The sequence below is a fragment of the Rhizobium sp. UGM030330-04 genome (assembly GCF_003208455.1).
Taxonomy (GTDB): Bacteria; Pseudomonadota; Alphaproteobacteria; order Rhizobiales; family Rhizobiaceae; genus Agrobacterium; species Agrobacterium rhizogenes_A.
Window position 1 is genome coordinate 1 of the sequence record NZ_QKML01000005.1, and the last position, 57,259, is coordinate 57,259.

At 61.2% G+C, this 57,259-nt stretch carries 52 protein-coding genes (1 of these 52 cut by a window edge); 35 read left to right on the forward strand and 17 right to left on the reverse strand.

The genetic code is table 11. The annotated features are described in order from the left end of the window. Nucleotides 1-131: 131 nt before the first annotated feature. Both groL and groES read right to left on the reverse strand, forming a co-directional pair. On the reverse strand, nt 132-1,766 hold the full coding sequence (groL, locus tag N434_RS08755; protein WP_063947704.1) for a chaperonin GroEL: 1,635 nt from the start codon (nt 1,764-1,766) through the stop codon (nt 132-134). 74 nt (nt 1,767-1,840) lie between these two features. After that, the gene (groES, locus tag N434_RS08760; protein ID WP_003522946.1) at nt 1,841-2,137 is read right to left on the reverse strand and encodes a co-chaperone GroES; all 297 of its coding nucleotides are present in this window, start codon (nt 2,135-2,137) and stop codon (nt 1,841-1,843) included. Nucleotides 2,138-2,505: 368 nt separating this feature from the next. On the opposite strand from groES, the gene N434_RS08770 reads away from it, so the two are divergent. The 4 genes from N434_RS08770 (at nt 2,506) to N434_RS08785 (ending at nt 8,369) form a co-directional block, all read left to right on the forward strand. After that, complete coding sequence (locus N434_RS08770) at nt 2,506-3,354, forward strand: TIGR01459 family HAD-type hydrolase (RefSeq protein ID WP_065114972.1); 849 nt, start codon at nt 2,506-2,508, stop codon at nt 3,352-3,354. Nucleotides 3,355-3,417: 63 nt separating this feature from the next. Continuing rightward, a complete protein-coding gene (locus tag N434_RS08775; protein ID WP_065114973.1) occupies nt 3,418-4,398 on the forward strand; it encodes a bifunctional riboflavin kinase/FAD synthetase in 981 nt (326 codons plus the stop codon). A 280-nt stretch (nt 4,399-4,678) separates the two neighbouring features. Continuing rightward, nucleotides 4,679-7,582, forward strand: a complete 2,904-nt coding sequence (gene ileS, locus N434_RS08780) for an isoleucine--tRNA ligase (protein WP_110757245.1) — start codon at nt 4,679-4,681, stop codon at nt 7,580-7,582. Nucleotides 7,583-7,724: 142 nt separating this feature from the next. Beyond that, a complete protein-coding gene (locus N434_RS08785) occupies nt 7,725-8,369 on the forward strand; it encodes a hypothetical protein (RefSeq protein WP_065114975.1) in 645 nt (214 codons plus the stop codon). Nucleotides 8,370-8,430: 61 nt separating this feature from the next. On the opposite strand, the gene N434_RS08790 is transcribed toward N434_RS08785, so the two are convergent. Continuing rightward, on the reverse strand, nt 8,431-8,889 hold the full coding sequence (locus N434_RS08790) for a nucleoside deaminase (protein WP_065114976.1): 459 nt from the start codon (nt 8,887-8,889) through the stop codon (nt 8,431-8,433). A gap of 71 nt (nt 8,890-8,960) precedes the next feature. Between N434_RS08790 and N434_RS08795 the strand changes: the two genes are divergently transcribed. The 3 genes from N434_RS08795 to N434_RS08805 all read left to right on the forward strand — a co-directional run bounded on the left by N434_RS08795 (nt 8,961) and on the right by N434_RS08805 (nt 12,520). Then, complete coding sequence (locus N434_RS08795; RefSeq protein WP_110757247.1) at nt 8,961-10,868, forward strand: pseudouridine synthase; 1,908 nt, start codon at nt 8,961-8,963, stop codon at nt 10,866-10,868. Then, on the forward strand, nt 10,849-11,406 hold the full coding sequence (gene rsmD, locus N434_RS08800; protein WP_065114978.1) for a 16S rRNA (guanine(966)-N(2))-methyltransferase RsmD: 558 nt from the start codon (nt 10,849-10,851) through the stop codon (nt 11,404-11,406). Before N434_RS08795 ends, rsmD begins: the two co-directional genes overlap by 20 nt. A gap of 187 nt (nt 11,407-11,593) precedes the next feature. After that, a complete protein-coding gene (locus N434_RS08805; protein ID WP_110757248.1) occupies nt 11,594-12,520 on the forward strand; it encodes a patatin-like phospholipase family protein in 927 nt (308 codons plus the stop codon). A 67-nt stretch (nt 12,521-12,587) separates the two neighbouring features. Here the strand turns inward: N434_RS08805 and N434_RS08810 are convergent, their stop codons facing one another. Continuing rightward, nucleotides 12,588-14,420: a monovalent cation:proton antiporter-2 (CPA2) family protein gene (locus N434_RS08810; RefSeq protein ID WP_110757250.1), complete on the reverse strand. Its 1,833-nt coding sequence runs from the start codon at nt 14,418-14,420 to the stop codon at nt 12,588-12,590. 116 nt (nt 14,421-14,536) lie between these two features. Between N434_RS08810 and N434_RS08820 the strand changes: the two genes are divergently transcribed. The 6 genes from N434_RS08820 to lpxK all read left to right on the forward strand — a co-directional run bounded on the left by N434_RS08820 (nt 14,537) and on the right by lpxK (nt 20,547). After that, nucleotides 14,537-15,883 (forward strand): TldD/PmbA family protein, encoded by a 1,347-nt coding sequence (locus N434_RS08820; RefSeq protein ID WP_110757254.1) that lies wholly within the window; start codon nt 14,537-14,539, stop codon nt 15,881-15,883. Nucleotides 15,884-15,977: 94 nt separating this feature from the next. Then, a complete protein-coding gene (locus tag N434_RS08825; RefSeq protein WP_065114981.1) occupies nt 15,978-16,784 on the forward strand; it encodes a 3'(2'),5'-bisphosphate nucleotidase CysQ in 807 nt (268 codons plus the stop codon). Between the two features lie 61 nt (nt 16,785-16,845). Next, nucleotides 16,846-17,085, forward strand: a complete 240-nt coding sequence (locus tag N434_RS08830; protein ID WP_065116138.1) for a DUF4170 domain-containing protein — start codon at nt 16,846-16,848, stop codon at nt 17,083-17,085. A 215-nt stretch (nt 17,086-17,300) separates the two neighbouring features. Beyond that, on the forward strand, nt 17,301-18,623 hold the full coding sequence (waaA, locus tag N434_RS08835) for a lipid IV(A) 3-deoxy-D-manno-octulosonic acid transferase (RefSeq protein ID WP_110757256.1): 1,323 nt from the start codon (nt 17,301-17,303) through the stop codon (nt 18,621-18,623). Next, nucleotides 18,617-19,354 (forward strand): HAD family hydrolase, encoded by a 738-nt coding sequence (locus N434_RS08840; protein ID WP_110757258.1) that lies wholly within the window; start codon nt 18,617-18,619, stop codon nt 19,352-19,354. Before waaA ends, N434_RS08840 begins: the two co-directional genes overlap by 7 nt. A 146-nt stretch (nt 19,355-19,500) precedes the next feature. Continuing rightward, entirely contained in the window at nt 19,501-20,547 is a 1,047-nt protein-coding gene (gene lpxK, locus N434_RS08845) for a tetraacyldisaccharide 4'-kinase (RefSeq protein ID WP_110757260.1), read from the forward strand. Nucleotides 20,548-20,749: 202 nt separating this feature from the next. Here lpxK and N434_RS08850 read toward each other — a convergent pair whose 3' ends face one another. Both N434_RS08850 and mutL read right to left on the reverse strand, forming a co-directional pair. Further along, a complete protein-coding gene (locus N434_RS08850; RefSeq protein WP_110757262.1) occupies nt 20,750-20,971 on the reverse strand; it encodes a DUF2093 domain-containing protein in 222 nt (73 codons plus the stop codon). Nucleotides 20,972-21,123: 152 nt separating this feature from the next. Beyond that, complete coding sequence (mutL, locus tag N434_RS08855) at nt 21,124-22,953, reverse strand: DNA mismatch repair endonuclease MutL (RefSeq protein ID WP_110757589.1); 1,830 nt, start codon at nt 22,951-22,953, stop codon at nt 21,124-21,126. Between the two features lie 407 nt (nt 22,954-23,360). Between mutL and N434_RS08860 the strand changes: the two genes are divergently transcribed. After that, the gene (locus N434_RS08860) at nt 23,361-24,980 is read left to right on the forward strand and encodes a response regulator (RefSeq protein WP_181423936.1); all 1,620 of its coding nucleotides are present in this window, start codon (nt 23,361-23,363) and stop codon (nt 24,978-24,980) included. A 184-nt stretch (nt 24,981-25,164) separates the two neighbouring features. After that, a complete protein-coding gene (locus tag N434_RS08865; RefSeq protein ID WP_065114987.1) occupies nt 25,165-26,517 on the forward strand; it encodes a putative bifunctional diguanylate cyclase/phosphodiesterase in 1,353 nt (450 codons plus the stop codon). 175 nt (nt 26,518-26,692) lie between these two features. Here the strand turns inward: N434_RS08865 and N434_RS08870 are convergent, their stop codons facing one another. The 4 genes from N434_RS08870 to N434_RS08885 are packed head-to-tail and all read right to left on the reverse strand — an operon-like array spanning nt 26,693 to nt 29,925. Next, nucleotides 26,693-27,580 (reverse strand): SMP-30/gluconolactonase/LRE family protein, encoded by an 888-nt coding sequence (locus tag N434_RS08870; protein WP_110757266.1) that lies wholly within the window; start codon nt 27,578-27,580, stop codon nt 26,693-26,695. Nucleotides 27,581-27,584: 4 nt separating this feature from the next. Beyond that, a complete protein-coding gene (locus tag N434_RS08875) occupies nt 27,585-28,214 on the reverse strand; it encodes a 2-dehydro-3-deoxy-6-phosphogalactonate aldolase (RefSeq protein ID WP_065114989.1) in 630 nt (209 codons plus the stop codon). 14 nt (nt 28,215-28,228) lie between these two features. After that, nucleotides 28,229-29,143, reverse strand: a complete 915-nt coding sequence (locus N434_RS08880; protein ID WP_110757268.1) for a 2-dehydro-3-deoxygalactonokinase — start codon at nt 29,141-29,143, stop codon at nt 28,229-28,231. Beyond that, on the reverse strand, nt 29,143-29,925 hold the full coding sequence (locus N434_RS08885; protein WP_110757269.1) for an SDR family NAD(P)-dependent oxidoreductase: 783 nt from the start codon (nt 29,923-29,925) through the stop codon (nt 29,143-29,145). Before N434_RS08885 ends, N434_RS08880 begins: the two co-directional genes overlap by 1 nt. Before the next feature lie 72 nt (nt 29,926-29,997). Here N434_RS08885 and N434_RS08890 point away from each other — a divergent pair, with 72 nt between their 5' ends. The 12 genes from N434_RS08890 to N434_RS08945 all read left to right on the forward strand — a co-directional run bounded on the left by N434_RS08890 (nt 29,998) and on the right by N434_RS08945 (nt 42,110). After that, a complete protein-coding gene (locus N434_RS08890) occupies nt 29,998-30,867 on the forward strand; it encodes an IclR family transcriptional regulator (RefSeq protein WP_181423922.1) in 870 nt (289 codons plus the stop codon). A gap of 210 nt (nt 30,868-31,077) precedes the next feature. Then, nucleotides 31,078-31,818, forward strand: coding sequence for a helix-turn-helix transcriptional regulator (locus tag N434_RS08895; protein WP_065114993.1), 741 nt, complete (start codon nt 31,078-31,080; stop codon nt 31,816-31,818). Nucleotides 31,819-31,896: 78 nt separating this feature from the next. Next, nucleotides 31,897-33,120 carry a CmpA/NrtA family ABC transporter substrate-binding protein gene (locus tag N434_RS08900; RefSeq protein WP_110757593.1) on the forward strand — a complete coding sequence of 408 codons (1,224 nt, stop codon included), beginning with the start codon at nt 31,897-31,899 and terminating at the stop codon, nt 33,118-33,120. 128 nt (nt 33,121-33,248) lie between these two features. Then, a complete protein-coding gene (locus tag N434_RS08905; protein WP_065114995.1) occupies nt 33,249-34,373 on the forward strand; it encodes an Mrp/NBP35 family ATP-binding protein in 1,125 nt (374 codons plus the stop codon). A gap of 339 nt (nt 34,374-34,712) precedes the next feature. Further along, entirely contained in the window at nt 34,713-35,690 is a 978-nt protein-coding gene (locus N434_RS08910) for a magnesium transporter CorA family protein (protein WP_181423923.1), read from the forward strand. 15 nt (nt 35,691-35,705) lie between these two features. Continuing rightward, nucleotides 35,706-37,625, forward strand: coding sequence for a potassium transporter Kup (locus N434_RS08915; RefSeq protein WP_110757273.1), 1,920 nt, complete (start codon nt 35,706-35,708; stop codon nt 37,623-37,625). Between the two features lie 367 nt (nt 37,626-37,992). Next, nucleotides 37,993-39,156 carry a cell wall hydrolase gene (locus tag N434_RS08920; RefSeq protein WP_065114998.1) on the forward strand — a complete coding sequence of 388 codons (1,164 nt, stop codon included), beginning with the start codon at nt 37,993-37,995 and terminating at the stop codon, nt 39,154-39,156. A 270-nt stretch (nt 39,157-39,426) separates the two neighbouring features. Then, on the forward strand, nt 39,427-39,792 hold the full coding sequence (locus tag N434_RS08925) for an AtpZ/AtpI family protein (RefSeq protein ID WP_110757275.1): 366 nt from the start codon (nt 39,427-39,429) through the stop codon (nt 39,790-39,792). A gap of 60 nt (nt 39,793-39,852) precedes the next feature. Further along, entirely contained in the window at nt 39,853-40,602 is a 750-nt protein-coding gene (locus tag N434_RS08930) for a F0F1 ATP synthase subunit A (protein ID WP_065115000.1), read from the forward strand. 72 nt (nt 40,603-40,674) lie between these two features. Next, nucleotides 40,675-40,902 carry a F0F1 ATP synthase subunit C gene (locus N434_RS08935; RefSeq protein WP_003494147.1) on the forward strand — a complete coding sequence of 76 codons (228 nt, stop codon included), beginning with the start codon at nt 40,675-40,677 and terminating at the stop codon, nt 40,900-40,902. A 79-nt stretch (nt 40,903-40,981) separates the two neighbouring features. Further along, on the forward strand, nt 40,982-41,623 hold the full coding sequence (locus tag N434_RS08940; protein ID WP_065115001.1) for a F0F1 ATP synthase subunit B: 642 nt from the start codon (nt 40,982-40,984) through the stop codon (nt 41,621-41,623). A 1-nt stretch (nt 41,624) separates the two neighbouring features. Beyond that, the gene (locus N434_RS08945) at nt 41,625-42,110 is read left to right on the forward strand and encodes a F0F1 ATP synthase subunit B (RefSeq protein WP_065115002.1); all 486 of its coding nucleotides are present in this window, start codon (nt 41,625-41,627) and stop codon (nt 42,108-42,110) included. Nucleotides 42,111-42,367: 257 nt separating this feature from the next. On the opposite strand, the gene N434_RS08950 is transcribed toward N434_RS08945, so the two are convergent. After that, the gene (locus tag N434_RS08950) at nt 42,368-43,180 is read right to left on the reverse strand and encodes an aminotransferase class IV family protein (RefSeq protein WP_110757276.1); all 813 of its coding nucleotides are present in this window, start codon (nt 43,178-43,180) and stop codon (nt 42,368-42,370) included. Between the two features lie 78 nt (nt 43,181-43,258). Here N434_RS08950 and N434_RS08955 point away from each other — a divergent pair, with 78 nt between their 5' ends. Next, on the forward strand, nt 43,259-43,633 hold the full coding sequence (locus tag N434_RS08955) for a MerR family transcriptional regulator (protein ID WP_110757595.1): 375 nt from the start codon (nt 43,259-43,261) through the stop codon (nt 43,631-43,633). 158 nt (nt 43,634-43,791) lie between these two features. Here N434_RS08955 and rnhB read toward each other — a convergent pair whose 3' ends face one another. Both rnhB and N434_RS08965 read right to left on the reverse strand, forming a co-directional pair. Continuing rightward, the gene (gene rnhB, locus N434_RS08960; RefSeq protein WP_065115005.1) at nt 43,792-44,445 is read right to left on the reverse strand and encodes a ribonuclease HII; all 654 of its coding nucleotides are present in this window, start codon (nt 44,443-44,445) and stop codon (nt 43,792-43,794) included. 337 nt (nt 44,446-44,782) lie between these two features. Further along, the gene (locus N434_RS08965) at nt 44,783-45,940 is read right to left on the reverse strand and encodes a PA0069 family radical SAM protein (RefSeq protein WP_065115007.1); all 1,158 of its coding nucleotides are present in this window, start codon (nt 45,938-45,940) and stop codon (nt 44,783-44,785) included. Nucleotides 45,941-46,225: 285 nt separating this feature from the next. Here N434_RS08965 and N434_RS08970 point away from each other — a divergent pair, with 285 nt between their 5' ends. Then, a complete protein-coding gene (locus tag N434_RS08970; RefSeq protein ID WP_065116140.1) occupies nt 46,226-46,744 on the forward strand; it encodes a glycosyl transferase in 519 nt (172 codons plus the stop codon). A gap of 15 nt (nt 46,745-46,759) precedes the next feature. Here N434_RS08970 and N434_RS08975 read toward each other — a convergent pair whose 3' ends face one another. The 3 genes from N434_RS08975 to N434_RS08985 all read right to left on the reverse strand — a co-directional run bounded on the left by N434_RS08975 (nt 46,760) and on the right by N434_RS08985 (nt 49,969). After that, on the reverse strand, nt 46,760-48,190 hold the full coding sequence (locus tag N434_RS08975) for an FAD-binding oxidoreductase (protein ID WP_065115008.1): 1,431 nt from the start codon (nt 48,188-48,190) through the stop codon (nt 46,760-46,762). 45 nt (nt 48,191-48,235) lie between these two features. After that, nucleotides 48,236-49,213: an L-threonylcarbamoyladenylate synthase gene (locus N434_RS08980; RefSeq protein ID WP_110757596.1), complete on the reverse strand. Its 978-nt coding sequence runs from the start codon at nt 49,211-49,213 to the stop codon at nt 48,236-48,238. 147 nt (nt 49,214-49,360) lie between these two features. Next, complete coding sequence (locus N434_RS08985) at nt 49,361-49,969, reverse strand: DUF6656 family protein (protein WP_161991603.1); 609 nt, start codon at nt 49,967-49,969, stop codon at nt 49,361-49,363. A gap of 331 nt (nt 49,970-50,300) precedes the next feature. Here N434_RS08985 and N434_RS08990 point away from each other — a divergent pair, with 331 nt between their 5' ends. The 4 genes from N434_RS08990 (at nt 50,301) to N434_RS09005 (ending at nt 54,037) form a co-directional block, all read left to right on the forward strand. Beyond that, nucleotides 50,301-51,545, forward strand: coding sequence for an aromatic ring-hydroxylating oxygenase subunit alpha (locus tag N434_RS08990; RefSeq protein ID WP_110757598.1), 1,245 nt, complete (start codon nt 50,301-50,303; stop codon nt 51,543-51,545). A gap of 7 nt (nt 51,546-51,552) precedes the next feature. Next, nucleotides 51,553-52,635, forward strand: a complete 1,083-nt coding sequence (locus N434_RS08995; protein WP_065115010.1) for an FAD-binding oxidoreductase — start codon at nt 51,553-51,555, stop codon at nt 52,633-52,635. A 187-nt stretch (nt 52,636-52,822) separates the two neighbouring features. Continuing rightward, on the forward strand, nt 52,823-53,281 hold the full coding sequence (locus N434_RS09000) for a BA14K family protein (RefSeq protein ID WP_065115011.1): 459 nt from the start codon (nt 52,823-52,825) through the stop codon (nt 53,279-53,281). Between the two features lie 240 nt (nt 53,282-53,521). Continuing rightward, a complete protein-coding gene (locus N434_RS09005; RefSeq protein ID WP_110757278.1) occupies nt 53,522-54,037 on the forward strand; it encodes a BA14K family protein in 516 nt (171 codons plus the stop codon). Between the two features lie 57 nt (nt 54,038-54,094). Here N434_RS09005 and N434_RS09010 read toward each other — a convergent pair whose 3' ends face one another. Next, nucleotides 54,095-55,090 carry a transporter gene (locus N434_RS09010; RefSeq protein ID WP_110757280.1) on the reverse strand — a complete coding sequence of 332 codons (996 nt, stop codon included), beginning with the start codon at nt 55,088-55,090 and terminating at the stop codon, nt 54,095-54,097. 216 nt (nt 55,091-55,306) lie between these two features. On the opposite strand from N434_RS09010, the gene N434_RS09015 reads away from it, so the two are divergent. Together N434_RS09015 and N434_RS09020 are read left to right on the forward strand one after the other, a co-directional pair. Beyond that, nucleotides 55,307-57,091, forward strand: a complete 1,785-nt coding sequence (locus tag N434_RS09015) for an acyl-CoA dehydrogenase family protein (protein ID WP_110757282.1) — start codon at nt 55,307-55,309, stop codon at nt 57,089-57,091. A 10-nt stretch (nt 57,092-57,101) separates the two neighbouring features. Continuing rightward, nucleotides 57,102-57,259 carry the beginning of a crotonase/enoyl-CoA hydratase family protein gene (locus tag N434_RS09020; RefSeq protein WP_110757600.1) on the forward strand. Its footprint extends 601 nt past the window's final position, so the window shows 158 of its 759 coding nt (coding positions 1-158); the start codon lies at nt 57,102-57,104; its stop codon lies off the right edge, out of view.

Here is a 57,259-nt window from a genome sequence, read left to right on the forward strand (position 1 = left end):
ACAGGACTGATTGGAAGTCCATGCCGCCCGTCTGGCGCGCTTGCGACGCCGGACCACTCTAAAGGCATGGGCGGCAAACGAAAAAGGGCGATCCGAAGACCGCCCTTTCCTCATTCCAGTGACAGGACTGATTAGAAGTCCATGCCGCCCATGCCGCCGCCCGGCATTGCCGGCATCGGAGCGTCCTTCTTCGGAAGCTCGGCGATCATGGCTTCGGTGGTGATCAGCAGCGAAGCAACCGAAGCTGCGTTCTGCAGAGCCGTACGGACAACCTTGACCGGGTCGACGATGCCGAGCTGGATCAGGTCGCCATATTCGCCGGTCTGGGCGTTGTAGCCGTAGTTGTCTTCGTTCTTCTCGAGGATCTTGCCGACAACGATGGAAGCTTCGTCACCTGCGTTGTCTGCGATCTGGCGAACCAGAGCCTGCAGGGCGCGGCGGATGATGTTGATACCGGCTTCCTGGTCGTCGTTTTCACCCTTTGCGGTGATCTTCGTGGAAGAACGCAGCAGGGCAACGCCGCCGCCCGGTACGATGCCTTCCTGAACGGCAGCGCGCGTCGCGTTGAGAGCGTCGTCGATGCGATCCTTCTTTTCCTTCACTTCGACTTCCGTCGAACCGCCGACGCGGATAACGGCAACGCCGCCAGCGAGCTTGGCAAGACGTTCCTGCAGCTTTTCGCGGTCGTAATCGGAAGTGGTTTCTTCGATCTGCGCCTTGATCTGGGCAACACGACCTTCGATGTCGGACTTCTGGCCGGCGCCGTCAACGATCGTGGTGTTTTCCTTGGAGATCGAAACCTTCTTCGACTTGCCGAGCATGTCGAGGGTCACGTTTTCGAGCTTGATGCCGAGGTCTTCGGAAATGACGGTACCACCGGTCAGGATGGCGATGTCTTCCAGCATGGCCTTGCGGCGGTCGCCGAAGCCCGGAGCCTTGACGGCAGCGATCTTGAGGCCGCCACGCAGCTTGTTGACGACGAGTGTTGCAAGAGCTTCGCCTTCGACGTCTTCAGCGATGATGACGAGCGGCTTGCCGGTCTGAACGACAGCTTCGAGAACCGGCAGCATGGCCTGGAGGTTCGAGAGCTTCTTTTCGTGCAGGAGGATGTATGCGTCTTCGAGGTCCGCAACCATCTTTTCCGGGTTGGTCACGAAGTAGGGCGACAGGTAGCCGCGGTCGAACTGCATGCCTTCGACGACTTCGAGTTCGGTTTCGGCGGTCTTGGCTTCTTCGACGGTGATGACGCCTTCGTTGCCGACCTTCTGCATTGCTTCAGCAATGTCGAGACCGATCTGACGCTCGCCGTTTGCGGAGATCGTGCCGACCTGCGCGACTTCTTCAGACGTGTTGATCTTCTTGGCCTTGGCCTGAAGGTCCTTGACGACTTCAGCAACGGCCAGATCGATACCGCGCTTCAGGTCCATCGGGTTCATGCCGGCAGCAACTGCCTTGGAACCTTCGCGAACGATGGCCTGGGCCAGAACGGTCGCGGTGGTGGTGCCGTCGCCGGCGATGTCGTTGGTCTTGGAGGCAACTTCGCGAACGAGCTGTGCGCCCATGTTCTCGAACTTGTCTTCCAGTTCGATTTCCTTGGCGACGGAAACGCCGTCCTTGGTGATGCGCGGAGCGCCGAAGGACTTGTCGATAACGACGTTACGACCCTTCGGGCCGAGGGTGACCTTCACTGCATCAGCAAGAACGTCGACGCCCTTGAGCATCTTTTCGCGCGCTGTGCGGCCGAATTTTACTTCTTTGGCTGCCATGTTCAAAACTCCTGGTTTCGAATGGCCGGAACGGGTCCGGCTTGAAATTTAAGGAAACGATGGGTCGACTGAAATCAGCCGATGATGCCCATGATGTCGGCTTCCTTCATGATCAGAAGGTCTTCGCCGTTGAGCTTGACTTCGGTGCCCGACCACTTGCCGAACAGAACGCGGTCGCCAGCCTTGACGTCGAGAGCGACAACCTTGCCGGACTCGTCACGTGCGCCGGAACCGACGGCGACGATTTCGCCTTCCTGCGGCTTTTCCTTGGCGGTATCGGGAATGATGATGCCGCCCTTGGTCTTGGCTTCGGATTCAACGCGACGAACGACGACGCGATCGTGAAGCGGGCGGAAATTGGTGCTTGTCATTGCCTAATCCCTCGATCAAATGACTGCGCGAGCTTTTGGAACTCGCCTGATGGGTGTTAGCACTCTCCTTTATCGAGTGCCAGCGGAACCGAGATAAGGAGGGCTTCTGCCGGAGTCAAGAACGCCCTGTCTGAAAAATTTCATGGCTTATGGTTATCAGCGTTCCATGACAGAAATTTCCCATGCGCGGACGGGCGCGCAGACGTCGTTCTTTTTGCCCGTTGCGGCCGCATCGCATCTAAGGGGCATTTGTGTTCATGCTGCGTCAGGCGGGCCAAAGACCGGTCTGGCGGCGCTTTTTTCCTTGCCATCGGCGTCCCGCTTTGCGATGTGACGCTCACCCTTTTCTCGCATCCGGAAAGCATCTCATGGCCCATCGCATTCTCACCCTCGGCGAAATCACTGATGGGTTCGACGTTATTCTTTCGGATGTCTGGGGCGTGCTGCACAATGGCGTCAGCGCCTTTCCGGATGCGGCGGTTGCACTGCGGGAAGCGCGCAACGCCGGCAAGACGGTGGTGCTCATCACCAATTCGCCGCGCCCCGCTCCCGGCGTCATTGCCCAGCTGCGCGTTCTCGGCGTACCGGATGAGGCCTATGACCGTATCATCACATCCGGCGACGTCACCCGCGGCCTGATCGCGGAAGGCCCGAAGAAAGTCTTCCTGCTCGGCCCGGAGCGGGACATGCCGCTGCTTGACGGTCTCGATGTCGAGCGCGTCGGCGAGGCGGAAGCGCAGTCCGTGGTCTGCACCGGCTTTTTCGATGACGAGACGGAAACGCCCGAGGATTATACCGAAATGCTCAAGGGCTTCATTGCCCGCAATGTGCCGATGATCTGCGCCAATCCCGATCTGGTGGTGGAGCGCGGCGAGCGCATCATTCCCTGCGCCGGCGCCATGGCCGCCTATTACGAACAGCTCGGCGGCGAGGTCCGCATTGCCGGCAAGCCGCATGCGCCGATCTATGAGGCCTGCCTTGCGGCGGCCAAAGAGGTGCGCGGCACCTTCGCCAAGGATCGCGTGCTTGCCATCGGCGACGGCATGCCGACGGATGTGAAGGGCGCGATTGCGAGCGGCCTCAACCTTCTTTATATCAGCGGCGGCATTCACGCCGCCGAATACACGCTGAACGGCCAGACGGACGAGGCGCTTCTCAACGCCTATCTCAAGGGGCAGGGCGCGGCTCCCGGCTGGTGGATGCCCCGTCTTGCCTGAAGATGTCTTGCCTGAGTGGCGTCTCGGCTGAGGAATAGCTGGCGCAGGAATGGATCGATTGCCATGACCGTCTTTCACCGCAATGAAAAAAAGGAGCCGCTGCCGGAAGCTCTTCGCGGCGGCGTCATCGCCATCGGCAATTTCGACGGCGTGCATCGCGGCCACCGGGCCGTGCTGGATCGTGCCCTGGAGCTGGCGGAAGCCCGTGGCGTTCCCGCGCTGGTGCTGACTTTCGAGCCGCATCCCCGTTCCATCTTCCGTCCCGATACGCCGGTCTTTCGCCTCACGCCCGCGCCACTCAAGGCGCGCATCCTTGAGGCCATCGGTTTCCGCTCCGTCATCGAATATCCCTTCGACCGGGAATTTTCGCAGCGCTCGGCGGAGGAATTCGTCCAGTCCATTCTGGTCGACTGGCTTCACGCCAGCGCTGTCGTCACCGGCTTCGATTTTCATTTCGGCAAGGGCCGCGAAGGCGGGCCGGCATTTCTGATGGAGGCCGGCAAACGCCATGGCTTCGACGTGACGCTGGTGGATGCCTTCCGCGACGAGGGCGCGGATGTCGTCTCCTCCAGCCGGATTCGCTCGCTTCTGTGCGAAGGCGATGTGGCCGGCGCCGCCGGCCTGCTCGGTTATCGCTTCACGGTGGAAAGCGAGGTCATCGGTGGCCAGAAGCTCGGTCGCACGCTGGGTTATCCCACCGCCAACATGGCGCTGGCGCCGGAAACGGAACTGAAGGCCGGCATCTATGCCGTGCGGTTCCGCCGCCCGGACGGTTCGATCCGCGATGGCGTGGCAAGCTTCGGTTACCGCCCGACCGTCACTGAAAACGGTGCGGCGCTGCTCGAAACATTCGTCTTCGATTTTTCCGGCGATCTCTATGGCGAGGTCTGTTCGGTCTCCTTCTTCGGGCACCTGCGCGATGAGTTGAAATTCGACGGTCTCGATCCGCTCGTCGCCCAGATCAGGCGCGATGAAGAAGAGGCGAGGGCGATGTTATCGGGCGTGCGCCCGCTCAGCGAACTGGACGCCAGGATCGCGTTCTGACCGGGTAAGGCCGGTCAGCCCCTGTTCCGGCCGATATTGCCGTCGCTTTTCTCTTCCTTTTTGCCGGAAAACCGCATAAACAACCGGCCATGTCCCAATACCGGTTGATGTTTAAAACTCAGATTGGCCGAATTATTGGCCCGGCCTTCCGCCCGCTCTGACGAGCCGGAAGGTCCGGGATTTTGGCGCTTGTCATGACTTTGGTCATGGCGCTTTCCGTATTTGCCCTCTTTGAAATTGAGACGGCGCGACCGACACGGCGCGCAACAACGGTACGATTATGAGCGACACCGCAGAAAAACTGGATTACTCCTCCACCCTCTATCTGCCGCAGACGGATTTTCCGATGCGTGCCGGCCTGCCGCAGAAGGAACCGGAAACGGTGAAACGCTGGCAGGAAATGGGCCTCTACAAACGCCTGCGCGCCTCCGCCGCCGGCCGCGAAAAATTCGTGCTGCATGACGGCCCGCCCTATGCCAACGGCAATATCCACATCGGCCATGCGCTGAACAAGATCCTGAAAGACGTCATCACCCGCTCGTTCCAGATGCGCGGTTACGACGCCAATTACGTGCCGGGCTGGGATTGCCACGGCCTGCCGATCGAATGGAAGATCGAGGAAGCCTATCGCGCCAGGGGCAAGAACAAGGACGAGGTTCCGGTCAACGAATTCCGCAAGGAGTGCCGTGACTTCGCGGCCGGCTGGATCAAGGTTCAGTCGGAGGAGTTCAAGCGCCTCGGCATCGAGGGTGACTTCGACAATCCCTACACCACAATGAACTTCCACGCCGAAGCCCGCATCGCCGGCGAACTGCTGAAGATCGCCCGCACCGGCCAGCTCTATCGCGGCTCGAAGCCCATCATGTGGTCGGTGGTCGAGCGCACGGCGCTGGCGGAAGCCGAAGTCGAATATGCCGATGTCGAGAGCGACATGATCTGGGTGAAGTTCCCGGTCAAGGATGCGGTTCCCGGTCTTTCCGGCGTCTCCGTCGTCATCTGGACAACGACGCCGTGGACCATCCCCGGTAACCGCGCCATCGCGTTCTCTTCGCGGGTCGAATATGGCCTGTTCGAAGTCGAAAGCGCGCAGAACGATTTCGGCCCGCAGCCGGGTGAAAAGCTGATCTTCGCCAAGAAGCTTGCCGATGAGGCAGCGGCCAAGGCGAAGCTGACCTTCAAGCTCGTTCGCGGCGTGAAAACCGAAGAACTGGCCGCCATCACCTGCGCCCATCCTCTGGCGTCGCTCGGCTATGATTTCCCGGTCCCGCTTCTCGATGGCGATCATGTCACCGACGATGCCGGTACGGGCTTCGTGCACACCGCGCCAAGCCATGGCCGCGAGGACTTTGACGTCTGGACCGCGCATCAGCGTGAGCTGGAAGCGCGTGGCGTTTCGTCGGCCATCCCGTTCCCGGTTGGCGATGACGGTTTCTACACCGAAGATGCCCCCGGTTTCGGCCCGTCCGCCGAAGGCGGCGCTGCCCGTGTCATGGACGACAACGGCAAGAAGGGTGACGCGAACGAGCGTGTCATCAAGGCGCTGATCGCGGAAAACAACCTGTTTGCCCGCGGCCGCCTGAAGCACAGCTATCCGCATAGCTGGCGCTCCAAGAAGCCGGTCATCTTCCGCAACACGCCGCAATGGTTCGTCTATATGGACAAGGAACTGGGCGACGGCACGACGCTGCGGTCGCGTTCGCTTGATGCCATCGACCAGACCCGCTTCGTTCCGGCCTCCGGTCAGAACCGCCTGCGCGCCATGATCGAAGGTCGTCCCGACTGGGTTCTGTCGCGCCAGCGCAGCTGGGGCGTGCCGATCGCCGTTTTCGCCGACGAAAAGGGTGAAGTTCTGGTCGATGAGGCCGTCAACGCCCGCATTCTGGAGGCCTTCGAGGCCGAAGGCGCGGATGCCTGGTTCGCCGAAGGCGCCAAGGAACGTTTCCTCGGCAACGACCACGACCATGCCCGTTGGCAGCAGGTCATGGACATTCTCGACGTCTGGTTCGACAGCGGCTGCACCCATACCTTCACGCTGGAAGATCGCCCGGACATGAAGTGGCCGGCGGATGTCTATCTGGAAGGTTCCGACCAGCATCGCGGCTGGTTCCATTCGTCGCTGCTGGAAAGCTGCGCGACGCGCGGCCGTGCGCCCTATAACGCCGTTGTCACCCATGGTTTCACCATGGATGAGAAGGGCGAGAAGATGTCCAAGTCCAAGGGCAACGTCGTCTCGCCGCAGGAAGTCATGAAGGACGCGGGCGCCGATATCCTGCGCCTGTGGGTCATGACAACAGACTACTGGGATGATCAGCGCCTCGGCAAGGCCATCATCCAGACCAATGTCGATGCCTATCGCAAGCTGCGCAACACCATCCGCTGGATGCTCGGCACCCTTGCCCACTACAAGGGCGAAGAGATCGCCTATGACGATCTGCCGGAGCTGGAAAAGCTGGTGCTGCACCGCCTGTCCGATCTGGATAAGGTCGTGCGCGAGGGTTATGACGGCTTCGAATTCAAGAAGATCGCCCGCGCATTGGTGGATTTCGCCAATGTCGAGCTTTCCGCCTTCTACTTCGATATCCGCAAGGACACGCTTTATTGCGACGCGCCGTCGTCGCTGAAGCGCCGCGCCGCCCTGTCGGTCATCGCCAAACTGTTCGACTGCCTCGTGTCTTGGCTCGCGCCGATGCTGCCCTTCACAACGGAAGAAGCGTGGCTGTCGCGTTATCCGGATGCGGAATCGGTGCATCTCGTCCAGTTCCCGGCAATCCCGGCGGAATGGAAAAACGATGCGCTGGAAGCGAAGTGGGAAAAAATCCGCAAGGTCCGCACCGTCGTCACCGGCGCGCTGGAAGTCGAACGCCGTGAAAAGCGCATCGGTTCCTCGCTCGAGGCCGCGCCGATCGTCCACATCGCCGATGCCGATCTTCTGGCAGCGCTGAAGGGCCAGGACTTCGCCGAAATCTGCATCACCTCGGCCATCTCGGTTGTGGGCGATGAAGGCCCCGCCGATGGCTTCCGTCTGCCGGAAGTTGCAAAGGTCGTGGTCGAGCAGAAGCTGGCGGAAGGCGCAAAATGCGCCCGCTCCTGGCGCATCACCACCGATGTCGGCTCCGATCCGGACTATCCCGATGTATCGGCCCGCGACGCGGCGGCGCTGCGTGAGCTTGCCGCACTCTCGTAATGAAAATGGCCGGGTGAATTGCGCTTTGCCTCTTCATCCGGTACATCTGCCTGAAAATGGCCGGATTTGCACGGCAATGCGGGCTGCCGCCTGCCGAAAGACGATGTCTGGCGAAGTGGGACGGACGGCTGGAAGGGTTTCAATGAAGACGATGCAGGGTAATGCGCAGGGTTTGGGCATGTTTCGCACGGTTGTTGGCGTCACGACGATAGGCGTGCTGCTGGGCGCCTGCACGAGCCCGACCTACGGTACGGGCAAGACGGCGGCTGAACAGCTTGTCGACGATCTCGGCAGCGCGACCTCGATCACCGGCAACGATCAGGAAAAGCGTAACCTGAAATACAGCCCGCGCCCCGGCCTCGTCGTTCCCGCCCAGGCCCGTGCCGAACAGCTGGCCGCGCCGCAGCAGAACATGGCGAACCGCGAAAACAATCCGCAATGGGTCGAATCGCCGGAAGAAACCCGCGAACGCCTGCGCGAAGAGGCGGACGCCAACAAGAACAACCCGCATTACCGCTCGCCGCTGCTTGCCGGCAACGGCACGGCTGGCCAGATGACCGAAAGCCAGAAATGGGAAGCCTTCCGCAAGGCCAAGGCCGACGCCCAGGGCGGTTCCGTCGTCAACGCCCAGCGCCGCTTCCTCACCGACCCGCCGGCTGAATATCGCAGTGTTCCGCAGGATCAGCTGACCGATCTTGGCGAGCCGGAACAGAAGAAGGAAAAGCGCCGCAAGAAAGAAGCGGCTGTGGCAAATACCGGCAAGAGCTGGTGGAACCCTTTCCAGTAAAAACTGGCCGGTAAAAAATGGCTGATGGCTGGCGGGAAGCTTCATCTCTCCCGCTCGCCGCTCAATCCTCGAGACGTTTCTCGCGAAAGAACTGCCGCAGAATGTCAGCACTTTCGCTTTCCGCCAGTCCCGAATAGACATCCGGCGCATGGTGGCATGTCGGCTGGCTGAAGAAGCGCACGCCACTCTCCACAGCGCCGCCCTTTGGGTCCTGCGCGCCGTAATAGAGCCGGCGGATACGGGCGAATGAAATCGCCGCCGCGCACATGGTGCAGGGCTCCAGCGTAACGTAGAGATCGGCGCCCGGCAGGCGTTCCTGCCCCAGAGCCTCGCAGGCCATGCGGATCACGGCGATTTCGGCGTGCGCCGTCACATCGTTCAATTCACGGGTGCGATTGCCGGAACGGGCGATGACGCGGCCGTCCAGAACCAGTACGGCGCCGATCGGAACCTCCTGCCGCTCAGCCGCGGCTCGGGCTTCCGCAAGCGCCAGCTCCATGAAATGCGTCCTTTCGGCCATTGCGTTTCAATTTCCTCTTAACCCTTGTGCTTGGACCTGATAGGACAGCCCAAACAACAGGCAAACAGCAAATGACTTTTAAAGACAAGCCGAAGCGTGACGGTGGCAAGACATTTAGCCGCGACAGGAAGCCGAAAGGCCCCGGCAAGCCCGCCGCAGAGCGCGAAAAGAAACCGGCCGAGGCAAAGGCTGCCCCGGCGCCCGAAACCGTTGGCGGTGGCAAGCCGGAACGCATTTCCAAGATCATGGCGCGCGCCGGTGTCGCCTCGCGCCGCGATGTCGAGCGCATGATCATGGAAGGCCGCGTGTCGCTGAACGGCGTCAAGCTGGATACGCCGGTGGTCAACGCCACGCTGTCCGACAAGATCGAAGTCGACGGCATGCCGATTCGCGGCGCCGAGCGCACGCGACTGTGGCTCTACCACAAGCCCGCCGGTCTGGTGACGACCAATTCCGACCCGGAAGGCCGTCCGACCGTTTTCGACAATCTGCCGGGCGAGCTCCCCCGTGTGCTCTCCATCGGCCGCCTCGATATCAATACCGAAGGCCTGCTGCTGCTCACAAACGATGGCGGTCTTTCCCGCGTGCTGGAACTGCCGACCACCGGCTGGCTGCGCCGCTACCGCGTGCGCGCCCATGGCGAGGTCGATCAGGCCGCGCTCGACAAGCTGAAGGAAGGTATCGCCGTCGACGGCGTGCTTTATGGCGCGATCGACGCGACGCTGGACCGCACTCAGGGCCATAATGTCTGGATCAGCATGGGCCTGCGCGAAGGCAAGAACCGCGAGATCAAGAACGTGCTCGGCGCGCTGGGTCTCGAGGTCAACCGCCTGATCCGCGTTTCCTACGGCCCGTTCCAGCTTGGCGATCTCGCTGAGGGCAAGGTGCTGGAAGTGCGCGGCCGCATGCTGCGCGACCAGCTTGGCCCGCGCCTGATCGAAGAGGCGGGCGCCAATTTCGATGCACCGATCTATAATGCGCCCGTTGAGGATGAGGAAGACAACGCGCCGAAGCGGCCCGTGAAATCCGAATGGGCAAAGAGCGATGCGCCGGAAGGCAAGCCGCGCTTCGAAAAGGGCGGCAAGCCCGAGGATCGTCGCGAAAAGGCGCTCGGCCGTCTCGATACCAAGCGTGGCGACAAGCCAGCCGGCAAGTTCGGCTCCAAGCCCGCCGGGAAATTTGGCGCCAAGGGCCGCAGCGAGGATGATGGCGACGACCGCCGCCCACGCCAGCCCGCCGGTACCAGCCGCACGGCCAATGTCTGGATGGCGCCCGGCGCAAGGCCGACCCGTGACGGCAAGGAACGCAAGTCTTCCGCCCGCGCGGAAGCCGAAAACCTCTTCAAGAAGCCTTCCGCCCAGGACGAAGCGCGCCGCAACGTCGTGCGGCATGCGGATGCCGAGGGCGAGTGGATCCGTTCGGATTCCCCCCGCGAAGAAGAAGGCGGTCGCGGACGCGGCGACCGTCCGCGCGGCGAAAAGAGCTTTGGTGATCGCGGTGGACGCGGCGCAAAGCCGTTCGGCGACCGGCCATTCCGCGACAGGCCGCGTGAAGAAGGTGATCGTCCGCGCGGTGAAAAGAACTTCGGCGACCGTCCGGCGCGCGGCGGCAAAGCTTTTGGCGACCGGCCATTCCGTGACAGGCCGCGCGAAGAGGGTGACCGCCCGCGCAGCGACCGTCCACGTGGCGAAAAACCTTTCGGTGACCGTCCGTTCCGCGACAGGCCCCGTGAAGACGGTGACCGCCCACGCGGTGAGCGCCCTGCGGGAGACAAGCCCCGTGGCGGCAAGCCGGATGGTAAACCCGGCTTCGGCAAGCCATCTTTCGGAAAATCGGGCGAGCGTGGCGAACGTTCGGGTTTCTCAGGCAAGAGCAAAGGCCCCGGTGGTCCCGGCGGCGGCAAGCCGGGCGGCAAAGGCCCGGGTGGCAAACCTTCTGGAGGCAGGGGAATGACACGTAATGCGGATCGTAGGCGGTGAGTTCCGCGGCCGGACTTTGGCCGCGCCGAAAACCAATTCCATTCGTCCGACCATCGACAGGACGCGGGAAAGCCTCTTCAACATTCTGAGCCACGCCTATCCGGAAAGTCTTGACGGTACGCGGGTTCTGGACGTTTTCGCCGGAACCGGCGCGGTCGGGCTGGAGGCCCTGTCGCGCGGGTGCCGGGTGGCGCTCTTCGTCGAAAACGGCGTCGAGGGCAGGGGGCTGCTCTGGGAAAATATCGATGCGCTGGGCCTGCATGGCCGCGCCCGCATCCTGCGGCGTGACGCCACCAAGCTCGGCGGCGTCAACAATATCGAGCCCTTCGATCTTCTCTTCGCCGATCCGCCCTATGGCCATGGCCATGGCGAAAAGGCGTTCGCGGCGGCGCATGGCGGCGGCTGGCTGACACCCGGCGCGCTCGCCATTCTGGAAGAGCGCGGCGACGTCACGGTGAAGGTCGATGCAGCGTTCAAACCGCTCGAAAGCCGCATCTTCGGTGACACGAAAATGCATTTCTACCGCTACGAGCCCTAGAGCATTTCCAGGAAAAGCGGAGACCGATTTCCGTCCGGAAATGCGACAGAACAAAGAGTTAGGGCGTTTTGGCGATTCTTGGGAAAAGCGAAACGCTCTAACAGGAACACCTTCCCGTCACGCCACGGTCTTGTCTTGTTTGCCGAATAGGCAAAGTCTTTTCCGCGGAGAGAGTTTGGGTATTCGCATGGATCAGGGTGTAAACGAGAACGTCACGGTCGTCCGCGCCGGGGAAGATGTCCTCAAGGGCGATGGTGCGGGCAGCCACGAGCCGACATTCGGGCTGGCGCTCGGCGGTGGCGGTGCACGCGGCATCTGCCACATCAATATCATCGAAGCGCTGGACGAACTCGGCATCCGGCCGGTGGTGCTGTCTGGCTCCTCCATCGGCTCCATCATCGGCGCGGGCATGGCGGCAGGCATGTCGGGCCGGGAAATCCGCGAATACACGCTCGAACTCATGGGGCGCAAGGGTTCGGTCGCCAACCGGCTCTGGAGCCTCGGGCCTGCATCCATGCGCCACGCGGTCGATGGTTTTCGCCTCGGGCAGTTCAATCTCGAGCTCATCCTCCATGCCTTGATGCCGCAGGCTTTGCCGAAGGACTTCTCAGAGCTTGCCATTCCCCTGAAGGTGGTCACGACGGATTATTACGCCCAGACCGAAGTGGTGGTGGAAAGCGGCGAGATTATCCAGGCGCTGGCGGCATCCGCCGCCATTCCGGCGCTGTTCATGCCGGTGCGCATCGATGGCCGCATCATGATCGATGGCGGCATCTTCAATCCCGTTCCCTATGAGCACCTGCTGGATCATGCCGATATCGTCATCGGTATCGATGTGGTCGGCGGCCCGGAAGGCGACGGCACCACCATGCCGAACCGTCTGGACAGCCTGTTCGGCGCCAGCCAGCTGATGATGCAGGCGGCGATTGCCCTGAAACTCAGATTACGCCCGCCGCATATCTTCCTGCGCCCGCCGGTGCACCGTTTCGGCGTGCTGGATTTCCTGAAGTCGGAAGAGGTGCTGAACGCCTCCGCCGGTATCAAGGACGATCTGAAACGGCAGATCGACATGCAGGTGGAGCTGTTTCATCGCGGGCAGGGCGTGGAGGCCTGAGCGCTACCCCCTTGAATATTCTCCAGAAACACGCGGCGCGCTCCCAGTCACTGACTTGACGTGGAATTCACAGCGACACTTCCGTCTCGCTGTCCTCCATATCCCCTTCTTCCTCCTCCCGCTTCTCCGCCTTGTTCTTCGGCTTCATCAGCGGCTCCGGCTTCACTTCGCGCACCGGCTTGTTGTGCAGCATCTGCCGGCCGGCGGCGAGGCCTTCCACGGCCTGCAGCTGCAGCCGTTCCTCGTCACGTTCGCGAATATCGTCGGAGATCGCCAGCGCCCGCTCGCCATCCATGTCCAGCCCTTCCAGAATCCGCCTGCCGAACAGCAAGCCGGATTCCAGCGTTTCACGGATTTCATATTCCACGCCCTTTTTCCTCAGCGACAGGGAATGGACGCGATCATAGGAGCGGGCATAGATACGCACACTGGGAAATTCCGACTGGATCATGTCGATGATGTGGTCGGTGACCTCTTTCTTGTGGGTGCAGACGGCCACGAGATCGGCCCGCTCTATTCCGGCGGCGATCAGCACGTCCTTGCGGGTGCCGTCTCCGAAAAAGATACGGAAACCGAAACGGGCAGCCTGGCGCACACGGTCGGCGGAACTGTCGATGACAGTGACGTCGCGCCCGCCGGCCAGAAGAATCTGTGAGGCGATCTGGCCGAAGCGGGAAAAACCGATCATCAGCACATCCGCACCCGCGCCGTCGAAATCCTCTTCCAGCTTGTCCTCCTCCGCATCCTCCGCCGTCAGCCGGCGGGAAATCACCGCCAGAAGCGGCGTCAGCGCCATGGAAAGCGTGACAACGGCAACGAGGATCGAGGCGGTCGCCTGCGGAAACAGCCCCGAAGCTGCGGCCGTGGTGAAGAGTACGAAGCCGAATTCGCCGCCCTGCGCCAGAAGCAGCGCGATGCGGCTCGATGCATAACGCGAGGAACCGGCAATGCGGCAAAGAGCATAGATCAGCGCCGCCTTCACCGCCATCATCGCCGGCACGGCGATCAGGATGAGGAGGATGTGCTCATAGACGATGTTGACATGCAGCGACATGCCGACGGCCATGAAGAACAACGCCAGAAACAGTCCGCGAAACGGCTCGATATCGGCTTCCAGCTCGTGCCGGTAGGAGGATTCCGACAGCATCAGCCCCGCCAGCAGCGCTCCCATGCCCATGGAAAGCCCGACAGCCTCCATGATGGCGGCCGCACCGATGACGACGAAGAGTGCCGCCGCGATCATTACCTCGCGTGCGCCCGTGCGGGCGATGATCTGGAACATCGGTGTCAGCAGGAAGCGTCCGGCCAGCACCATGCCCGCCACCGCAAGGACCGAGGCGACGAGATCGTAAACCATCGAGTCCGATGCCACATCCGGCCGGTTGGAAAGAATGGTGACGAGGGCGAGAAGCGGCACGATGGCGAGGTCCTGAAACAGCAGGATCGAAAAGGACCGATTGCCGTGCCGGGTATTCATGTCGCCGTCATCTTCAAGGATTTGCAGCGCGAAGGCGGTGGAGGAAAGCGCTAGACCGAAACCCGCAACGAGGCTGCCGCGCGCATCGATCAGCCCCGCCCACCAGGCAATGGCCGCCAGCACGCTGCCGGTCACCAGCACCTGCGCCAGCCCGAGACCTAAAATATCGCGCCGCATCTGCCATATGCGCGAGGGCTTCAGTTCCAGACCGATGATGAAGAGCAGGAAAACCACGCCCAGTTCCGAGACATTGAAGATGTCCTTCGCATCCGTGACCAGATGCAGGAACGGCCCGATGATGATGCCCGCCACCAGATAACCGAGCACGGTGCCAAGCCCGAGCTTGCGGAAAACCGAGGCGGCGATGACCGCGCCGGCCAGAAGCAGCAGGGGTTCGGAAAAGAGAGCGTCGTGCTCGGTCATGCGGGCGGACTTTCGAATAGGGTGGCGACAATACCGTCCGAATGGAGAAAGCGGCGTTTCGCCCTTGATGCGGGGTTGCTGGCACAATAAATGGAACAGGAATGAAAGGCCAACTCATGTCCTCAGAAATAGATTCTTCCAAACTTCTCGATCGCGCCAGCGAACTTGTCGATCTTGCCCGTGCCGCCGGCGCGGATGAGGCGGATGCCGTCGTCGTCCGTTCCCGCTCGCAATCGGTCGGTGTGCGGCTCGGCAAGGTGGAAAGCACCGAATCCTCCGAAAGCGACGATTTTTCCCTGCGCGTCTTCGTTGGCCGCCGGGTGGCGAGCGTTTCGGCCAATCCCGGCTTTGATCTGAAGACGCTGGCCGAACGGGCGGTGGCCATGGCGAAGGTCTCGCCGGAAGATCCCTTTGCCTGCCTTGCGGACAAGGAACGGCTGGCGACATCCTATGACGATCTCCAGCTTTTCGACGCGACGGAAGTGTCGGCCGATCAGCTGCGCGAGGCTGCCCTTGCCTCGGAAGAGGCGGCACTCGGCGTCAAGGGCGTCAGCAATTCCTCGGGCGCCGGCGCATCGAGCGGCATGGGCGGCCTCGTGCTTGCCACATCGCACGGTTTTTCCGGCAGCTATATGGGCAGCCGCTTCAGCCGTTCAGTCAGCGTCATCGCCGGCGAAGGCACGAAGATGGAGCGCGACTACGATTTCGACAGCCGGCTTTATTATGCCGATCTGGATGCCGCCGAGGAGATTGGCCGCCGCGCCGGTGAAAAAGTGGTGCGGCGCGTCGGCCCGCGTCAGGTCGATACCGGCAGCGATATCACCGTGGTTTTCGATCCGCGCATCGCCCGCGGCTTTGTCGGTGCGATTGCCGGCGCCATCAACGGCGCCTCGGTTGCCCGCAAGACCAGCTTCCTGCGCGATAAAATGGGCCAGCAGGTTCTGAAAAAGGGCCTTTACCTTACGGATGATCCGCAGATCGTGCGCGGCCCGTCCTCGCGTCCCTTCGATGGCGAGGGTGTCCGGGGCGAGAAGATGGTAATGATCGAGGACGGAGTGTTGAAGCACTGGTTCCTTTCCACCTCGGCGGCGCGGGAACTCGGCCTTGAAACCAACGGGCGCGGCGTGCGCGGCGGCACCTCGGTTTCGCCGGCCTCCACCAATCTGGCGCTGGAGCCGGGGGATATTTCGCCAGAGGACTTGCTGCGGCAGGTCGGAACCGGCTTTTACGTCACCGAGCTGATCGGCCATGGCGCCAACATGATCACGGGCGAATACAGCTGCGGCGCGAGCGGTTTCTGGATCGAGAATGGCGAAAAGTCCTTCCCCGTATCCGAGGTGACCATCGCCTCGAACCTGAAGGACATGTTCATGCGGGTTACGCCGGCCAATGATATCGACCGCAAATATGGCGTTGCCGCACCGACGCTGGCCATCGAAGGCATGACGATCGCGGGCAAGTAACCCAAGCCTGCGGGTTGTTTTCGCCGGCACTTTATGTGCAAGTGCGAAGAGAAAAACGGGCGCGCCGCGCAAGGCGCGCGGAAAAGACGGCAAAATGAACGATATGGCTGAGGCCCGCTGGGCCTCCGATCTGAGACTGGTCCTTAAAGCCGCGCGCAAGGCGGGCGAAACGGCTCTCGGTTTCTTCCGCAAGGACCCCGAGGTCTGGTGGAAGAATGGCGGGCTTTCACCGGTCAGCGCGGCTGACTATGCCGCCAACGAAATTCTCGAAACCATCCTGCGCTCCGCCCGGCCGGACTATGGCTGGCTTTCGGAAGAGACGGATGACGATACCGGGAGGCTTTCCCGCTCCACCGTCTTCGTTGTCGATCCCATCGACGGAACCCGCGCCTTCATCGGCGGCAGGGATACCTGGTGCGTCAGCGTCGCGGTGGTGCATGAAGGACGGCCGGTGGTGGGTGTTCTTGTTGCACCGGCGCTTGCCGAGGAGTTTACCGCACTTGAAGGTGGTGAGGCACTGAAGAACGGAGAGCCCATTTTCGCCGTGCGCGAAAATGCCGGCATCTTCCATCTGGCGGCGCCCGAAGACGTGATCTCGCATCTGCCGGAAGAGGTGCGAAGCGGCGTAAAGCGCATTCCGCACGTGCCGTCGCTGGCCTACCGGCTGGCGATGGTGGCGGATGGCCGCATCGACGGAACGCTGGTCAAGGCCAATTCGCATGAGTGGGATCTTGCCGCTGCCGATCTTATCCTTGAAAGGTCCGGCGGCCGGCTGGTCGGCCTCGATGGAAAACCCCTGATGTATAATCGCCGTCAGGTAAACCACCCCGCATTGTGCGCTGCAGCAGATTATGCGCTGCCCGCACTTTTGAAAGCGTTTTCACATCTGTCTGACAGTTGACCTTTGCCGGGAAATCCCGCAGATGGGTGGCTCTCTCAGCGTTCAAGAAAGAGATAAAGACATGACGGAATCCGGCAAACCGAAACAGCTGCTGCACCTCGTCTTCGGCGGCGAACTGGAAAACCTTCAGGATGTTCAGTTCCGGGATTTGAAGGCGCTCGATATCGTCGGCATCTATCCGGACTATGCTTCCGCGCTCACGGCATGGAAGTCCAAGGCGCAAATGACTGTCGATAACGCCCATATGCGTTATTTTATCGTGCATATGCACCGTCTTCTCAATCCCGACGACAAAAATTGAGTCCTTTTGCCCTTGCGTTGTAATACTATTGGGTGAAAGCGAGCTTTCCCGTGATTCCTGCTTGAGAACGGCAGGCCGGGAGTTCCTGCACGATAAAATGTGATCGCGCTTTCGTTTCCGATGACAAAAAATGACGCAATTTAAGAAGAAGTAGGCGGCGATAACAACAAGAACAGGGGAAGGGCATTGCGCGGAATGATCAAGGGCAGAATGTCATGAGCAGCCGTATCGCACGTTTCGCTCTTTCCGGTTACCGGATCGCCGGTATTGCCGCCTATCCCTTTGCCCGGCCCTACCTTTCCTATCGGGCCGCAAAGGGCAAGGAAGACAAGCGCCGCCGCTTCGAACGTTTCGGTTATGCCAGCGCCGAGCGCCCGCGCGGGCCGCTCGTCTGGTTCCATGCCGCAAGCGTGGGCGAAACGCTTGCCCTCATTCCGCTGATCCGCGAAATCCGCAAACGCGACATTTTCGTGCTCCTGACTACCGGCACCGTCACCTCGGCCGAACTGACCCGCACGCGGCTGGGCGACGATGTGATCCACCAATATGTGCCGCTCGATATCAAGATCGCGGTCAACCGCTTCCTCACCTATTGGGCGCCGGACGCCGCCATAACAGCTGAATCGGAAATCTGGCCGGTGACGATGATGGAACTGGAGCGCCGGCACATTCCGCAGATCCGGGTCAATGCCCGTCTGTCCGACCGGTCCTTCGACCGCTGGAAAAACCGCCACGACATTGCGGAATCGCTGTTTTCCAAGCTGGCGCTGGTGGTCGCGCAATCCGATCTCGATGCCGAGCGTTTCCGCGATCTCGGCTCCTGGCCGGTGGTGATATCGGGTAATCTCAAGGGCGATACCGACCCGCCGCCCTGCGACGAGGCGCTGCTGGAGACCTATCGCAAGCAGGTCGGCAACCGCAAGACCTGGGCGGCGATCTCTACCTTCGACGGTGAAGAAAAGGCCGCAGCCACCGTGCACGCGGCGATCAAGTCGCGCAACGGCCAGTTGACCATCATCGTGCCGCGCCATCCAGAGCGTGGCGACGATGTGGAAGCCATGCTGAAGGGCATGGGACTGACGGTGGCGCGCCGTAGCCGCAACGACGTGATCACGCCGGAAACCGATATTTTCCTTGGCGATTCCATCGGCGAAATGGGGCTTTACCTGCGGCTGACCGAGCTTGCCTTCGTCGGCCGGTCGCTGACGGCGGAAGGCGGGCAGAACCCGCTGGAGCCGGCCATGCTCGGCTGTGCCGTTTTGTCGGGCGCGCATGTGCAGAATTTCCGCGAGGCCTATCAGAAACTGATCCGCGCCGGCGGCGGCCGCATCATCCGCGATGTGGAGATGCTGGCCAAGGCGGTGCATTATCTGCTGGTCAACGACAATGAGCGCTACAAGATGATCGATGCCGGCAATCGGGTCATTCAGGATATGCGCGGCGCGCTGTCCTCCACCGTCAAGGCGCTGGAACCCTATATCAACCCGCTTACCGTTTCGGCCAAGCTGCAACCGCGGAGCGCCATCGGTTCATGGTAGCGGATATCGAACTTGATGCGGCGCAGTCGATTGTCGCTGTCCTTTTCGACAAGGACGGAACGCTTTTAGGTTATGACGCCAGCTGGGGACCGGTGAACCGCGAACTTGCGGCGATCGCGGCCAAAGGCGACGCGGCGCTTGCCGACCGACTTCTCATCGCCTGCGGCATGGACCCCGTCACTGGCCATGTGGTGCCCGACAGCCTGCTGGCCGCCGGCAATACGGCGGAAATCGCCGCCGGTCTGGTCGCTGCCGGCTCGCCCTGTGATGTCGGCGAACTGACGGCGCGCCTCGACCGGCTCTTCACCGAGGCCGCGGATAAATCCGTGCCCGTCACCGATCTCAAGGCGTTTTTCGCACGGCTGAAGGCGCGCGGTTACAAGCTCGGCATCGCCTCCAGCGACAATGAAAATTCCATTCGCCAGACGGCCATCCGCTTCGGTTTCGAGAGCGATGTCGATTTCGTCGCGGGTTATGACAGCGGTTACGGCACCAAGCCGCAGCCCGGCATGGTTCTCGGTTTCTGCCAAGCAATCGGATTTCCGCCGGAACGTGTGGCTGTTGTCGGCGACAATAATCACGATCTGCATATGGCGAAAAATGCGGGTGCGGGGTTGCGCATCGCCGTTCTGACGGGAACCGGTTCCCGCGAAAGCCTCGGCGCGGATGCGGATTATTGTTTTGACGATATTACCGCGCTTGAAGCCCTGCTGCCGGAACGGGTGGCCTGAACCGGGCTTCACGGCACCGGGCCGGCAAGTGTGTCCGATCCGTATATTGCATTTTTGCAATTTACGGTTTTTTCTGGCAAACAACTTTCCTGATATGAGATATCCGAACGGAATGCCGTGGGCGACGCGGCCGGGAGCGGAAATAGATGGTTTCTGAGGCGCCGCCCTTCTGGTGGCAGAAAGCGGGCTGGCAGGCATGGTTCCTGTCGCCTTTCTCGCTTCTCTACGGCAAGGTCGCCGGACGGCGGATGCGAACGGCGAAACGGGCAAGCGTTGCCGTCCCCGTGATCTGCATCGGCAATTTCACGGTCGGCGGTGCAGGCAAGACACCGACCGCGATAGCAATCGCCCGAGCCGCCGTTGCCAGGGGAATGAAACCCGGTTTCCTCAGCCGCGGTTATGGCGGCACGCTTGATGTCACCACCCTTGTCGATCCACAGCACCACCGCTCCGCCGATGTCGGCGATGAGCCGCTGCTTCTGGCGCGTGAGGCGGTGACGGTGATTTCACGCCGGCGCGTGGAAGGCGCACACCGGCTGGTGAAGGAGGGCGTCGATCTCATCATCATGGATGACGGTTTCCAGAGCGCGCGCCTGACGCTCGATTATGCGCTTGTCGTCATCGATACGGTACGCGGCATCGGCAATGGCCATCTCGTGCCGGGTGGCCCCGTCAGGGCGCCGCTGGCCGAGCAGATGCGGCAGATGACCGGTCTTTTGAAGGTCGGCAACGGCCATGCCGCCGATCCGCTGGTGAGACAGGCGGCAAAGGCCGCCAAACCCGTCTTCGTGGCGGCGATCACGCCACAGGAGCCGCAGGATTTCAGGGGAAGGCGCGTGCTGGCCTATGCCGGTATCGCCGATCCGGCCAAGTTTTTCAGAACCGTCGAGGCGCTTGGCGGCGATATCGTGCTGCAGCGCTCTTTCCCGGATCATCACCACTTCAGCGACGATGAGATCGCCGATCTTCTGCAGGATGCAGGCAGGCAGAACTTGCAGCTGGTGACGACCGCCAAGGACGCCGTGCGGCTTAACGGGCACCACGGCCGGGCGGAAGAATTATTGTGGAACAGCCTGGTGATCGAGATCGACATGGTGTTCGATGACCCCAACGCGGCCGCGACGATCATCGATGCCGCAATCCAGCATTGCCGCGCCCGCCTGCTGCGGGAAAATGCCCGGTCGTCATTTTAGAGGTTGTCGGCAAGGTCCGGAAACCTCTCCTCCGTCATGCTCGGGCCTGTCCCGAGCATCTGCAACCTATCGATTTATGAGACATCAGCAAATCCTCGGCACAAGGCCGAGGATGACGTCGAGCGAGGGTGTCAGCCGCCTCTGCAACGGCTCCTGAGAAAGCCGCTTAACATTGAAACGCGCCAGCACGCCGCTTCCCAACTCACGCCGGCAAATTGCCAGCCTTCTGCTCGGCCTCGAGCGAAGCCGCCGCATCCAAATAGGCTTCCTGTCGCGCCACGCTCCAGTAGCGTAATTCATCGAGCGGAACGGCCTTGCCGGTGATGGCGCAGATGACATGCGAGCCGGTCTGGACGATGCGGAAGTCACCGTCGAGATATTCGATGACGGCGAGGCGGTTGCCGCCTCGTTCAAATCTGTTCATCCGTTTTCGTCTCCTGCTCTGTCCTGTCAGGGCACCCAGTCCGAAACGGCGTAGCGTTCTCCTGAACAATCCGGATGCTCCAGTGTCCTGAATTTATATAGTCCGGCGCGGCGCAAGGCCAGCCCCGCCCGCCTGCCATTTAATGAATGGCGTCAGCTTCGGCCGAAGAGCCGTTCTATATCGGAAAGTTTCAGTTCGATATAGGTCGGACGGCCATGATTGCACTGTCCCGAGCCCGGCGTGTTTTCCATTTGCCGCAAAAGCGCGTTCATTTCTTCCGGCCGCATGCGCCGGCCGGAGCGCACGGAACCGTGGCAGGCCATGGTGGCGGCGACATATTCCAGCTTGTTGGCCAGCGTGGAGGCGGCATCCCATTCGGCGATCTCGTCGGCAAGCTGGCGCACCAGCCCCTGCACATTGACCTCGCCCAGCATGGCCGGCGTTTCCCGGACGGCGACCGCGCCCGGACCGAAACGCTCGATGACGAGGCCCAGCGCATCGAAACCGGCGGCATGATCCATCAGCCGGTCGCAATCCTCTTCCGGCAGATCGATGATCTCAGGAATGAGCAGCACCTGCGAAGGCGGCCGCCTGGAATGCAGCGCATTGCGCATTTCCTCGAACACCAGCCGCTCATGCGCGGCATGCTGGTCGACGATGACGAGGCCGTTTTCCGTCTGCGCGATGATGTAGTTCTCATGCAGCTGCGCCCTTGCGGCTCCGAGCGGGTAGAGCACCGGTTCGGGCGAGGGGCTTGCGGCGGCTTCGTAAACCTCACGCGGTTCGGCCCGCGCTGTCGGCATGGTGATGTCGGAAAAGCGCGATTGCACCGCTTCCGCAAATTGCATGTCCCCGGAAACGGTAAGCGGCCGCGAAGGCGAGGTGGCGGCAGACCAGGGTGCGGCTGCCATGGAAGGGGAGGGCCGCAGGCCAGACGGGCTGTAGCCGGGGCGGAAGGCGTTCATCATCTGGCTGGCGCCCGTTGTCGCAGCCCTGTCGCCGTCGCGCGTCAGCGCCTGCCGGATCGCACCGACGATCAGCCCGCGAATGAGGCCGGGGTCGCGAAAACGCACGTCGGATTTCGCCGGATGCACGTTCACATCCACAAAGGCGGGGTCGAGCGTGATGGACAGCACCGCGACCGGATATCGTCCATGCGGCACGGTTTCGGCATAGGCGCCGCGAATGGCGGATAAAAGCAGCTTGTCCTGCACCGGGCGGCCGTTGACGAAGACATATTGATGCGCCGAGTTGCCGCGATTGAAGGTCGGCACGCCGGCAAAACCGGTCAGCGTCACATCCTCGCGTCCGGCATCGATCTCGATGGCGTTGTCCTTGAATTCCGCGCCGAGGATTTGCGCCATGCGGGCGAGATGATCGTCGCCCGTGGAGGGGATTTCGAGCGTCGAACGGTCCGTGCCTGACAGCACGAAGCGGATATGCGGAAAGGCGATCGCCATGCGCTTGACGACCTCGGTGATCGCGGCCGCCTCGGCGCGTTCCGTCTTCAGGAATTTCAGCCGTGCTGGCGTGGCAAAGAACAGGTCGCGCACCTCGACGATGGTGCCGGCATTCGACGCGGCGGGCCGCACATCGGACACCTTGCCGCCGGTGACGGAAATCACCGAGCCCTGTTCCGCGCCCTGTCGGCGGCTGGTAATCGTCAGCTTGGCGACGGAGCCGATGGAGGGCAGCGCCTCGCCGCGAAACCCGAGCGTGCGGATATCATCCAGCGTATCGGAAATTTTCGAGGTGCAGTGACGCCTGACCGCAAGCTCCAGATCGGCAGGCGACATGCCGGAGCCATTGTCGGTAATCCGCACCAGCCCCTTGCCGCCACCCGCAGTGGCGATCTCGATGCGGGTCGCGCCCGCGTCGATGGCGTTTTCCACCAGTTCCTTCGTGGCGCTGGACGGTCTTTCGATGACCTCGCCGGCGGCGATCTGGTTGATGAGGGTTTCTGAAAGCTGCTTGATGGCCATGATCGTCATTTTCGCGGATTCGCGGCCGCTTCGAAAGTAAAAAACCCGGGCTGCGGAAATTTGCACATGTTTTGCGGGTTTCCGGGCATTTGATCATTTCCGTCAACACCCGGGTAAGCGTTAATCCGCCTTTAATCGGCCTTGATTATGGTGGGGCGGCTTGAAATGACCGCAGGAAAGAGGCCCCCTTTTCGGGTGGTGTGTGACGTCGATTATGGGTGAACGTCATCTTCTCCTCAAGACTGCTTCAAGTGGCGAACCCTGATGTCTCTTTTTCGGAATTTGTCGTTTCATCCCGGCATCTGCCCTGAACGATTCCATTAGAAACATAAGCCTGACCCATTAAAACAGGCGGGAGTTTGCAGTTGAGTGATTTGGCGTCCTCTGGCGCGGGCGTTCATACGGTGATGCTTGATGCCCTTTGCGACGCGCTTGGCGCGGCGATCGTCGTTTACGACCGTAACGATCACATTATTTTCGCAAGCCGGAAACTCATGAGTTTTTTCCCGCTGGAAGAGGCCGTTGTCGGCCCCGGTGCGCGGCTGCGCGATTATCTGAGCGCGCTCTATGATTGCTACCTGCTCGAGACGGAGAGCCTTGCCGCCAATGCCCGCCAGCTTGGGCGGGACGAATGGATCGGCGAGCGGCTGGCGCTGCACTGGAAGGAAAGGTCGGAAAAGACCGAACGCCTGAAGGGAGAGCGCTTCCTGCGCTTCGTCATGAACCGCCTGCCTTCCGGGCTCGGCATCAGTGTCGTCGCCGATATTTCCGAACAGAAGAAAAGGGAAGAACAGTGGCGCATCGACCTTGAACGGGTGCAGCTGATCGAGGACATCCTCGACAATCTGCCGTTTCCCGTCTTCGTCAAGGACAGGAACATGGCCTATGCGGCCGTGAACAAATCCGCCTGCGCCATGGTCGAAACCAGTGCGGAGAGCATTCTCGGCAAGACGGTGTTCGATCTGCATTCGCGCAAGGTCGCCGCGCAGATCGACGCGGCCGACCGCATGGTGATGGACAGCGGCACATCGAGCCTCATTCCCGAAAGGGTGAGACGCCTCAATGGCGAGGAAGTGCTGACGATTACCCGCAAGCAGCGTGTGGGCCGTCCGGGCAGGCATTTTCTGGTGACGACGATGGAGGATGTCACGGCACTTGCCACCGTCGATGCGAGCGGCAGGCCCGTCATTCCCTCGCTTGAACATGTTGCCTTCGTCGCCTCGACCTATGGCAAGGGCGACGAGGGCGATCCGGCAAAAGACCTGCTGAAAAGCAAGGCGGTCCTCATCGTGTCCGAAAGCGGACGTTTTGCCGAAGCCGCCGGCCGCCGGCTTGCCGCCGGCGGCATGGATCATGCGGCGGTGACGAGCGAGCAGGAGCAGCGGGCATTCATCGATATCGCCGCTTCCGCCGGCGTGAATATCGACGTCGTCGTCGTTGATGCCCAGATGAGCGTCACATGTCTCGATATCGCCGCTGTGCATGGTCTGCCGGTCGTCACCATCGAGGAAGGGGAGATCGACGCCTCCCTGCTGCATTATGTCGCCGTTGGCCTCAGGTCGTCGCCAGGCGAGACATCGCCGGAGGAAGACTGGGAGATCATGACGGAAGACCTGCCCGATATCCTCAAGACGGGTGGCGTCTGCGAGATACTTCTCGTTGAGGATAACCGGGTCAACCAGATCGTCTTTTCGCAGATACTGGAAGGGTTGGGGCTTTCCTGGCGGCTTGCCACGACGGGTGAGGAAGCCTTGCGTCTTTTCAAGGAACAGGCGCCCTCCGTTGTCCTGCTCGACACGACGCTTGCCGATATCGACGGTTTCGAGGTCGCCCGCCGTATGCGTGAACTGGCTGGCGAGCACCATATCCCCATCGTCGGCGTCATCACCCACGCCTTCGAGGGCGATCTGGACAAATGCCTCGCGTCCGGCATGAACGACATGTTGCTGAAACCCGTCAGTCCCGACATGGTCGAGGCGGTTTTCCTGCGGCTTTTCGGCAAGGATGCCCTTAGGCTTCAGGCCTGATACCCGCCGCCGCCTGGTTGCGGCGGTGAAGGGAAAATATAATTCCTTGCCGCGCCGGGGTCATTTTGCGCGCGCCGTGTACTTTCGGGAAATGCCGCCGTATTTTGGTCTGCGGCTCTATGGTTTTTTTAATACTTGCCCTGCATTGTGAGCGCGGTCGACACAGGATTCACGAGATGCAGGAATGAAACGGGCAGAGCCGCAATCGTTGCAGGTCAGCCAGAACGAATTGCAGGCCATGGCCTACAGCGATCCGCTGACGGGGCTCGGCAACCGTTACCGTCTGCGGGACAAGATTCGCATGCTGGCCAGCGAACGTTCCAGCGACCCGGCGCCCTTCACGGTCGGCATTGCCAATATAGACGGCTTCAAACCCATCAATGATCTTTTCGGCGTTCAGGCGGGCGATGAAATCCTGTGTCAGGTTGCGCACCGGCTGAAGGCCTGCATTCCCGATGGCGCCGTCGTGACGCGCCATGACGGAGACGAATTCGCCTTCGTCCTGCCTTTGGTGTTCGAACGCACCGGCGCGGAGCGCGTCGGAAACATGATCAAGGACGTGCTTTCCGCCCCTTACGATCTTGGTGACCGCAACGTCCGGCTCTCCTCTTCCTTCGGTTTTGCCATCTATCCCTTTGCCGGCGATGATTTCGAGGATCTGCTGAAAAGCGCCGAGACGGCGCTTTATCGCTCCAAACGGCGCGGCCGTGGCCAGATAACGGTCTATTCGCGTGAGATCGCCCAGGAAATGAAGCGCGCCACGCAGCTGGAGCAGGCGCTCAGAAACGCCATCATCACCGACGCGATCGACGTGCATTTCCAGCCCATCGTCCGGCTGGAAGAGGCGAAGGTCATCGGTTTCGAGGCGCTCGCCCGCTGGAACGATCCCGATCTCGGTTTTGTTTCGCCTGCCGTTTTCGTGCCGCTTGCCGAAGAACGCGGTTTCATCGACGCGTTGTCGGAAGCTTTGCTCCGAAAAGCGGCGGAAGCGGCCCTGTTCTGGCCGCGTGAACTCTTCCTGTCCTTCAACCTGTCGTCAGCGCAATTGATGGACCCCAGCACGGCGGACAATATTCTCTCCATCCTTTCCCGCGTCGGCCTCGACCCGCACCGGCTGGAACTGGAGATCACCGAAACGGCCGTCATGACTTCAGCCGATACCGCGCAACGCATCATCAGCGAATTGCAGAGCGCCGGCGTTCGCATTTCCCTTGACGATTTCGGCACGGGCCAGTCGAGCCTCGGCCGCCTGCGCGACTTCACCTTTGACAAGGTGAAGATCGACCGCGCCTTCGTCTCGCGCATCAGCAGCGACCGTCCCTCGGAACATATCATCAAGGCCATCGTCGCCATGTGCGACGGTCTCGATCTCGAAGTCGTGGCCGAAGGGATCGAGGAGCGGGTGGAAGAGGAAAAGCTGCGCGCGCTTGGCTGCGCCATGGGGCAGGGTTATTTCTACGGCCGGCCGGCCGATGCCGCCGCGACCCAGCGGTATCTGCACGAGAACTATCGCGAGATATTGTCGGATATTTCCTGAGACGGTGCGGCCTCGCAGCGACGCTTGGCGGCGCAGTATCCCAGACAGGCTTGTATGCGCCGGCGTATCCCCACAACCCTCATTCCGCTGACATGCAAAGGAATGAGGGAAGTCGTTTCGGGGATGCCGACTGGACGGCGCTCCGCATTTTGTTGCGGGCGGCCCGCGCCTCGCTTCACAACCGGTAAAGCGGCTCGAACCGGCCCTTGACCTCTATGCCGAGATCGAAAGTCAGGCCATGCTGCGGATTGGCGGCAATGGCGTCATCATCGAGATGTTCGCGCGCCGAGGTGACCAGAAGGCGCGATGCGTCGGGGCCGATGAAGGCCGGGCAGGTTGTCTGTCCGCCGGGCACCTCATATCGGGCTATATGGTTGCCGTCCGCGTCGTAGCGATCGACCGCACCCACGCCCCAGCGGGCGTTCCAGATATGTCCTTCGGCATCGCAGACCGACCCGTCAATGCCGCCTTTGATACCGGTGGAATCGATGAGGACTTCAGCCCTGCCGGAGGGAAGGCCGGTCCCGGCATCGAGCGGCACCCGCATCAACTTGTTCACCTTGGTATCGACGTAATATCCCGTCGCGCCGTCGGGCGAAAAGCAGATCGAATTCGGAATGCTGATATCGGCAAACAGCTTCGTCACGGCGCCTTTGGAAACATGGTAGATGCTGCCCGCGCCAATTTCCGCCTTGCGGCCCATGGTGCCGATCCACAGCGCACCGGAAGGGTGCATGCGCCCGTCATTGGAGCGGTTGCCGGGCAGGTCCTTTTCCAGTTCCGCGTAAAGGGTCAGCACGCCGGTGGCCGCATCGCGCAGGAAAAGCCCGTCATCGGAGGCGATCAACTGCTTGCTGTCGCTGACCTTGGCGAGCGCGCTGCCCATGAAGGGCAGGGCGTGTACGGCCTTGCGGCCGGAGGCGATGTGTAACTCGTGCAATTCGCGTTCGATGATATTGAACCACCAGGCGGTGCCGGTGACGGGATCGAAGGTCGGGCCCTCGCCAAGCGTCATCGGCGTTTCGTCAAGCACACGTCCGGCAAACGGAAAAACGGTCACCACGCTCTTATCCTCCGATGGCTGCGTCATAGGCCGCGAGCGTGACGGTGGCGCGCTCGCGCACCTCCGCCGCCGTCATGCCGGGTTTGTAGAGGCTGGTTCCAAGGCCGAAAGCGGTGATGCCGGCCGAGGTATATTCGGCGAAATTCCGATCCGAGACGCCACCGACCGCGGCGATGACCAGATCCTTCGGCAGGATCGTCCTGATCGCATTGATGCCGGAAGGGCCGATGATGCTGGCGGGGAAGAATTTCAGCCCCGTGGCTCCGGCCTTTGCGGCCACCAGCGCTTCGGTGGGGGTGAGAACGCCCGGCATCGTCACCATGCCCTTGACGCGCGCGGCAACGATCACATCGGCGTCGGCATTGGGGCTCACCATCAGCTTGCCGCCGGCCGCATCCAGCGATGCGACATCCTCCACGCTCAGCACGGTGCCGGCGCCGATCAGGCAATCGGCCGGGGCCATCTTCGCGGCGATCTCGATGGAGCGGAACGGATCTGGCGAATTGAGTGGGATTTCGATGGCGCGGAAGCCGGTTTCGATCAGCGCGCCGACCACGCCTTCGGTTTCCTCGGGTTTGAGACCGCGCAGGATGGCGATCAGCGGATATTTGATGGAAGGGAAGGGAATACGCATGATATCTCTTTATCCTATGGCCAGATGGCATTCGCGGCGGCCAGCAATCCGCGCCGCACGGCCTCGTCGGCGTCGATGACCGTATAATGTATATCAAGGGCGGTGAAGGCGCCTTCGTAAAGCGCGCCGAGCGCGCCGGAGCCGATCAGCACGACAGGTGTGTCCCGCCGCGCGTTGGAGTGAGCGCCGGCAATTTCCAGCCCGATCATGGTGCCGGAAAGCTTGGCCTTCGCATCGGTGGCGGTGAGGCCGTGCAGCAATTGCCCGGACCGCAGGGTGAACAGGCGATTGGTGGCGAGTTGCGGATTGGCGTAGATGTCGTGCACGGCGGCCTTGAAGGCGTCGTGCGCGCCGGTAAAGGCGTCCGCTTCGGCCACCGCGTGGGAAAGGATCGTCTGTTTCGAGATGACCTCGAACAGTTCGCCGGTCATGAAGGTGGCAAATCCGGTCACCTCGCCGCCGCGGACGGTCACCCACTTGGAATGCGTGCCCGGCATGCAGACCAGCTTTTCGCCGGCATCGGCGGAGGCGAGCGCGCCGAGCAGTTGCGTTTCCTCGCCGCGCATCACATCGGGTGCGGCTTTATCGCGTTGCGCCAGCCCCGGCAGAATGCGCACATCCCGTGTCTGACCCGGCACACGGACCGCACCGTCCAGAACCGCCGAAAGCGATGCCGGAACGTCGATATAACCCGCCTCGACCCAGCCCTGCCGGGCGCCGGCCATGCCGCAGACGAGAACCGGCAGGTTTTCCGGTGCGCCGATGGCATCGAGATGGGATTGCAGCACCTCGGCAAAGCCGGTGCGCATGGCGGTGGTCATGCCTTCCGCGCTGCGCCGCTCGGCCAGCACCGCGCCCGACCGGCTGAGAAGCCAGAGCCGGAAACTGGTCGTGCCCCAGTCGACGGCGATAAAAGCGGGTTCAGACATTATAGGAGGCCTCCGTCTACGATTATGGATTGCGCCGTGATGGCGCCCGATGCCGATGATGCGAGAAACAGGCTCGGGCCGGCCAGATCGGCGGCGACGAGCGTGCGTTTGAGACATTGCCGTGCCATGGTGGCGGCAATACCCTCGTCCGTCAGCCACAGTTCCTTCTGCCGCTCCGTCACGATCATGCCGGGCAGCAGCGTGTTGACGCGGATATTGTCCGGTCCCAGCCTGCCGGCAAGGCTTTTCGTCAGACCGATAATGCCGGCCTTGGCCGCCGCATAGGACGGCAGTTCACCCATGTTCAGCAGGAACGAGATGGACGAAAAATTGACGATGGATGCATTATTTGCCTGCCGCAGATGGGGCAGCGCGGCCTGAACCGTGAAGAACATCTGCTTGAGATTGACCGCCTGATTGGCGTCCCAATAGGCTTCCGTCACGGTATCGATATCGTGGCGGTCGTCCCATGCGGCGTTGTTGACCAGCACCTTGATGCCGCCGGTGGCGGAGGCAGCCGCATCCACTGTGCTTGCGATCGCAGCGATGTCGCGCAGGTCGGTCCTGAAGAAATGCACCGGATGCGGTGCGAGCCCGGCAAGCCGCCGGACAAGTGCCGTGCTCGGCTCCTCGGCGATGTCGATGAAGGTAACCTTCGCCCCCTGCATTGCAAAGGCTTCCACCAGCGATGCCCCGATGCCGGAACCGCCGCCCGTTATGAGCACGCCCGCATCCTTGAGGTCTGGAAAGAGGGCTTGAGTCATCGGTTTCGTCTCATCCATTGATGGGCTTGATTGTTCCAATATATGGAAATAGATTTTACTAAATGGAATTATTCTCTTGGCGTCACGCTTATGTCAAGGCAGATGACGGTGGATGTTGCCATGCCCGGTAGTAAAATGCCCAATGATCAAAAACATGATCCCGTTCCCGGCCGTGTGCGAAAAGCGGAAATGGAGACGGGGACGCTCGGAAAGGCCGTCTCGCTTCTGGAGCTTGTCGCCTTTGCCGAAAAACCGATGCGCTTTACCGATGTGGTCGAGGCCTGTGGCCAGCCGCGTGGCACGGTTCACCGCCAGCTCGCCCATCTTCTCGCCGAAGGCCTGATCGACCATGCCCCCGACCAGACCTATGTCGTGGGCCTGAGGCTGTTGCAACTTGCCGCAAAGGCCTGGAGCGGTAATGATCTGCGCAGCGTCGCCGCGCCGCATCTGGCGGCGCTGCAGGATGCGACACAGGAATCCGTGCATCTCGCCGTTCTCAACGGCGGACAGGTCACCTATCTCGACAAGATCGAGGGCAGGCATACCCTGCGCATGCATTCGCAGGTCGGCAAGAGTTCACCGGTCTATTGTACGGGCGTGGGCAAGGCGGCGCTGTCCCTGCTGCCGGCCGATGATCTGGCAGAGCTTGCCGCCGGGCTGGATTTTCACCGCTTCACGGACAATACCATCGTCACGCCGGAGGCTCTGGTGAAGGATGTGGCGGCCATCCGCATGAACGGTTGCGGTTTCGACCTTCAGGAACACGAGATCGGCATTCATTGCGTTGCCGCGCCGGTTCATGCGCCGGGGCGCAATTTCCATGCGGCGATTTCCGTGACCGGTCCCGCCTATCGGGTGGATGTCGAACAGCTTCGCAAATGGGCGCCGCAGGTGCGCGAAACGGCCGACAGAATTTCGGCGGAACTGGCCTGCCGATTATCCCCGGTTGCGGATGGTTGAGGAAAAGTGGGCGTGCTGATCCTTCGATTTTCGCCGTTGATATGGCGGATCGGGCGTCAATTTGCGCGAGTTAAATCTTATTTTCGATTATTCTGAATTAAGTTTTCAACTTTTGTTTGCATGAATCGTTTTGGTGAGTAACATCCCCGGCAATTTCCGGGCAAAGGTGGCCTTTGCGGCGGTATTTCTCATTCTCGAAGAACAGCTTTCATGCAGAAAACAGAGACGGCCGCCGTTCAGGCGATTGGTGTTGATTGCGTTCGCGAGATCGCCGGTCTGAACACGCAATTCGACATATTCCGGTTCTTGAAACGGCTGACGGAGGCCTGGGAGTTCAGGGCTTTCATGGTGCTGGACCTGTCATCCGAAATGGCCAGCGAACTGTCGCAATATACCATCATCACCAGCTGGCCGGCCGAGCTTTTGCAGCGTTACGACGAAGAGGGGATGTTGCAGAACAGCCGGGTCATGGCCCAGCTGAAAAAATCGACCGTGCCCTTTTCCGTTTCCATGGACTTTCTGGCCAGAGGCGACGAGCACATCGCCAGGAAAACGGTGATCGGCCTGTTCGAGCGGTTCGAAATGATCAATTCGGTGTGGTTTCCCGTTCACGACATCACCACGACGCGGGGCGCGGTATCCTTTTCCGGCAACAAGACGCTTCTGCCGGCGAACCGCCTGGCGGAGCTTCTCTATATTTCCAGCCACGTCTTTGCCCGGCTGTCTGAAATCCGCCGGCTGGATCTCAGGGTTCCCGAAACCCTGAGCGAACGGGAGATCGATTGTCTGAACTGGACGGCGGCCGGCAAGACCAGCGCCGAGATCGCTGAAATCATGATGTTGTCGGAGCATACCATCAATCATTACCTGAACCGTGCGACGAAAAAACTCGATACAGTCAACCGCACCCAGGCTGTCGCCAAGGCGCTGCGGGTCGGTCTGATAAAATAGCGAAATCGTAATTTTATCATTGTGATAAACCGCTTCCTGGGCGATCCTTCTTTCGAATCACCGGAAAGGAGAAATCGTTTGCCGGAACGGCATAGGGTAAAAGCGGGATTTTCTCCGACTGTCGATTGCGCCGTGCTGATAGTCGCTGCCGAAAAAGGCTTTGCTGCCGATGAAGGCATTGAACTGAACCTTGTCCGAAAACAATCCGCACGCGCTGTCCTGACTGCGCTTGCCGGGGATGACGTTCACATTGCCCATCTGCCCGCTCCGGTGCCGGTCGGTTCAGCCGTCGGTCTCGATAACCTGCCGGCCGACATTGTCGGTGTTTTCACGCTCTCCCTCGGCGGATCGGCAACGACCGTTTCGCACGGTTTTTACGACGAGCTTTATCGTGAGGGCCTGAAGCTGCCGGACCCCGCGGCTTTCGGCCGGGCGATGGCCCGCGTCTGTGCGGCGCGGCGGGCGGCGGGTGAAAATCCGCCGGTCTTTGTGGTCGAGGATATTGTCTCCACACCCTTTTATGCGCTGCGTTATCTCCTTGGCAGCTGCGGTGTGCTGCTTGGCCGGGACATGGAGATCGTCGAAGCCATGCCAAAGGCCATGCCGGGATTGCTCGAAAGCGGCAAGGTCGATGCACTCTGTACCGCCGAACCGGCGGGCAGCGCCGTGGTGCTGGGCGGCGCCGGGCGGATTGTCACGACCGGAGCGCTGATCTGGCACAACGCGCCGGAAAAGATACTGGCGGTGAAGCGGCCCTGGGCGGAGGAGAACGCCACCCCGCTGGAGGGGCTGCTTCGCGCGCTTTACCGCGCTGGGGAATGGTGCGCCAATTCAGCCAATATAGAGGAACTCACGGGCATACTCGCCGCTCCCCACTATATGGACGAAAACGGTGAATTCCTGCTGCCGGCGCTGACGGGCTATATCTCCACCTCACAGAGGGACATGCGGCGTTACCCGGAATTTTTCGTCACCAGCGCGAAGGCAGCCAATTTTCCCTGGCAGAGCCAGGCCCTGTGGTTCTTCAGCCAGATGCTGCGCTGGGGCGAAATTCCCGCCGAACGCCGGTTCGATGCGGCCGTGCTGGAGGCTGCCCGCAATGCCTACCGGCCGGATATCTTCCGCAAGGCGATGAAGCCGCTTTTCGTGCCGGTGCCGGGCGCGAACCTGAAGCTGGAAGGCACGCTCAGGGAACCGGTCCATGTCGGCGCGTCGCGCACGGGCCTCGTCCTCGGCCCGGACTGTTTTTTCGATGGCCGTGTCTTTGATCCCGAGACGCTGGATATGGACGACGAAATCTGAAATCACAGCGTTGAATCGTCGCTGGTCTCGGTTGTTTGCGCTTTGGCATTGGCGAAGCGCTCCCGCTTGTCTATGGATGACGCGGAGTTGAGCCCATATCCGGCCGGACGATGCAACGGAGTAAGACAATGGCAGAAGTCAGCAAGAACCAGGTGGAAAAGGCTTTGGAAGCCGTCATCTATCCCGGCAGCGGCAAAAGCATCGTGGCGCTCGGCATGGTCTCGGAAATCTTCATCGCCGATGCGAAGGCCTATTTCTCGATCACCGTACCCGCGGACAAGGCGCAGGAGATGGAGCCGTTGCGGCTTTCCGCCGAACAGGCGGCAAAGGGTGTTCCGGGCATGGTCGGCGCGGTGGTGGCGCTGACGGCGGATCGCAAGCCGGGCCAGCAGCAGCCTGCCCGTCCCGCCGCCGCAACCGGTCGACCGGCCGCGCAGCCGCGCTCTTCCAAGGTGGGCGTGCCGGGTGTCGGCGCCATCATCGCCGTCGCTTCGGGCAAGGGCGGGGTCGGCAAATCGACGACATCAGTCAATCTGGCGCTCGGTCTTCAGGCGCTCGGCCTCAAGGTCGGCATGCTCGATGCCGATATTTACGGTCCGTCGCTGCCGCGGCTCCTGAAGATTTCGGGTCGCCCGCAGCAGCAGGAAGACCGCATCATCCTTCCCATGGAAAATTATGGCCTGAAGGTCATGTCCATGGGCTTCCTGGTGGATGAGGAGGCGGCAATGATCTGGCGCGGACCGATGGTGCAGTCCGCCCTGATGCAGATGCTGCGCGAAGTGGCCTGGGGCGAACTGGATGTGCTGGTGCTGGACATGCCGCCCGGCACGGGTGACGCGCAGTTGACCATCGCCCAGCAGGTGCCGCTTGCCGGCGCCGTCATCGTCTCCACGCCGCAGGACCTGGCGCTGATCGATGCGCGCAAGGGCATCACCATGTTCCGCAAGGTGGAAGTGCCGCTGCTCGGCGTCATCGAGAACATGAGCTATTTCATCGCGCCGGACACCGGTGCGCGTTACGATATTTTCGGCCATGGCGGCGCGAAGGCCGAAGCCGAAAGGATCGGCGTGCCGTTCCTCGGCGAGGTGCCGCTCACCATTTCCATCCGTGAAATGTCGGATGCCGGAACGCCTGTCGTCGCCGCCGAGCCGGATGGCCCGCAGGCGGCGATCTATCGCGATATCGCCGAAAAAGTCTGGGCGCGCATCGGCGCGGGCGAGAGAAAAGCCGCACCGAAGATCGTTTTCGAATAAGGCAGCGGCTTCCGGCGCAAAACCCGACGGGCCAATGTCAGCTTTGAATCGCCTTTTGAAAACAGAAGATTAGTCGCCAGTATCGGGCAAGCTTTCTGGACTGGAACGTCCAGAAATGCTTCGCCTGCAATGCTGTCGAGAAAAAATATTGCTTGATTGCATCTCGCTTTGGGCGCATACGCCTGCGCCGTTTGGCTCTTGGTCCATCGGGGTCGCGGGATATGAAATTCCGCAGGTCCCGGCGTTCCCTGAAGTGTCGTCCAAAGGTTTGCCGACCGCAAACAGGATATGTTAAGCAGCATTGCGGCTGAAGCTTGCGATGTGGACCGGAGAAACGGATTGATAAAAGCCTATCGCGCCAATTGCGAGGCGATCAGCCTGTCGCCTGACGACGGCTCCGAACAGATTCCCGACGACATCGTCTGGGTCGACATCGTCAATCCGGACAGGGCGGAAGAGCAGCATGTGGAAAAGCTGCTGGGGCTCGATCTGCCCACCCGCGAGGATCTGAAGGATATCGAACCCTCCAGCCGGCTTTACATGGAAGACGGCAATGTCTTCATGACCGCTTCCCTGGTCTGGAAAGCGGATTCGGACGATCCGCGCCTCACCGATGTCGCCTTCATTCTCGCCGGCAGGCGCCTCGTGACGATCCGTTATGCCGAGCCGAAATCCTTCCATCTCTTCATCGCCGCCATCACCCGCGTGCCGCACGAAATGCGCAGCGGCGCGGCGCTGCTTCTGAAGCTGCTTGAAACCATCGTTGACCGCACGGCGGAGATTCTCGAAAATTCGGTCACGGGGATCGACAATCTCGCCGCCGACATTCTCGGCAGCCAGGCCCGCTCCAAACGCAAGGCGCCGCGTTATCTCGAAGACCGCCTGAGCAACATCGCCGCCTATCAACGGCTGATCTCGAAGGTCCGCGTGAGCCTTGCATCCCTGGCGCGCCTTCAGACCTTTCTGTCCACCAGCGATCAGGTTCGCGAGGACAAGGGTGCGCGCGAGCAGGGCAAGTCGATCGGGCGCGATATTCAGTCGCTGAACGAACATGCCTCCTTCGTTTCCGGCAATCTGACCTTTCTGCTGGATGCCTCGCTCGGCATCATCAATATCGAGCAGAACAGCATCATCAAGATTTTCTCCATCGCTTCGGTGGTGTTCCTGCCGCCGACGCTGGTGGCCTCGGTTTATGGAATGAACTTTCAGCTCATGCCGGAGTTGAACTGGACATTTGGTTATCCACTCGCGCTCATCGTCATGCTGATGTCCGCCATCATTCCGTTTCTCTTTTTTCGTTGGAAGGGCTGGCTCTGAGGAGCCAGGATCATCATGTCTCAAATCGTCGACAAGGACGTTGCCGAGAAACCGGATGCGGATGACAAGCATCAGAACAAGGGGCTTTATGCCGCGATCCTTGGCTCCATCGGCGTCGTCTATGGCGATATCGGCACCAGCCCGCTTTATGCCTTCCGCGAGGCCCTGCGGCCGATCGCCTATGATGGCGTGACGCGCGAGGAGGTCATCGGTCTGACATCCCTGATGATCTGGGCTTTGACGATCATCGTGACGTTCAAATACATCACCCTTCTGCTGCGGGCCGACAATGACGGCGAGGGCGGAACGCTCTCGCTGCTCGCGCTGCTGATGAAGACGGCGGGCACCCACCGCAGCGTTCTCATCGTCCTTGGTCTCATCGGCGCCGCGCTGTTTCTCGGCGATGCGATGATCACGCCGGCGCTGTCGGTGCTGTCGGCGGTCGAGGGGCTGAAACTCGTCACGCCCGCCATGGACGACTTCGTGATTCCCATATCGGTCGGCATTCTCATCGGCCTCTTCGCCATCCAGTCGCATGGCACGGGCACGGTGGCGAAATTCTTCGGGCCGATCACCGCGGTCTGGTTCATCGTCATGGGGCTTGCCGGCCTCGTCCACATCGCCGATGACTTCGGCATTCTTTTCGCCTTCAATCCCTGGCACGCGGTGGAATTCCTGGCCAGTGAAGGGTTTCACGGCTTTATTGTGCTCGGTGCGGTTTTCCTGACGATCACGGGCGCGGAAGCGCTTTATGCCGATCTCGGGCATTTCGGCCGCCGTCCCATCCAGTGGGCGTGGTTCTGCCTGGTCTTCCCGGCTTTGACGCTGAATTATCTGGGGCAGGGCGCGCTGGTGCTGAAAGACCCGGCGGCCATGTCCAATCCCTTCTACCTCATGTTCCCGCAATGGGCGATCCTGCCGGCTGTCATCCTGGCCACCGCCGCCACCATCATCGCCAGCCAGGCGGTGATAACAGGCGCGTTCTCGCTTGTGCGCCAGGCGATCCACCTCGGATACCTGCCGCGCATGGAAATCCTCTTCACGTCTGAAACCAATACCGGGCAGATCTATCTGCCGGCCGTCAACACCATCCTGCTGTTCGGTGTCGTCGCGCTGGTCTTCACCTTCAAGAGTTCGGATGCGCTGGCCACCGCCTATGGCATTTCCGTCACCGGCGCGATGGTCGTCACCAGCCTGATGTTCTTCGAATTCGTGCGCAAGCGCTGGCAATGGTCGGTCTGGCTGGCAATTGCCGTGCTGGCGCCGCTTCTGCTGCTGGAACTGATCTTCCTCGGCGCGAACCTCCTGAAGATTCACGACGGCGGCTACGTGCCGGTGCTTCTGGCGATTGCCTTCACCATCATCATGACCACCTGGCAACGCGGTTCGAAGATCCTTTTCGCCAAGACCCGCCGCACCGATGTACCGCTGAAGGCTTTCGTCGCCTCAGTGGAAAAGGAAAGCGCCCATGCGCCGGTGCGTGTGCCCGGCACGGCGATCTTCCTCACCGGCGATCCGGAGACGGCGCCGGCGGCGCTGCTGCACAATCTCAAGCATAACCACGTCCTTCACGACAAGAACGTCATTCTGACCATCCGCACCGAGGACCAGCCGCGCGTTCACCCGGAAGAGCGTTATACGCTGACGAAGATGAGCGACCGCTTTGCCGTGGTCGAGCTGCATTTCGGCTTCATGGAAACCCAGAATGTCACTCAGGCGCTGGGCTATCTGAGACGCACCGGCTACAAGTTCGACATCATGTCGACCTCATTTTATCTCGGCCGCCGCAAGCTGGTGCCGGATCCGAAATCGGGCATGCCGGGCTGGCAGAACCGCCTGTTCATCGCGCTTGCCGAAACCGCCGCCGATCCGTCCGATTATTTCCGCCTGCCGGCCAACCGCGTGGTGGAACTGGGTTCGCACGTCGTCGTCTGATGAAGTGGGCATGCCCTTAATGTAGCTGGGCGGTCTCCTTCTCTCCGTCATACCGGCCTTGAGCCGGTATCCAGCCAGCCCAAGTCCTTGGGCTGAAAGGAGTCTTTACGCCGCGCCGACGCGCGTCAGCTGGATTCCGGCTCGAGGCCGGAATGACGGATGTGGAGATGCCGTGCGGGACAATTATGATCGGCACATGCGAACTCGACTCCACGCCACGCGCATTAGAAGATGGTTACACATGAATGTGAAGCCGCGCCCTCGCGCGGCGTTAACCAAGCATCAAGGTTAATAAGAGATTCTCGAACACCTGTAGCAAATATGGTTGTCGGTGTTCGGAGTGCTGGTTTTGCGTTCGAAAAGAGTAATGCGTCGTCGGTCCTCCGTGTCCTTTCCGGGGTGGGCGTCAAAATGGACCTCGCCCGTCGTCTTCGGCCTTGCCGCCTGGCTTGTCTTTCCATCCCTCGCCGCGCGTGCCGATCTGGCCTCGCTGCTGGCCGGGCTGGACAATGGTGGCGAACAATGGCGCATGGTGCTGACGGCCTCTCCGGCGGGTTCGGTGCACAACGCCTCTCTCACCTTCAACGATGCGGCGGGGGAGGCGGCCCTGCATGGCGGCGGCATGACCCTGCCCGATGGCCGCAAGGTTGCCTTCGTCACCAACAAGAAGGGTGAGGCATCGACGCCGGATAGCGAGCGTGTGAACCGCGCCGCCAAGAAGGGCCGCATCGTTGCGACCGAAATCATGCAGCCGCCGAAGGCTTTCACCGCCGGCTCCGTCCTTCAACGCACCAGCATGCTGGATATAGAGCCGCTGAAGCGCAAGGACCGCACGGCTTTCGTGAAACCGAAGCGCGGCAAGGATGTTGAACTCGCCTCCTTCTATTTCCGCCGCGATGAAAAGAAGGTGGACAAGAGCGTCTCGCCGATGCTGGCGGAACTCATCACCAACCGGACACCCGACATTCTTGCCACGGCTTACGCGCCAGCCGCACCGGATTTCGCCCGCGAGTCGCCGTTCGACGCCATTCTCAAAAAGCCGGAGGCTGGCCGCTTCGTGCCGCAGATCAGCCCGGAAGACCACGCATGGGCCGCGACCCCGCTGCCGGCCGAGGTGTTTTCCGCAGCCGAGCAGCAATGCCTGGCATCCGGCATCTATTTCGAGGCGCGCGGAGAATCGGTCAAGGGACAGGCGGCGGTGGCGCAGGTCATTCTTAACCGCGTACGCAACCCCGCTTACCCCAAAACCATCTGCGGTGTGGTTTACCAGAACAAGGACTGGCGCAACCGCTGCCAGTTTTCCTTCGCCTGCGACAATATCAAGGACCGCGTGAATTCCGAGCGCCACTGGAAAATGGCGCGCGAAGTGGCCATGGCCACCACGGCCGGCAAGATCTGGCTGAAGGAAGTGGGCTCCGCCACCCATTATCATGCCGTTTACGTGCGTCCCGCCTGGGGCAAGTCCATGAAGAAGGTCGGCAGGATCGGTCTGCACGTGTTTTACCGTACCTATGGTGGCGGCTGGAGCTGATACCACCGCCGATTTGTCGCATTTTGCGTGTCAAAAATGCCGATTCCCTGGCGAAACATCGCCCCCAAACAGCGATTTGATGTCAAGCTATTGTTTTTGCATGATTAATTTGTGCTGCAACAACCGTCGCCAGTGCCTTGACTAGAGAAGCCCCTAAAACTATGTTGCGCGCGACTTCAGAGCGGGCTGGAACAGGCTTAATCCGTCACCGTTTACAACTCCAAAGGGTTCTGGCATGGCTGGAACGGAGAAAATGGGTGGGATTTTAAGATGACTGGCAACCGTGACGATAGTCTGGACGAGCGCCGCAAGCGCCTTGCTGAAGAGCTGGCAAAGGTGAAGGCGGAGGATGAGGCGGAAGTGAGGGCGGAGACCAACGCTGCGGAAAGCCGGAAAGGCTTTGCGATGGCGGTCAAGCTCTCATCTGAGTTCATCTCGGCCATCGTGGTCGGCGCTATGCTGGGTTATCTTCTGGACTATTTTGTCGGCACGATGCCGTGGGGGATGATCGTTTTTCTTCTTCTCGGTTTCTGCGCAGGCGTATTGAATGTGTTGCGCTCGACGGGTGCCGTGGCCAAGCCGCCGCTGCTCGATAGGGCCGACAAGCAGGACGAGGGTGGAAAAGGCGGCGTTTAAGCTGTTTTTTCTTGCAGTTGAGATGCCGCGATGCGCGGCGACAGGTAAAGAGGGCAGCCGGTGGCAAACGATCCGACCCATCAGTTCTTGGTGCAGCCGATCATTCCGATCGAAATTGGCGGCGTCGATTTTTCCTTCACCAATGCGTCGCTTTTCATGGTCGCGACCGTGGCTGCGGCTTCCGGTTTCCTTTATTTCGCAACGTCGAACCGTGGTCTGATCCCGACCCGCATGCAGTCCGTTGCTGAAATGTCCTACGAATTCATCGCCTCCATGCTGCGCGAAGGCGCCGGCAAGAAGGGCATGGTGTTCTTCCCCTTCGTCTTCTCGCTGTTCATGTTCGTGCTGACGGCCAACCTTCTCGGCATGTTTCCGTATTTCTTCACGGTCACCAGCCAGATCATCGTCACCTTCGCGCTCGCCTGCCTCGTCATCGGCACGGTCGTCGTTTACGGTTTCTGGAAGCACGGCCTGCATTTCTTCGGTATCTTCGCCCCTTCGGGCGTTCCCAAGGCGCTTCTGCCGCTGGTGTCCGCCATTGAAATGATTTCGTTTCTGTCGCGCCCGATCAGCCTTTCGGTTCGTCTTTTCGCGAACATGCTGGCCGGCCACATCACGCTCAAGGTTTTCGCAGGCTTCGTCGCCTCCATGAGCGCGCTCGGCGCGCTCGGCGTCGGCGGCGCTGTCCTGCCTCTGCTCATGACGGTCGCCATGACCGCTCTCGAATTTCTCGTTGCCTTCCTGCAGGCTTATGTCTTCGCGGTACTGACTTGCATGTACCTGAACGACGCCGTGCATGGTGGTCACTGAGAAGTAAAGTCGCTGGCCCCGGCAACGGGTGTCAAAAACAGCCGCAACAACCAATATCTCAAGGAGTCTCACATGGAAGCGGAAGCAGCAAAGTACATCGGCGCAGGTCTCGCATGCCTCGGCATGGCTGGTACGTCCCTCGCACTCGGCCGTATCTTCGGTGATTACCTGTCCGGCGCACTGCGCAACCCCTCTGCTGCCGACAGCCAGTTCGGCCGTCTGGTATTCGGCTTCGCCGTTACGGAAGCTCTGGGCATCTTCTCGCTGCTCGTTGCTCTCCTTCTCCTGTTCGCTGTTTAATATCAGCATCAGGTCTGGATCACGGCCCGCAAATGGCGTGCCGTGATCCTTCGCATTTGCAGTCCCCCTGGAGGTGAGCATGTTCGTGACCGAGGCTTATGCCCAGTCAGCACCGACCGTAGGTGAAACGCATACGGAAACTCCGGCTGTCGGCCAGCCGCAACCGGAAGCCACGCACACGGAAACCGGTGTGGCGCATGGCGCCGAACACGGCGCTTCCGGCGTATTCCCGCCGTTCGACCAGTCTACTTACGCATCGCAGGTTCTCTGGCTGGCGATCACGTTCGGCCTTTTCTACCTGCTCATGCAGAAGGTCATCGTTCCGCGCGTCGGCGGCATTCTCGAAAACCGTCACGGACGCATCGCACAGGATCTCGATGAAGCGGCACGGCTGAAAAGCGAAGCCGACGCAGCCGTCGAGACCTATGAAAAAGAACTCGCGGCAGCCCGCGCCAAGGCAGGCTCCATCGGCTCTGCCGCCCGTGACGCTGCCAAGGCGAAGGCCGATGCCGACCGCGCCGCCATCGAAGCCGGTCTTGCTGAAAAGCTCGCCGCCGCCGAAAAGCGCATTGCCGGCATCAAGGAACAGGCATTCGCCGATGTCGGTGCCATTGCCGAGGAAACCGCGACCGCGATTGTCGACCAGCTGGTCGGCGCCAAGGTCAAGGATACCGACGTCAAGGCCGCCATTGCCGCTGCTTCGACCGTGAAGGGAGCCTGACATGGCATTTGATGCATCATTTTTCGCTCTCGTCGGTCTCGTCCTCTTCTTCGTTCTGGTCGCCTATCTCAAGGTTCCCGGCATGCTCGCCAAGTCTCTGGACGAGCGCGCCCAGAACATTCAGGACGAACTGGCCGAAGCCAAGCGCCTGCGCGAAGAAGCCCAGCACCTGCTGGCCGAATATCAGCGCAAGCGCAAGGAAGCTGAAGCCGAAGCCGCCGGCATCGTCGCCGCCGCTGAACGCGAAGCCGCTGCCCTGACGGAAGAAGCCAAGCAGAAGACGGAAGAATTCGTCGCCCGCCGCACGGCCCTTTCGGAGCAGAAGATCAAGCAGGCCGAAGAAGACGCCATCGGCGCCGTTCGCGCCGCCGCCGTGGATATCGCCATTGCCGCTTCCGAGAAGCTCATTGCCGAAAAAACCACCGCTGCCGCAAAGGCCAAGCTGTTCACCGCCACCATCGGCGAAGTGAAGTCGAAGCTGAACTGAGATTTATCTCGGACTGTTTAAAACCCCTCCGGCGCGAGCCGAGAGGGGTTTTTTGTTTGAACTATCGAGGCGTTTAGAAATACGGCGCTGGAGGCTGAGGCTCCATCTCGGCTCGAATTCCCATGGAGCTACCCGGCAGCGCTTTTGTTTGGTGCCAGATGCAGTCGCGGGACAGCGCTGATGTCTAACCGCCCCAAATCCGCGCTCTAGCCATTGTTCTGTCGCCCATCGTCAGCCAAATGCGGTCTCCGCGCCGGTCATATGTTGACCAGCGGTTCTCGCTTGTAGGCTTCGCGGAGGATTTCCATGAAGGCTGGCGACAAGGGTACGGAAGCGGTGTCAAACGCGCTGACTGCAACGCCGGGCGTCCATGAATTCATGATCGCGGCCCCCTTCATATCGATCACGCGGGCAGGGCTGATCGGTTCCTCCCGCTGCTCAATACCGAGTGTTTCAAGTTGACGGCGAATGATCGTCATTGTGACACCGTGCAGAAGTGCCGCCTCGGGCCAGACGACCGCTTTGCCATCCCAGAACGCCAGGTTCCAGATTGTCGCTTCGCTCAGGCGCCCACGGGTATCGATGAATGCTGCGTCGTCATAGCCCTTTTTGACAGCCTGCCGAAGGTATTGTGTTTTTGACGCCTCGCCAACATGCTTGATCGTCGGAAAAGGTCTCTCATGCTGGACGACGGACAAGCGCAAAGGTCCCGCGGGGCCATCGAACGAAGGTGCCGTGTGCACCAGGATGGCGGGGTCGTCCGAAGCCCCGGTCGGAGTAAACTCGCCGCGACGGGAAAACATCGTGGCTGTCACGGAGAGGGCTGAAGGGGAACTCTCAATAGCATGACGAATGCGCTCGCGCACCAAGTCGTCGGGAAGCGCCTGCCCGAAGAACTCAATCGACGCCGACCTCAGCCGCGCCAGGTGAAACTCCAACCCCCGTACTGCGCCTTCGCGCACTTGCATTGCCGTGAAATGTGCGAAGCCCGCAAACGCGAGTGAGGAAAGATCCTCTGCTGTAGCCACGCAGCCATTTATCTCTGTCCGAAATCCCGATTTCCGGTTCATTTCTATGCTCCTGTAACGGTTTACATGATGGAGCGTCCTGCCTACAGTATGACACCACTGTCAGAGTCAAGGGCCGGAATGAAAATCGGTGAGCTGTCCCGAAGAACCAGCGTCAGCATCAGGATGCTGCGCTATTATGAAGCCGAGGGTCTTCTCGCACCGGTTCGCACTGAAACAGGATATCGGGATTACGGTCCCGCCGACGTGGAGACGGTCGGGCGCATCCGTTTGTTGGGAAATGCCGGTATGACGTTAGCCGCCATTCGGGATTTCCTGCCGTGCTCGCTTGAGCGAAGGCACGCTTTTGAACCTTGCGATGAGCTGAAGTTGAAGCTGCGTATGCAAATCAGCTCGATTGACGAACAGAGCCGGAAACTCTCAGAGAGCCGAAGCTTGCTGAGTGACCTGCTAGAAGCGTTCGAAGCGTCAACGCCGGTTTCAACTCGCGCGTAGCCTGCATCTGATCTCTGTTGGAATGTCAGCTATCCGTAGCGTCAAGCGAAAGTGAAATATCGCTTCTCCGTTTCCCATCCGTCTTGCTCTGATCGGCCCCGATGCCTTGCTAGCCTGATAGCGGAAGTTAAGGCTGGCCCATTGTTCCGCTGTCGCGATCAATCCCGCTTCAGCGGACGAAAGCTCATCCTGTGCAACGGGCAAGGCCCGTGGCTTTCAATGGCACGCAGATGGGCCGGTGTGCCGTAACCCGCATGCCCTTCAAAGCCGTAGGATGTGTGCACCATACCGGCGCGCTCCATCATCCGGTCACGTGTCACCTTGGCGATAATCGAGGCGGCGGCGATGGAGAGGGAGCGGGAATCGCCCTTGATGACGGCCTTGGCTTCGCAGGGGATGCCCGGCGGCCTGTCGCGGCCGTCGGCGAGGACCAGGGCGGGTGAGGTTTCGAGGCCGAGCACGGCGCGGCGCATGGCGTCGAGACTGGCGCGCAGGATGTTCATGCTGTCGATCAGGCCGGGGCCGGAGGAGGCGACCGAAACGATCGAGCTTTCCATGATGAGCATGAACAGGCTCTCCCGTTTCTGCTTCGTCAGCTTCTTGGAATCATTGAGGCCAGCAGGAATATTATCCGGATCGAGAATGACCGCGGCCGCAACGACCGGTCCGGCAAGTGGCCCACGGCCTGCCTCATCCGTGCCGGCGACGGGCCAGAGGCCCCTGTTTTTCGCTTCCAGCTCGAAGGAAAAATCCGGGCCGGTATCGGCAAGATCGAAGAGGGCAGGAGAATCGGGTGTGGTGCGGCGTTTCATGCGGCGAAACTTGCACACACACCCGATCTCCTGCAAGCCCCCGGAGGCGGGCGATGACAGGCAGGGTGAGCCGGGGTCAAGGGGCGTGGCTCACTATGCCCTCAAGGTCATCATGACCTTTGATCCTCCAGCGGGGCGGCGGAGGAAAAACGATCGCACGCGAGGCGGCGGTTCCGGGGGTAATGTCCGGCGGGCCAGGGAAAACCCGTCGGGCATTTCATGGGGAGGGTGGCCGCGAGAAGGGAAGAGGCCAGCGCTCCTTGTCGTGTTCCGCCCGATATCGCGGCACGGTCTGTGTGGTGCTTCGATCAGGCAGGGTGTCTTCAGCGTCCGTTTCTCAAAGCAGCGACAATTGCACGCCGGTGCCACCCGGCGGCACGAAGAGATCGTCGCGCAGATGAATGCCACGGCGGATGAGGCCGAGCCTCTTCGTCGCCATCTCGAAACGCCTGCCGATCTGCCAGGCATAGGGGCCGGCACCCTTCATGCGTTTTCCGAATTCCGCATCATAATCCTTGCCGTCGCGCATCGAGCGCACCAGCGACATGACATGACGGTAGCGGTCCGGATAGTTGCGCAGCAGCCAGTCGCGAAAGAGCGGGCTCACCTCAAGCGGCAGCCGCAGCAGCACGTAAGAGGCTTCCGTTGCGCCGGCGGCCTTGCCGGCCTCGAGAATACGCTCGATCTCATGATCGTTGAGTGCCGGAATGACAGGCGCCATCATCACGGCGACGGGAATGCCGGCCTCCGTCAGCGCCTTGACCGCTTCCAGCCGCTTTTCCGGCGTGGCGGCGCGTGGCTCCATGTTGCGCGAGAGCTTGCGATCCAGCGTCGTTACGGAAATGCCAACCTTGGCGAGGCCCTTTTTGGCCATAGGTGCCAGAATGTCGATATCCCGCTTGATCAGCGCCGATTTGGTGACGATGGCGACAGGATGGTCGGCCTTGGCCAGCACTTCCAGTATCTGCCGCATGATGCGCCATTCGCGCTCGATCGGCTGATAGGGGTCGGTATTGGTGCCGATGGCGATCACCCGCGGCTTGTAGCCCGGCTTGGCCAGTTCCCGCTCCAGAAGTTTTGCCGCATCCGGCTTGGCGAAGAGCTTCGATTCGAAATCCAGCCCGGCGGAAAGACCCATATAGCTGTGGGTCGGCCTTGCGAAACAATAGATGCAGCCATGTTCGCAGCCGCGATAGGGATTGATGGAGCGGTCGAACGGGATATCGGGCGATTCATTGCGGCTGATGATGCTGCGCGGCTTCTCCACCTGCACTTCGGTGCGGAATTCCGGCATGTCTTCCAGCGTCTGCCAGCCATCGTCGAAAACCTCGTGCTGCAGGGCCTCGAAGCGCCCGTCAGGGTTAAGCCCGGCGCCACGGCCGCGACGACGGTCGATCTCGATGCGCAGGCCCGACGCATCGGCCAGCGCATTGGCAATGTCAGGCATATGGCTCGGCTGGAAGGCAGCCTGCCCCGAAAGCGTATGGTTTCTCATCTGGATGCTCCCGGGCGCCGCGCGCCTGAAGGCCCGCCAAACACCCTAAACCGTTTCCGTTCGAACAGGCTTCCATCACCTTTTCGATGATTAAATTCCTAATGCAAAAATGAGAACAATACAAGAACAAAAAATGCAGAACCGATATTTGTTCACATCCCGGCAGGGGAAGGCTGGGGGAGTGATTTCGCCGCGGGGTGGGGTGCTGATCCGCACCGGGAATGGCGGATTTTACCACGATGGGAATAGTGGCAATTTATTGTGCGATGCGTTAGAGCTATGCATATGTTGACAGTCATAATGGAATGCCGGGATCAGGAACCGGAGCTGGCGCACACGCTGTCTGCGCTTGTCACCGGGGCCGTGGAAGGGCTTGTAAGCGATGTGGTGATCCTTGATCATGGGTCGCGCGATGGATCGTCGCGTGTCGCCGATGCCGCCGGCTGCCGTTTTTATGGGCAATGGGACATCGAGGACATCGTGCAATCCGCGCGCGGCGGCTGGCTGCTTCTGATCGAGCCCGGCGCCCGTCCACAGGCGGGCTGGATCGATGAGATTCTCGAATATGTGGCGATCTGCGCCCAGCCCGCACGCTTTTCGCCATCGCGTTATCATCGCCGCAATATCTTCAGCCGTGTGCTGCGCCGCGCGCCGCCGCTGGAGCACGGATACCTGCTGCCCAAGAAACACGCCCTGTCGATTGCCAGGCCGGGCATGGGCCTGACGCAACTGATTGGCGGGCAGAAGCCGCGCCGGCTGAATGCGGAGATGGTGCCCGCCTGGGCGCTGCGGGCTCCGGCCTGACGCCGGGACGCTGTCTTACCCTGCCAGAACCTTGCCCGGGTTCATGATGCCGGCCGGATCGAAGGCGTGCTTGATGCGGCGCATCAGTTCCATCTCGATGCCGGGCCGAATGGCGGCCAGCTCATCGCGTTTCAGCTGGCCTATGCCATGTTCGGCGGAAATGGAGCCGCCGAGCGACAGCACGATGCCGTGCACGATCTCGTTCATGTCCCGCCAGCGGCCAAGGAACTCGGCCTTGTCGGCTCCCACCGGCTGGGAAATATTGTAATGGATATTGCCGTCGCCGAGATGACCGAAGGCGCAGACGCGGGCGCCGGGGATGGCGGCGATAACCGCCTTTTCCGCCGTCGCCATGAATTCCGGTATTTTCGATACCGGAACGGAAACATCGTGCTTGATCGACCCGCCTTCCGGTTTCTGCGCATCCGACATGCTTTCGCGCATGTGCCACAGCGCCTGCCGCTGTGCTTCTGACGCGGCGATCACCGCATCCTCGACCAGGCCCGCCTCAAAACCGCGCTCCAGCAGCGATTGCATCATCGTCTCGGCCGTTTCCGCCGAATCGGAGGTGGAGATATCGATGAGCGCGTACCAGTCATGCGGCGTCTGCAGCGGGTCGCGCACGCCGGGAATGTGTTTCGTGGTGAATTCGACGCCGATACGCGGCATGAGCTCGAAGCCGGTCAGCGCCGTGCCGCAGAGGTTCGAGGCCATTTCGAACAGTTTCAGCGCGTCATTAGTGGATGAGAGCCCGGCGAACGCCACCTGATGGCCGAGCGGCTTCGGGAACAGCTTCAGCACCGCGCCGGTGATGACGCCAAGCGTGCCTTCCGAGCCGATGAAGAGATCGCGCAGATCATAACCCGTATTGTCCTTTTTCAGCCGGCGCAGCCCGTTCCAGATTTCACCTGTTGGCAGCACCACCTCCAGCCCGAGGCAGAGCTGGCGCATATTGCCATAGGCAAGCACCGCCGTGCCGCCGGCATTGGTGGCGAGATTGCCGCCGATGCGGCAGGAACCCTGCGAGCCGAGCGACAGCGGGAACATGCGTTCCACCGTATCGGCGGCCTTGTGGATGTCGTCGAGAATGCAGCCGGCATCGGCGACGATGACATTGGCCACGGGATCGATGTCGCGGATGCGGTTCATGCGCTCCAGCGACAGGATGATGTCGGTGCCGCCGGCCCGCGGTGTCTGGCCGCCGACAAGGCCGGTATTGCCGGTCTGCGGCACGATGGGTGTGCCGGTCTCGCTGGCGAGCTTCAGGATGGCGGCAACCTCTTCGACCGAGCCGGGCTTGATGAGCAGCGGGGAGGCACCACGGTAAAGCCCGCGATTTTCCACAAGGCGCGGCGCCATTTCCGCCGGGTCGCGCACCGCATTCTTCTCGCCGACGATTGTCGTGAAGCGGTCGAGGGTATCGGATGAGGGGGCGATGGCAGTCATGGGCGTCTCGCTGTCATTGAAACGGTGGGCGAAATGGTGGGCGGGTCAGCCTCTCGGCGCGGCGGCGCGGGACAGGCGGTCGTTGATCGCCTCTCCAAGACCATGCATGGGAATGGCGGTGATTGCGATCATGTCCGCGCCGCTCGCATCGGCGGCTTTCAGATAATCGAACAGATTGGCAGCGGCCTCGGCAAGATCGCCGGCGGGGCTGAGGTCGAGAACGGTGCGCGCGGCCTCTTCGCCTGAAACGGTGCGGCCGCCGAAACGGATCAGTGCCTCACCTGGCAGAACCGATGTGGCGCCGAGCCGCACGGCAGCACCCGGCGCATAATGCGAAGCCAGCATTCCGGGCGCTTCAATGGCGGCAGCGGCTTTTTTCGGCCGCTCGAGCCGCGCGCCAGCAACCCGCTCGATGTCTGCGGTGACGATGCCGCCCGGGCGAAGCAGCCGCAGGCGTCCGTCTTCTTCCACCTTGACGATGGTGGATTCGACGCCGACGGCCGCCGCCCCGCCATCAAGAACGAGATTGATCTTCTGGCCGAGATCGGCCTCCACATGGGCCGCGCTCGTCGGGCTGATCTTGCCGGAACTATTGGCGCTGGGCGCGGCCAGTGGCCTGCCGAAGCGGCGGATAAGCTCGCTGGCAAAACCCTGCGGCACGCGGATGCCGACCGTATCGAGACCGGCCGTCGCCAGCGAATGAATACCGCTTGCGGGTTTCAATGGCAGAACCAGCGTCAGCGGGCCGGGCCAGAAGGCCTGGGCGAGCTTCAGCGAAACGGGGTCGAAAACGGCGTAATGTTCGGCCATGGCGATATCGGCCATGTGGCAGATCAATGGGTTGAACTGCGGCCGGCCCTTGGTCTCGTAAATGCGGGTGATGGCCGCCGGATTGGTGGCGTCGGCGGCAAGGCCATAGACGGTTTCCGTCGGCAGGGCGATGGGCCGTCCGTCCGCAAGCTCCGCCACGGATGCCTGCAGGGCTGTTTCCCGCTCTTTTTCGATATTGATATGACGCGCCATGATGCTGCCTTTCACGGCGGTCAATAGCGTATTTCAGGGCGGAGTGGGAAGCGCTAATGCATGGCGCCCGAAAGTGGCGAGCGGTTTCGGGATGACGACATGCACAAACCCGATAAGGATACGGCGCTTGAGGCGCTTTATCGTGTCTTATATCGCCTTGATGATCTTGCGCATCTCCTCCGAGCGGGCGCCGAGCATGAGCACGTTTTTCAGCGCCACCCGCGGATCATGGGTCTGGAACAGCAGGCCGCCACGGTGGAAGGACGTGTCGACGGCGATTTCCTGATCGGGAAGCGCATTGATGGCGACGGCAAAATACATGCGCGAATAGCGCGCATCGATATTTTCGAAGAAGTTCTCGGCGCCGCTCAGTTCGGCGAAGAAATTCGCGAAATAGAAGGACCACAGCACATGACGTTCGGCATCAAAACTGGTTTTTGACGCCGTGACATGACAGTAGCCGAGATGCGGCCGGTCGTTGAGCAGATGGTGGAAGACCATCTTCGGAAAACGGATGGACTGGTGAAAGGTGTTGAGACGGCTATGGGTGGCATCGGCGGCGGCCTCGAGCTTGCGCCCGGTCATCGCCGCCACCTCGTCGTGGCTGTAATAGACACGTTCCCTCGGCAGCCAGCGTTCTTCATATCGGCTGATCCGGCCGGTGCGGAGAAAATCCGAATGCGCGGTCTTCGACCGTATCGGCGTGACGGAATGTCTGCCTGCATCGAAATAACGTATGCGTGTCGCCTTCTCCACCAGGAACGCCCTCGTTGCCATCGGTCAGGCAAGATAATTTAGTCCGTGTTAATACTCCGTTGCCTGATAGCCCCTGTTTTCTGACGGGTGGAAGGTAATCGCGCTGCATCATGCGTCATATTGCGACGTGCCTGCGCCTGCCGAATAGCTGCCGGATTTCGCAGCGGAATGGCCTGATGCCGCCATTGGCGCATGTCGCAATTTGTCGCCAATGCGGAAGCCGATGTCGCTGTCTGTGCTGCTGCAAATGACCGCCGGTGTTTAGATGGGATCATGCTTCCGCAGCCCGGTAAATGGTGCCGGGCAGGGCGGTTTGATCGAGGATTTGGCCATGGAATTGCGTGATACCGTATTGCGCCAGCTGAAGAACCGCCGCGAGGGTTTCAGCCTGGAACAGCCCTTCTACACGGACCCGGATTATTTCAAGCTGGATATGGAAACCATCTGGTATCGCGACTGGCTGTTTGTCGGCCATGATTGCGAAGTGCCCAAATCCGGCAATTATTTCACCGTGCAGGTTGGTTCCTATTCCGTCGTCATCGTCCGTGGACGCGACGGGCAAATTCGCGCCCTCCACAATTCCTGTCGCCATCGCGGTTCCCGCGTCTGCTCCGCCCACAAGGGCCAGTCCGCCCGCCTCGTCTGTCCCTATCATCAGTGGACCTACGATCTCGATGGCAAGCTCCTGTTCGCCCGCCATATGGGCGAGGAGTTCGACAAGGCGGAATTCGGCCTGAAGCCGGTCGCCTGCGAGACCGTCGCCGGTTACGTCTTCATCTGCCTTGCCGACCAGCCGGCGGACTTTGCGCCCATGCGCGCCGAAGTCGAGAGCTACATGGCGCCGCACCGCATCTGGGAAGCCAAGGTCGCGCATGAGAGCACCATCATCGAAAAGGGCAACTGGAAGCTCGTCTGGGAAAACAACCGCGAGTGCTACCACTGCGCCGCCAACCACCCGGAACTTTGCCGCACCTACCCCGAAAACCCGAGCGTGACGGGAACGGATGGCGGTGCCAGCGACCCCGAGATCGGCGGTCACTGGGCGCGCTGCGAGGCTGCCGGCCTGCCCAGCCGTTTCAAGATCGATCCGCAAGGCCAGTTCCGCGTCGCCCGTATGCCGCTGATCGGCGAGGCGGAAAGCTACACCATGTCGGGCAAGCGCGCCGTGCGCCGGCCGCTGTCGGAGGATGTCAGCATCAGCCATATCGGCGCGTTGCTGCTGTTCCATTATCCGACGACCTGGAACCACTTCCTTGGCGACCACACCATTTCCTTCCGGGTGCTGCCGCTCAATGCCAATGAAACCATGGTCACCACCAAATGGCTGGTGCACAAGGATGCGGTGGAAGGCGTGGATTACGATCTGGAAGATCTGACCCACGTCTGGAACGAAACCAACGATCAGGACCGCCGCATCGTCGAGGAAAACGCCTTCGGCATCCGGTCGCCCGCCTACCAGCCCGGCCCGTACTCCATGGAAGACGAGGGCGGTGTGATGCAGTTCGTCAACTGGTATGCCGATTTCATGATCGACCGGCTTTCCGGCGACAAGGCCCGGCTTTCGGCAGTAGCGTGATGCGAAGATGAATATGGTTGTGACCTACAAGCACATAGACGAGATGAAGCCGTGGAGCGACAAGCTCCAGCTGCTGGAGTGCATTTCGGTGACACCCGAAACGCAGGACGTGATGACGTTCCTGTTCCGCTCCGAGGACCAGAACTGGTTCCGGTATCTGCCGGGTCAGTTCGTCACGCTGGAACTGCCGGTGGGCAAGGAGCCGCTCTATCGCACCTATACATTGTCCTCCAGCCCGTCACGGCCCTATGCGCTTTCGGTCACGGTCAAGGCGCAGGCCAACAGCATCGGCACGCGCTGGATGTTCGATAATCTGAAGCCCGGCATGAAAATCCGGGCGCTCGGCCCACTCGGCGATTTCTCCTATGTCCGGCATCCCGGTGACAAATATCTGTTCATCTCGGCAGGCTCCGGCGTCACGCCGATGATGTCGATGGTGCGCGACATGAGCGACCGTGCGCCGCAGAGCGACATCGCCTTCATCAACTGCTCGCGCTCGCCGTCCGATATCGTCTTCCGCCACGAGCTGGAATATCTCGCCCGCTTCATGCCGAAGCTGTCGCTTGGTTTCATCGTGGAAAATTGCGGTCGCACCGATCTCTGGTCCGGCCTGAAGGGCATGGTGGACAAGGCCAAGATCGCGCTTCTCGCCCCCGACTTCATGGACCGCACCGTGTTCTGCTGCGGGCCGGAACCGTTCATGGCCGCCGTCCGCTCCATGCTCGAGGCGTCCGGCTTCGACATGGGCCGTTACCATCAGGAAAGCTTCTCGCCGGCCGCCCCGGTCACGGTCGGCGAGAGCGTTCTCACCGATGTGGACGGCGAAGCGCTGGCGATGGTGGGTTTCACCCTCTCAGGAAAAGAGATGGCCTGCCAGCCCGGCCAGACGGTTCTGATGACGGCGCGTGCCGCCGGGGTACGCATCGGCGCCGCCTGCGAATCGGGCATCTGCGGCACCTGCCGGGTGCTGAAGCTCTCCGGCGAGGTGGAGATGAACCACAATGGCGGCATTCTCGATGACGAGATCGAGGAGGGTTATATTCTCGCCTGCTGCTCGCGGCCCCTGACCGATGTGAAGGTGGAGGCCTGACGCCAGCGGGCGTTTTATACTCTTCTTCTTTCACCGGATGGTTGTCATGGAACCAAATTTCCCTAAACTCGTTTGCACGTCATCGAATTCTTTTCGGGCATAGAAACGGGGGCTACCCTTGATCTCCGACAAGAGTGAGTGGGTGAAAAGGCGCGGGCCAACGCGCTGAAGCAAATGGAGGAAGATCATGATGAATTTCCGGACAACGAGCGTCGCCACAGCGATCGTCGTGTTCCTCACAAGCTTTACGCCGTCACAGGCGTTCCAGGTGCCTGTTCCGATGCCCAAGCCGGCGGTTTCGACCGACAATGTGGTGCCGGTGCAATATCGCGAATGGGACCGCAGATACCGGCACGGTGACCGCATGTACCGTCCGCGCCCGCCGCGCGACGGCTGGTATAATGGTCATCGCGGCTACCGCGATCGCCGTCCGGGCTACCGTTACCACAATGGTTACTGGTTCCCGCTGGCAGCCTTTGCGGCCGGTGCGATCATCGGCGGCGCCATGCAGCAGCCACGTCCGGCCTATGGCGGCAGCCATGTCTCCTGGTGTCAGAACCGCTGGCGCTCGTACCGAGCCTACGACAACACCTATCAGCCGAACAATGGCCCGCGTCGCATATGCGTATCGCCCTACAGCCGTTAATTGCATAAATGCAGAAGCCCGGTTCCATCCGGGCTTTTGTCTTCCCGGCCTGTCTTCTCCGGGAAATGCGTGATTTTTGATAAACGAAGCGTGATCGCTCCGTTAATCGTGGGTTCAGCCACACGCCCCTAGGCTGCAAAGGTAAGCGACGCTGCCTCAACACGGTGGCGGTATTGAGAGAAGAAAAACGAAGAATTCACGTAGAACGGCCTGTCGACCGTCGTGAATGGAGGAAGTCAGATGAAAAGCTATGTGAGGAATATCCTGGCTGTCGGTCTTTCTGCGATCGTGGTTGCAGGAGCGATTGTTCCGGCGGAAGCGGCAATGCCCTTGCCTGCAGCGCCGAAGAGCATTGAGACCGCAGTCAATGATGCCGGCAAGAATATCGTGAACGTGCAATATTGGCGTGACCGCGACGGCTGGGGCGACCGCCGTGGCTGGTATCGCGGCCATCGCGGTTATCGTGATTACCGCCCGGGCTATCGTCACCACGACGGTTACTGGTTCCCGCTCGCAGCCTTTGCGACGGGTGCGATCATCGGCGGCGCCCTGTCGCAGCCGCGTGAAGTCTACCGTCCGGTTCCCGAATATCGTCCGCGTCCGGTCTATCGCGAATATCGCCCGGTCCGCCGCGGCGGGCTGAGCCAGGCGCATGTGAACTGGTGCTATGGCCGCTATCGTTCCTACGATGCCTATAGCAACACGTTCCAGCCTTACCATGGCCCGCGCCAGCCCTGCTATTCGCCTTACAGCTGATAGAATGCCAGGCTGAAATTGACAGAGCCGTCCGGTTATCACCGGGCGGCTTTTTTATTACAAAATCCGTGCCCGTTTGAGGACGAACCAGGCAAGCACGACCGAAATCACGATAAAGACACCGGCCGACAGCGTGCCGCCCGTGCCGACGGTAAACGGCAGCTCATCCGTATTCATGCCGAAAAAGCCGGTCACCAACGATGGCGGCAGCAGGAATGCCGTCATCAGCGACAGGATATAAAGGTGGCGGTTGGTTTCGGACGAAAGTTTGGAATCGATTTCTTCATGCAGCAGCCTCGCGCGCTCCTGCAGGGCATAAACATCGTGATCGACAGCCTCCAGACGCCCCATCAGGCGTGAGGCGACATCCTCGAAACCGTCAGGCATCTCGTCATCATCGGCGGCCGAAGCGCGTCGCATCAGGGTCAGCACGGTGCGCAGATGCCGGTGCAGGCGAACCACCGTGCGGCGCAGTGGCGCAAGCCGCCGCCGCTCGTCACGGTTTTCGCTGTCATAGACCAGATCTTCGATGGCGTTCAGTTCTTCCGTCGTCTCCATCACCAGATTGATGAGTGAGCGCTGGAATTCCGCCACCAGCCCCTCGAATACATGGGACGGCGTGAGGTAGCGGTTGGAATTCTTGTCCACCGCCGCCTTCAGCCGGTCCACCGAATGCAGCGGCTGCAGGCGGGTGGTGATGATGAAGCGGTCGCTGACCGCAAAATGCAGCCAGCCGAAATCGCGCGTTTCCTTGTCGAATTCCCGCTGGAAATCCACCAATGTGCCATAGAGCGATTTTTCATCGACCACGATGGACGGATGCGTCTCATGGGTGGTGAGGCTTGCGCGCGCTGCCGGGTCAAGACCGTCGATGGTTTCGAGAAAGCCCGCCACGCGCTGATCGGCGAGGTTGAGGTGCAGCCAGAAGAAGCCTTCGCACTCCGCCATTTCTTGAAAGCCGGCATCGGGCGCGAGCCGCCGGCAGGGGGCTGTACCGGGGTGGAATTGATAGGCCCAGACGAGGCCGGGAATAACGGGCGTTATGAGATCCATCGTGGCAGTCCTGACCGGCTGGATGGGAGGGGGAGGCGTCCGTCGTTCCGGTGTGGGAGCGGCGGCGAGGCGCCTTTCAGCGCATGCTGAGCAAATTCATATGACAGTTTTATAACAATCCCGCTGAAATGACGGGAATTTTCAAATTGACGTTTACGTAAAAATCATTTAGCCCGAAGGCAGTAGCAAGATGCCACAGCTTCGGGAGGAGGCAGCATGTATAGCGCGCCGGTGGATGATATCGCCTTTACACTCAAACACGTAGCGGGTCTTGAAGACGCGCTGTCAAAGGGTGCGCTGGGAGACCTTGGGGAAGATTTGGTCGATGCCATTCTGCACGAAGCCGGCCGTTTCGCCGCCGCAGAGGTCGCGCCGCTTGCCGACATCGGCGACCGCCAGGGCGCGAAGCTTGCCGACGGCAAGGTCACGACACCGGATGGCTGGGCCGATCTCTACCGCCGCTGGGCGGAAGCGGGCTGGAACAGCCTGACGGCGCCGGAAGAGTTCGGCGGCCAGAACCTGCCGCATATGCTGAATGTCGCCGCACTCGAAATGTGGAATTCCGGCTCCATGGCCTTTGCACTGGCGCCGACGCTGACCATGGGCGCGGTGGAAGCCCTTGTCGCCCACGGCAGCGATGACCTCAAGCGCATCTATCTGCCGAAACTCGTCTCCGGCGAATGGACCGGCACCATGAACCTCACCGAGCCGCATGCGGGTTCGGACCTTGGTGTCCTGAAGACCCGGGCGGAGCGCAATGGCGACGGCACCTATCGCATCTTCGGCCAGAAGATTTTCATCACCTGGGGCGAACACGACGCGGCTGACAACATCATCCACCTCGTTCTCGCCCGCCTGCCGGATGCGCCGGCCGGTACGCGCGGCATCTCGCTGTTCCTCGTGCCGAAGTTCCTGCCTGATGAAAACGGCGCGCCCGGCAGCCGCAACGATCTGTTCTGCCACTCTCTGGAACACAAGCTCGGCATTCATGGTTCGCCCACCTGCACCATGATCTTCGGCGACGGCAAATTCGGAGAAGAGAAGGGCGCTCTCGGCTGGCTGGTCGGTGAGGAGAACAAGGGTCTCGCCTGCATGTTCACCATGATGAACAACGCCCGCCTCGCCGTCGGCATGCAGGGCGTGGCGATCTGCGAAGCGGCGACCCAGAAGGCGATCGAATACGCGAAAGAACGCACGCAGGGCAAGGCGCCCGGCTGGCAGGGTTCCGGCATGAGCCCGATCATCGAGCACCCTGACATCGCCAGAACGCTTCTGACGATGAAGGCGCTGACTCAAGGTTCACGGGCGATTTCCTTCAGCTGCGCCCATGCCATCGATATGGCGCATGCGAGCGAAGACGCCTCCCAGCGCGCTCACTGGCAGGAGCGCGCTGCCCTTTTGACGCCGATCGCCAAATCCTTCTCCACCGATGCCGGTGTGGATGTCGCCTCCATGGGCATTCAGGTGCATGGAGGCATGGGCTTCATCGAGGAAACCGGCGCGGCGCGTTATCTGCGTGATGCCCGTATCGCGCCGATCTATGAAGGCACCAACGGCATTCAGGCCATCGATCTGGTGCTGCGCAAGCTGCCGCTTTCCGATGGCGCGCAGGTGCGCGGTTTCATCAGCGAATTGCGTGAGATTGCCGTCCGCACAGGCGCTTCGAACCGTGACGATCTGGGCGAGACCGCCCCTTATCTCGAAGCCAGCCTCAACGATCTGGAAACGACAACCGACTGGCTGCTGGACCGCATCAAGGCCGGCGAAACCGAAACGGCGCTCGCCGGTGCGACGCCCTATCAGCGCCTCTTCGGTCTGGCGCTCACCGGCGCCTATCTCGCCAAGGGCGCATTGGCCGCCGTCGATGATGGCAGGGGCGGGCATCGCGCAGCCCTTTGCCGTTTCGCGGCGGAAAACCTGCTGGCGGAAACGGCGGCGCTGAAGGATCGCGTTATATCGGGCGCGGCAAGCCTTGCCGCCGCCCGCACCCTATTGGCTTGAGGAGCTTCAGATGTCGGACGAACACATTCTCGTCGAGCGCGTCGGCCATGCGCCTGATGTCCTGACCATCCGCTTCAACCGGCCGGACAAGAAAAACGCGATCACCGATGCCATGTATCTGCGCATGGCAGACGCTCTCCACGCCGCCAATGCGGACCCGGAGATTCG

Bases quoted from the DNA above. Each gene is read 5' to 3' on its own strand.
- waaA (WP_110757256.1), top strand. From the start codon at position 17,301: ATGAGCAGCCGTATCGCACGTTTCGCTCTTTCCGGTTACCGGATCGCC.
- N434_RS08980 (WP_110757596.1), bottom strand. From the start codon at position 49,213: ATGGCGCGTCATATCAATATCGAAAAAGAGCGGGAAACAGCCCTGCAG.
- rnhB (WP_065115005.1), bottom strand. From the start codon at position 44,445: ATGAAACGCCGCACCACACCCGATTCTCCTGCCCTCTTCGATCTTGCC.
- N434_RS08775 (WP_065114973.1), top strand. From the start codon at position 3,418: ATGACCGTCTTTCACCGCAATGAAAAAAAGGAGCCGCTGCCGGAAGCT.
- N434_RS08820 (WP_110757254.1), top strand. From the start codon at position 14,537: ATGTCCTCAGAAATAGATTCTTCCAAACTTCTCGATCGCGCCAGCGAA.
- mutL (WP_110757589.1), bottom strand. From the start codon at position 22,953: ATGGCCATCAAGCAGCTTTCAGAAACCCTCATCAACCAGATCGCCGCC.
- N434_RS09010 (WP_110757280.1), bottom strand. From the start codon at position 55,090: ATGGATCTCATAACGCCCGTTATTCCCGGCCTCGTCTGGGCCTATCAA.
- N434_RS09005 (WP_110757278.1), top strand. From the start codon at position 53,522: ATGAAAAGCTATGTGAGGAATATCCTGGCTGTCGGTCTTTCTGCGATC.
- N434_RS08865 (WP_065114987.1), top strand. From the start codon at position 25,165: ATGAAACGGGCAGAGCCGCAATCGTTGCAGGTCAGCCAGAACGAATTG.
- N434_RS08905 (WP_065114995.1), top strand. From the start codon at position 33,249: ATGGCAGAAGTCAGCAAGAACCAGGTGGAAAAGGCTTTGGAAGCCGTC.
- N434_RS08920 (WP_065114998.1), top strand. From the start codon at position 37,993: ATGCGTCGTCGGTCCTCCGTGTCCTTTCCGGGGTGGGCGTCAAAATGG.
- N434_RS09000 (WP_065115011.1), top strand. From the start codon at position 52,823: ATGATGAATTTCCGGACAACGAGCGTCGCCACAGCGATCGTCGTGTTC.
- N434_RS08770 (WP_065114972.1), top strand. From the start codon at position 2,506: ATGGCCCATCGCATTCTCACCCTCGGCGAAATCACTGATGGGTTCGAC.
- N434_RS08935 (WP_003494147.1), top strand. From the start codon at position 40,675: ATGGAAGCGGAAGCAGCAAAGTACATCGGCGCAGGTCTCGCATGCCTC.
- N434_RS08950 (WP_110757276.1), bottom strand. From the start codon at position 43,180: ATGAACCGGAAATCGGGATTTCGGACAGAGATAAATGGCTGCGTGGCT.
- N434_RS08955 (WP_110757595.1), top strand. From the start codon at position 43,259: ATGAAAATCGGTGAGCTGTCCCGAAGAACCAGCGTCAGCATCAGGATG.
- N434_RS08880 (WP_110757268.1), bottom strand. From the start codon at position 29,143: ATGTCTGAACCCGCTTTTATCGCCGTCGACTGGGGCACGACCAGTTTC.
- N434_RS08825 (WP_065114981.1), top strand. From the start codon at position 15,978: ATGAACGATATGGCTGAGGCCCGCTGGGCCTCCGATCTGAGACTGGTC.
- N434_RS08810 (WP_110757250.1), bottom strand. From the start codon at position 14,420: ATGACCGAGCACGACGCTCTCTTTTCCGAACCCCTGCTGCTTCTGGCC.
- N434_RS08925 (WP_110757275.1), top strand. From the start codon at position 39,427: ATGACTGGCAACCGTGACGATAGTCTGGACGAGCGCCGCAAGCGCCTT.
- N434_RS08805 (WP_110757248.1), top strand. From the start codon at position 11,594: ATGGATCAGGGTGTAAACGAGAACGTCACGGTCGTCCGCGCCGGGGAA.
- N434_RS08795 (WP_110757247.1), top strand. From the start codon at position 8,961: ATGACTTTTAAAGACAAGCCGAAGCGTGACGGTGGCAAGACATTTAGC.
- ileS (WP_110757245.1), top strand. From the start codon at position 4,679: ATGAGCGACACCGCAGAAAAACTGGATTACTCCTCCACCCTCTATCTG.
- N434_RS08990 (WP_110757598.1), top strand. From the start codon at position 50,301: ATGGAATTGCGTGATACCGTATTGCGCCAGCTGAAGAACCGCCGCGAG.
- N434_RS08840 (WP_110757258.1), top strand. From the start codon at position 18,617: ATGGTAGCGGATATCGAACTTGATGCGGCGCAGTCGATTGTCGCTGTC.
- rsmD (WP_065114978.1), top strand. From the start codon at position 10,849: ATGCGGATCGTAGGCGGTGAGTTCCGCGGCCGGACTTTGGCCGCGCCG.
- N434_RS08785 (WP_065114975.1), top strand. From the start codon at position 7,725: ATGAAGACGATGCAGGGTAATGCGCAGGGTTTGGGCATGTTTCGCACG.
- N434_RS08830 (WP_065116138.1), top strand. From the start codon at position 16,846: ATGACGGAATCCGGCAAACCGAAACAGCTGCTGCACCTCGTCTTCGGC.
- N434_RS08970 (WP_065116140.1), top strand. From the start codon at position 46,226: ATGTTGACAGTCATAATGGAATGCCGGGATCAGGAACCGGAGCTGGCG.
- N434_RS08790 (WP_065114976.1), bottom strand. From the start codon at position 8,889: ATGGCCGAAAGGACGCATTTCATGGAGCTGGCGCTTGCGGAAGCCCGA.
- N434_RS08860 (WP_181423936.1), top strand. From the start codon at position 23,361: ATGCTTGATGCCCTTTGCGACGCGCTTGGCGCGGCGATCGTCGTTTAC.
- N434_RS08965 (WP_065115007.1), bottom strand. From the start codon at position 45,940: ATGAGAAACCATACGCTTTCGGGGCAGGCTGCCTTCCAGCCGAGCCAT.
- N434_RS09015 (WP_110757282.1), top strand. From the start codon at position 55,307: ATGTATAGCGCGCCGGTGGATGATATCGCCTTTACACTCAAACACGTA.
- lpxK (WP_110757260.1), top strand. From the start codon at position 19,501: ATGGTTTCTGAGGCGCCGCCCTTCTGGTGGCAGAAAGCGGGCTGGCAG.
- N434_RS08945 (WP_065115002.1), top strand. From the start codon at position 41,625: ATGGCATTTGATGCATCATTTTTCGCTCTCGTCGGTCTCGTCCTCTTC.
- N434_RS08995 (WP_065115010.1), top strand. From the start codon at position 51,553: ATGAATATGGTTGTGACCTACAAGCACATAGACGAGATGAAGCCGTGG.
- N434_RS08875 (WP_065114989.1), bottom strand. From the start codon at position 28,214: ATGCGTATTCCCTTCCCTTCCATCAAATATCCGCTGATCGCCATCCTG.
- N434_RS08850 (WP_110757262.1), bottom strand. From the start codon at position 20,971: ATGAACAGATTTGAACGAGGCGGCAACCGCCTCGCCGTCATCGAATAT.
- N434_RS08895 (WP_065114993.1), top strand. From the start codon at position 31,078: ATGCAGAAAACAGAGACGGCCGCCGTTCAGGCGATTGGTGTTGATTGC.
- groL (WP_063947704.1), bottom strand. From the start codon at position 1,766: ATGGCAGCCAAAGAAGTAAAATTCGGCCGCACAGCGCGCGAAAAGATG.
- groES (WP_003522946.1), bottom strand. From the start codon at position 2,137: ATGACAAGCACCAATTTCCGCCCGCTTCACGATCGCGTCGTCGTTCGT.
- N434_RS08890 (WP_181423922.1), top strand. From the start codon at position 29,998: ATGTCAAGGCAGATGACGGTGGATGTTGCCATGCCCGGTAGTAAAATG.
- N434_RS08940 (WP_065115001.1), top strand. From the start codon at position 40,982: ATGTTCGTGACCGAGGCTTATGCCCAGTCAGCACCGACCGTAGGTGAA.
- N434_RS08975 (WP_065115008.1), bottom strand. From the start codon at position 48,190: ATGACTGCCATCGCCCCCTCATCCGATACCCTCGACCGCTTCACGACA.
- N434_RS08885 (WP_110757269.1), bottom strand. From the start codon at position 29,925: ATGGATGAGACGAAACCGATGACTCAAGCCCTCTTTCCAGACCTCAAG.
- N434_RS08915 (WP_110757273.1), top strand. From the start codon at position 35,706: ATGTCTCAAATCGTCGACAAGGACGTTGCCGAGAAACCGGATGCGGAT.